General features: G+C 70.7%; 52 protein-coding genes and 1 pseudogene (2 of these 53 running past the window's edge). 24 read left to right on the top strand and 29 right to left on the bottom strand.

Annotated elements, in window-relative coordinates; genetic code table 11:
• The 4 genes from OO69_RS52860 to OO69_RS03070 all read right to left on the bottom strand — a co-directional run.
• On the bottom strand, window positions 1-3453 hold the beginning of the coding sequence (locus tag OO69_RS52860; protein ID WP_051800735.1) for a non-ribosomal peptide synthetase. It extends 11871 nt beyond the left edge of the window; 3453 of the gene's 15324 nt are visible here — the first part of the coding sequence; its start codon is at window positions 3451-3453; its stop codon lies beyond the left edge, outside the window.
• A 219-nt stretch (window positions 3454-3672) separates the two neighbouring features.
• Window positions 3673-5001 carry a sensor histidine kinase gene (locus tag OO69_RS03080; RefSeq protein ID WP_078652268.1) on the bottom strand — a complete coding sequence of 443 codons (1329 nt, stop codon included), beginning with the start codon at window positions 4999-5001 and terminating at the stop codon, window positions 3673-3675.
• A gap of 1 nt (window position 5002) precedes the next feature.
• On the bottom strand, window positions 5003-5656 hold the full coding sequence (locus tag OO69_RS03075) for a response regulator transcription factor (RefSeq protein ID WP_033278727.1): 654 nt from the start codon (window positions 5654-5656) through the stop codon (window positions 5003-5005).
• 133 nt (window positions 5657-5789) lie between these two features.
• Entirely contained in the window at window positions 5790-6443 is a 654-nt protein-coding gene (locus tag OO69_RS03070; protein ID WP_033278726.1) for a response regulator transcription factor, read from the bottom strand.
• A gap of 129 nt (window positions 6444-6572) precedes the next feature.
• Here OO69_RS03070 and OO69_RS03065 point away from each other — a divergent pair, with 129 nt between their 5' ends.
• Both OO69_RS03065 and OO69_RS03060 read left to right on the top strand, forming a co-directional pair.
• Complete coding sequence (locus OO69_RS03065; RefSeq protein ID WP_033278725.1) at window positions 6573-8546, top strand: SMI1/KNR4 family protein; 1974 nt, start codon at window positions 6573-6575, stop codon at window positions 8544-8546.
• A gap of 177 nt (window positions 8547-8723) precedes the next feature.
• Window positions 8724-10055 carry an MFS transporter gene (locus OO69_RS03060; protein ID WP_234444316.1) on the top strand — a complete coding sequence of 444 codons (1332 nt, stop codon included), beginning with the start codon at window positions 8724-8726 and terminating at the stop codon, window positions 10053-10055.
• A 45-nt stretch (window positions 10056-10100) separates the two neighbouring features.
• Here OO69_RS03060 and OO69_RS49900 read toward each other — a convergent pair.
• Window positions 10101-10981, bottom strand: a pseudogene (locus OO69_RS49900) (transposase).
• 27 nt (window positions 10982-11008) lie between these two features.
• Here OO69_RS49900 and OO69_RS03045 point away from each other — a divergent pair.
• Window positions 11009-11557, top strand: a complete 549-nt coding sequence (locus OO69_RS03045; protein WP_234444315.1) for a pentapeptide repeat-containing protein — start codon at window positions 11009-11011, stop codon at window positions 11555-11557.
• Window positions 11558-11597: 40 nt separating this feature from the next.
• On the opposite strand, the gene OO69_RS03040 is transcribed toward OO69_RS03045, so the two are convergent.
• The 8 genes from OO69_RS03040 to OO69_RS03005 form a co-directional block, all read right to left on the bottom strand.
• On the bottom strand, window positions 11598-13121 hold the full coding sequence (locus OO69_RS03040) for an amidase (protein WP_033278724.1): 1524 nt from the start codon (window positions 13119-13121) through the stop codon (window positions 11598-11600).
• 100 nt (window positions 13122-13221) lie between these two features.
• Entirely contained in the window at window positions 13222-14682 is a 1461-nt protein-coding gene (locus OO69_RS03035) for a substrate-binding protein (RefSeq protein ID WP_033278723.1), read from the bottom strand.
• A 12-nt stretch (window positions 14683-14694) separates the two neighbouring features.
• Window positions 14695-15048, bottom strand: a complete 354-nt coding sequence (locus OO69_RS03030; RefSeq protein WP_033278722.1) for an ArsR/SmtB family transcription factor — start codon at window positions 15046-15048, stop codon at window positions 14695-14697.
• A 22-nt stretch (window positions 15049-15070) separates the two neighbouring features.
• Entirely contained in the window at window positions 15071-15877 is an 807-nt protein-coding gene (locus OO69_RS03025; RefSeq protein WP_033278721.1) for a class II glutamine amidotransferase, read from the bottom strand.
• An 83-nt stretch (window positions 15878-15960) separates the two neighbouring features.
• Window positions 15961-16779 carry an amino acid ABC transporter permease gene (locus OO69_RS03020; protein WP_033278720.1) on the bottom strand — a complete coding sequence of 273 codons (819 nt, stop codon included), beginning with the start codon at window positions 16777-16779 and terminating at the stop codon, window positions 15961-15963.
• Window positions 16776-17423, bottom strand: a complete 648-nt coding sequence (locus tag OO69_RS03015) for an amino acid ABC transporter permease (protein ID WP_033278719.1) — start codon at window positions 17421-17423, stop codon at window positions 16776-16778. The genes OO69_RS03020 and OO69_RS03015 overlap by 4 nt, the downstream gene beginning before the upstream one ends.
• A gap of 8 nt (window positions 17424-17431) precedes the next feature.
• Window positions 17432-18388 carry a glutamate ABC transporter substrate-binding protein gene (locus tag OO69_RS03010; RefSeq protein ID WP_033278718.1) on the bottom strand — a complete coding sequence of 319 codons (957 nt, stop codon included), beginning with the start codon at window positions 18386-18388 and terminating at the stop codon, window positions 17432-17434.
• A gap of 184 nt (window positions 18389-18572) precedes the next feature.
• Entirely contained in the window at window positions 18573-19313 is a 741-nt protein-coding gene (locus OO69_RS03005) for an amino acid ABC transporter ATP-binding protein (RefSeq protein ID WP_033278717.1), read from the bottom strand.
• An 82-nt stretch (window positions 19314-19395) separates the two neighbouring features.
• Here OO69_RS03005 and OO69_RS51855 point away from each other — a divergent pair, with 82 nt between their 5' ends.
• Window positions 19396-20415 (top strand): LysR family transcriptional regulator, encoded by a 1020-nt coding sequence (locus tag OO69_RS51855; protein ID WP_051800733.1) that lies wholly within the window; start codon window positions 19396-19398, stop codon window positions 20413-20415.
• Between the two features lie 90 nt (window positions 20416-20505).
• Here the strand turns inward: OO69_RS51855 and OO69_RS02995 are convergent, their stop codons facing one another.
• The gene (locus OO69_RS02995; protein ID WP_033278716.1) at window positions 20506-21543 is read right to left on the bottom strand and encodes a LacI family DNA-binding transcriptional regulator; all 1038 of its coding nucleotides are present in this window, start codon (window positions 21541-21543) and stop codon (window positions 20506-20508) included.
• A 256-nt stretch (window positions 21544-21799) separates the two neighbouring features.
• On the opposite strand from OO69_RS02995, the gene OO69_RS02990 reads away from it, so the two are divergent.
• From OO69_RS02990 to hydA, 9 genes are read left to right on the top strand one after another with little or no spacing between them, the layout of a single operon-like run.
• Entirely contained in the window at window positions 21800-22750 is a 951-nt protein-coding gene (locus tag OO69_RS02990) for a dihydrodipicolinate synthase family protein (RefSeq protein ID WP_033278715.1), read from the top strand.
• A gap of 7 nt (window positions 22751-22757) precedes the next feature.
• Window positions 22758-23633, top strand: coding sequence for an ABC transporter substrate-binding protein (locus OO69_RS02985; protein WP_033278714.1), 876 nt, complete (start codon window positions 22758-22760; stop codon window positions 23631-23633).
• Window positions 23634-23671: 38 nt separating this feature from the next.
• Entirely contained in the window at window positions 23672-24391 is a 720-nt protein-coding gene (locus tag OO69_RS02980) for an amino acid ABC transporter permease (RefSeq protein WP_033278713.1), read from the top strand.
• A complete protein-coding gene (locus OO69_RS02975; RefSeq protein WP_033278712.1) occupies window positions 24388-25143 on the top strand; it encodes an amino acid ABC transporter ATP-binding protein in 756 nt (251 codons plus the stop codon). Before OO69_RS02980 ends, OO69_RS02975 begins: the two co-directional genes overlap by 4 nt.
• 35 nt (window positions 25144-25178) lie before the next feature.
• Window positions 25179-25472: a (2Fe-2S)-binding protein gene (locus tag OO69_RS02970; RefSeq protein ID WP_033278711.1), complete on the top strand. Its 294-nt coding sequence runs from the start codon at window positions 25179-25181 to the stop codon at window positions 25470-25472.
• 4 nt (window positions 25473-25476) lie between these two features.
• On the top strand, window positions 25477-26838 hold the full coding sequence (locus OO69_RS02965) for an FAD-dependent oxidoreductase (protein WP_158713346.1): 1362 nt from the start codon (window positions 25477-25479) through the stop codon (window positions 26836-26838).
• Window positions 26835-27998 (top strand): NAD(P)/FAD-dependent oxidoreductase, encoded by a 1164-nt coding sequence (locus OO69_RS02960; RefSeq protein ID WP_033278710.1) that lies wholly within the window; start codon window positions 26835-26837, stop codon window positions 27996-27998. Before OO69_RS02965 ends, OO69_RS02960 begins: the two co-directional genes overlap by 4 nt.
• A 13-nt stretch (window positions 27999-28011) precedes the next feature.
• Window positions 28012-28392 (top strand): gamma-glutamylcyclotransferase, encoded by a 381-nt coding sequence (locus tag OO69_RS02955; RefSeq protein ID WP_033278709.1) that lies wholly within the window; start codon window positions 28012-28014, stop codon window positions 28390-28392.
• Between the two features lie 31 nt (window positions 28393-28423).
• The gene (gene hydA, locus OO69_RS02950; protein ID WP_063744403.1) at window positions 28424-29845 is read left to right on the top strand and encodes a dihydropyrimidinase; all 1422 of its coding nucleotides are present in this window, start codon (window positions 28424-28426) and stop codon (window positions 29843-29845) included.
• 55 nt (window positions 29846-29900) lie between these two features.
• Here hydA and OO69_RS02945 read toward each other — a convergent pair whose 3' ends face one another.
• From OO69_RS02945 to OO69_RS02915, 7 genes are all read right to left on the bottom strand, one after another.
• Window positions 29901-30197 carry a hypothetical protein gene (locus tag OO69_RS02945; RefSeq protein WP_033278708.1) on the bottom strand — a complete coding sequence of 99 codons (297 nt, stop codon included), beginning with the start codon at window positions 30195-30197 and terminating at the stop codon, window positions 29901-29903.
• A 63-nt stretch (window positions 30198-30260) separates the two neighbouring features.
• Entirely contained in the window at window positions 30261-31736 is a 1476-nt protein-coding gene (locus OO69_RS02940; RefSeq protein ID WP_033278707.1) for a carboxylesterase/lipase family protein, read from the bottom strand.
• Window positions 31733-32635: an MBL fold metallo-hydrolase gene (locus tag OO69_RS02935; protein ID WP_033278706.1), complete on the bottom strand. Its 903-nt coding sequence runs from the start codon at window positions 32633-32635 to the stop codon at window positions 31733-31735. Before OO69_RS02935 ends, OO69_RS02940 begins: the two co-directional genes overlap by 4 nt.
• 23 nt (window positions 32636-32658) lie before the next feature.
• Window positions 32659-33636 (bottom strand): hypothetical protein, encoded by a 978-nt coding sequence (locus tag OO69_RS02930; protein ID WP_033278705.1) that lies wholly within the window; start codon window positions 33634-33636, stop codon window positions 32659-32661.
• 145 nt (window positions 33637-33781) lie between these two features.
• Window positions 33782-34711, bottom strand: a complete 930-nt coding sequence (locus OO69_RS02925) for a helix-turn-helix transcriptional regulator (protein WP_078652266.1) — start codon at window positions 34709-34711, stop codon at window positions 33782-33784.
• Between the two features lie 101 nt (window positions 34712-34812).
• A complete protein-coding gene (locus OO69_RS02920; RefSeq protein ID WP_033278704.1) occupies window positions 34813-35802 on the bottom strand; it encodes an aldo/keto reductase in 990 nt (329 codons plus the stop codon).
• A gap of 55 nt (window positions 35803-35857) precedes the next feature.
• Window positions 35858-37081: a GNAT family N-acetyltransferase gene (locus tag OO69_RS02915; RefSeq protein ID WP_033278703.1), complete on the bottom strand. Its 1224-nt coding sequence runs from the start codon at window positions 37079-37081 to the stop codon at window positions 35858-35860.
• Between the two features lie 67 nt (window positions 37082-37148).
• Between OO69_RS02915 and OO69_RS02910 the strand changes: the two genes are divergently transcribed.
• From OO69_RS02910 to OO69_RS02900, 3 genes are all read left to right on the top strand, one after another.
• A complete protein-coding gene (locus OO69_RS02910) occupies window positions 37149-39896 on the top strand; it encodes a helix-turn-helix transcriptional regulator (protein WP_051800730.1) in 2748 nt (915 codons plus the stop codon).
• A gap of 204 nt (window positions 39897-40100) precedes the next feature.
• A complete protein-coding gene (locus tag OO69_RS02905; protein WP_033278702.1) occupies window positions 40101-40685 on the top strand; it encodes a dihydrofolate reductase family protein in 585 nt (194 codons plus the stop codon).
• Window positions 40682-41095: a VOC family protein gene (locus OO69_RS02900; RefSeq protein WP_033278701.1), complete on the top strand. Its 414-nt coding sequence runs from the start codon at window positions 40682-40684 to the stop codon at window positions 41093-41095. The genes OO69_RS02905 and OO69_RS02900 overlap by 4 nt, the downstream gene beginning before the upstream one ends.
• A gap of 58 nt (window positions 41096-41153) precedes the next feature.
• Here OO69_RS02900 and OO69_RS48740 read toward each other — a convergent pair whose 3' ends face one another.
• Window positions 41154-43118 carry a leucine-rich repeat domain-containing protein gene (locus OO69_RS48740; protein ID WP_063744402.1) on the bottom strand — a complete coding sequence of 655 codons (1965 nt, stop codon included), beginning with the start codon at window positions 43116-43118 and terminating at the stop codon, window positions 41154-41156.
• Between the two features lie 122 nt (window positions 43119-43240).
• On the opposite strand from OO69_RS48740, the gene OO69_RS02890 reads away from it, so the two are divergent.
• Together OO69_RS02890 and OO69_RS02885 are read left to right on the top strand one after the other, a co-directional pair.
• A complete protein-coding gene (locus tag OO69_RS02890) occupies window positions 43241-43840 on the top strand; it encodes a hypothetical protein (protein WP_033278700.1) in 600 nt (199 codons plus the stop codon).
• A gap of 151 nt (window positions 43841-43991) precedes the next feature.
• Window positions 43992-45176, top strand: coding sequence for a serine hydrolase domain-containing protein (locus OO69_RS02885; protein WP_106970950.1), 1185 nt, complete (start codon window positions 43992-43994; stop codon window positions 45174-45176).
• Window positions 45177-45221: 45 nt separating this feature from the next.
• Here the strand turns inward: OO69_RS02885 and OO69_RS49335 are convergent, their stop codons facing one another.
• Window positions 45222-46238, bottom strand: coding sequence for a LysR family transcriptional regulator (locus OO69_RS49335; RefSeq protein ID WP_051800728.1), 1017 nt, complete (start codon window positions 46236-46238; stop codon window positions 45222-45224).
• Window positions 46239-46537: 299 nt separating this feature from the next.
• Here OO69_RS49335 and OO69_RS02875 point away from each other — a divergent pair, with 299 nt between their 5' ends.
• The 4 genes from OO69_RS02875 (at window position 46538) to OO69_RS02860 (ending at window position 50784) form a co-directional block, all read left to right on the top strand.
• Window positions 46538-47218: a hypothetical protein gene (locus tag OO69_RS02875; protein ID WP_033278699.1), complete on the top strand. Its 681-nt coding sequence runs from the start codon at window positions 46538-46540 to the stop codon at window positions 47216-47218.
• A 187-nt stretch (window positions 47219-47405) separates the two neighbouring features.
• On the top strand, window positions 47406-48863 hold the full coding sequence (locus OO69_RS02870) for a CoA transferase (protein WP_051800727.1): 1458 nt from the start codon (window positions 47406-47408) through the stop codon (window positions 48861-48863).
• On the top strand, window positions 48854-49744 hold the full coding sequence (locus tag OO69_RS02865; RefSeq protein WP_033278803.1) for an alpha/beta hydrolase family esterase: 891 nt from the start codon (window positions 48854-48856) through the stop codon (window positions 49742-49744). The genes OO69_RS02870 and OO69_RS02865 overlap by 10 nt, the downstream gene beginning before the upstream one ends.
• A 26-nt stretch (window positions 49745-49770) precedes the next feature.
• A complete protein-coding gene (locus tag OO69_RS02860) occupies window positions 49771-50784 on the top strand; it encodes an Lrp/AsnC family transcriptional regulator (protein WP_033278698.1) in 1014 nt (337 codons plus the stop codon).
• Window positions 50785-50885: 101 nt separating this feature from the next.
• On the opposite strand, the gene OO69_RS02855 is transcribed toward OO69_RS02860, so the two are convergent.
• Window positions 50886-51332, bottom strand: a complete 447-nt coding sequence (locus OO69_RS02855; protein ID WP_033278697.1) for a MarR family winged helix-turn-helix transcriptional regulator — start codon at window positions 51330-51332, stop codon at window positions 50886-50888.
• A 179-nt stretch (window positions 51333-51511) separates the two neighbouring features.
• Between OO69_RS02855 and OO69_RS02850 the strand changes: the two genes are divergently transcribed.
• On the top strand, window positions 51512-52486 hold the full coding sequence (locus tag OO69_RS02850; RefSeq protein ID WP_033278696.1) for an amidohydrolase family protein: 975 nt from the start codon (window positions 51512-51514) through the stop codon (window positions 52484-52486).
• A gap of 69 nt (window positions 52487-52555) precedes the next feature.
• A complete protein-coding gene (locus OO69_RS02845) occupies window positions 52556-53542 on the top strand; it encodes a YihY/virulence factor BrkB family protein (RefSeq protein WP_051800725.1) in 987 nt (328 codons plus the stop codon).
• 105 nt (window positions 53543-53647) lie between these two features.
• Here the strand turns inward: OO69_RS02845 and OO69_RS02840 are convergent, their stop codons facing one another.
• From OO69_RS02840 to OO69_RS02820, 5 genes are all read right to left on the bottom strand, one after another.
• Entirely contained in the window at window positions 53648-54505 is an 858-nt protein-coding gene (locus OO69_RS02840; RefSeq protein ID WP_033278695.1) for an SDR family oxidoreductase, read from the bottom strand.
• A gap of 63 nt (window positions 54506-54568) precedes the next feature.
• On the bottom strand, window positions 54569-55141 hold the full coding sequence (locus tag OO69_RS02835; RefSeq protein WP_033278694.1) for a TetR/AcrR family transcriptional regulator: 573 nt from the start codon (window positions 55139-55141) through the stop codon (window positions 54569-54571).
• A gap of 293 nt (window positions 55142-55434) precedes the next feature.
• On the bottom strand, window positions 55435-56106 hold the full coding sequence (locus tag OO69_RS02830) for an HAD family hydrolase (RefSeq protein WP_033278693.1): 672 nt from the start codon (window positions 56104-56106) through the stop codon (window positions 55435-55437).
• Window positions 56107-56113: 7 nt separating this feature from the next.
• Entirely contained in the window at window positions 56114-57079 is a 966-nt protein-coding gene (locus tag OO69_RS02825) for an LLM class F420-dependent oxidoreductase (RefSeq protein WP_033278692.1), read from the bottom strand.
• 52 nt (window positions 57080-57131) lie between these two features.
• Window positions 57132-57269, bottom strand: partial view of a hypothetical protein gene (locus tag OO69_RS02820; RefSeq protein ID WP_033278691.1) — the 3' end only. The gene runs 207 nt beyond the window's last position; 138 of the gene's 345 nt are visible here — the last part of the coding sequence; its start codon lies beyond the right edge, outside the window; its stop codon occupies window positions 57132-57134.

Genomic DNA, 57269 nt, shown 5'->3' with positions numbered 1-57269 from the left:
CATCACCCCGGCCGCAGGATCCAACCGCCCCACCGCCGCCTCGACTTGCTCCTCCACCACCGCAGCCGGATCAACCCCGACCACATTCACCCGAGCCACCAGCCCGGACACATCCACCGCACCCACCCCGGGCACCACCAACACATCGGACTCGGCCACCAACCGCGCTCGCAACGCATCATGACGATCCATCAGGACCGCCACCGCGTCCCGCAGCGCCACCTCGTCCAGCCCCGCCGGCGCCTCCACCACCATCGACTGCACGACCGCGCGAACGCCCTCGGCACCAACCCGCTCCAGCACCTCACGCATCACCTGCGTCAGCGGCACCTCACCAACAGCGGAGTCCGCCGAGCGCGCGCCGTCCGCCACGCCGTCAACCGGCGTTGCCACCGCGGCCAGTTGCGCCGGTGTCCGCAACTCGTGCACCTGGCGGGCGCCGACGACCAGGCCCTCGCGGCGAGAACGCGACACCAGCAGCATCGCCGTGATCGAGTCGCCGCCCAGCGCGAAGAAGCTGTCCCCGACCCCGACCTCCTCCAGCCCCAACACCTCGGCGAACAGGGCGCAGAACGCCTCCTCGGCGGGCGACGCCGCAGCCCGACCGGCACCGGACGCAGCCTCCGGCACCGGCAGCGCGACCCGATCGACCTTGCCGTTGACGGTGAGCGGGAAGGCATCCAGGACTACGACGGCTGACGGCACCATGTACTCCGGCAGCCGGGTGGCCGCGAACTCCCGTACGTCCTCGCCGTCCGCGTTCCCGACGACGTATCCGACCAGCCGACCGTCCCGGACCACCACCACGGCCCGTCCGACCTGCGGGTGCGCGGCAAGAACAGCCTCGACCTCGCCCAACTCCACCCGGAATCCACGGATCTTCACCTGCGCGTCCGCACGCCCCACGAACTCCAGCTGCCCGTCCGAAGTCCAGCGTGCCAGATCCCCGCTGCGATACATCCGCCCGCCATCACCGAACGGGCACGCCACGAACCGCTCCGCCGTCAGACCCGCACGACCGATATATCCACGAGCCAGACCGTCTCCCGCGATGTACAGCTCCCCCGCCACACCCACCGGAACAGGCCGCAGGAACGCATCCAGCACGTAGGTACGGATGTTGGGCAGCGGGCGGCCGATCGCAGGCGGAGCATCCTCACCCGTGATGCCCTCGTCCAGCAGAACGGCGGTGGTGATGACGGTGGCCTCGGTGGGCCCGTACGTGTTCCACACCCGGGCACCCGCACGCCACCGGGCCGCGAGACCAGCCTCCAGACGCTCCGCCCCAAGCACCCAATTCCCCACCCCGGCAACCGACTTCGGCTCCAAGGCCCCCAGCAACGACGGCACCACACTCGCCGTAACCACACCGGCCGCCTCGACCATCGCGGCGAGAGCAGCCGGGTCCTGCCGCTCCTCGGACGAAGCGATCGCCAACGTGCCCCCAGCGGCCAGCGTCACCGCCACGTCCAGCACCGCCGCATCGAAGCTGAACGACGCGAACTGCAACGCAGTCACACCAGACTTCACGCCGAGAACAGGACCCATCGCCGACGCCAGATTCACCACGGAGGCATGCGCCACCGCCACACCCTTCGGACGACCAGTCGACCCCGACGTATAGATGACGTAGGCCAGTTGGCCACCGACAACCTCCGGCAAGACACCTGAGCCAGTCCCCAACTCGCCCAGCAGAACCGTCTCCACGTCCGCCGACAACCGGTCTACGGTCTCCTCCGCGACCAGCACCAACTCCACACCGCTGTCGGCCACCATGAACCCCAGCCGCTCCGCCGGATACTCCGGATCCAACGGGACGTACGCGCCACCGGCCTTCCACACCGCCAACATGGCCACGACCATCTCGGCCCCACGCGGCAAGCACAGCCCCACCCGCGACTCACGACCCACACCACGGGCAATCAGCCCACGGGCCAACGCATCCGACCGCGCATCCAACTCGCCGTAGGACAAGGCCTGTTGCCGGAACCACAACGCCGCTGCCTCCGGCGTCCGCGCCGCCCACCCACGGAACCGCTCCACCACCGTCGACGCGTCCACACCCCGCGCCGCACCGCCCCACCCACTGATCACCAGGGCACGTTCGTCGTCCCCCATCACTCCGATCCGCCGCAGCGGAGCCGTCGGGTCCTCCACCGCCCGTGCGACGAATCCGACCAGCGACCGCTGGACCGCCCGCACCCATGCCCGGTCGTAGAGCGCCGCGTTCGCCTCGACGGTGATCTCGATCTTCGAGCCCGTCCGGTCGATCAGCACCCCGAAGTCCTCGACCAGTCGGGTCGAAACGTCCCGTGCCACGCCACGGCAGTCGCCGAAAGCCAACTCCCCGGTCCGCGGAAGGATGTTGAGGTACGGCCCGAAGTGCCAGCGGTCGCCCTCCGGCCAGCCGAGTTCCCGGCGCAGCCGTTCGCCGCGGTACCGCTGGTGGCGGAGCAGTTCAGCGACGGCACCGTCGGCGGTCCGGGCGAGGTCGAGGAGGCTCGCGCCGGCCGGGACCGGGAACCGTAGGGGCAGCATGTTCGCCCGGGTGACGCGGGCCCGCAGGTCCGTCTCGCTCACGCGCCCGGTCACGGGCAGGCTGAGGAGCGCCTCGGCCGAGCCGGCCATGCCGCTCACGAAGGCGCCGGTGGCGGCGGCGAGCAGCCGCGACGTGCGCAGGCCGACGCTGTCCGCCGCGGCGCGCAGCGCGTCGGTCGCCGCGGGTGCGAGGCTGCCGGTCTCGCGCAGCACCGCTCCGGCATCGGTGTCCTGGAGAAAGCCGGAGACTCCGGAAAGGCGCGGGACCTCGGCCAATTCCGGCCGGTCCGAGAATCGGTCGTGCAGATACCGTCGGCCGTCGGTGAATTCGGTCGAGTTCCGGTAACTCGCTTCCTCGGCAAGTGCCTTACTCAACGAGACGAATTCGACCTGCGGGTGTGGTCCGCCTCCGACGAGGGCCGAATACACCTCGGCGACCCGGCGAGCCATCAGTGTGCAGGCGTATCCGTCGAGCAGCAGGTGGTTATAGCCCTGGAACCAGCAGTACCGATGGGAATACAGACGGAAGAGCACGAACGAGAAGAGTTGCTCCCCGCGCGGATCTTCGACCCCGGCGAGTTCCTCGCGCATCCGGGTTTCCATCCATGCACGCGGGTCGCCGGCGGCATCCCCGGCCGGCTCCTCGATGCGCAGCGACCATCGCCGGGCGGCGTGCGGCACGGCGCGCTCCCGTGCCCCGCCGTCCGTGTCCTCGGTGAATCGCATGCCCAGGATCTCGGTCTCCTCGGCCGTCCGGCGCAGCGCGGCCTCGAAGGCGGGCACGTCGAGGGCGCCCGTGATCTCGACGGCCTGCCCGACGGTGTAGAGCGCGTGAGGGCCTCCGAGGCGCTGTGCGTGCCAGATTCCCTCCTGGCTGTCGGACAGGGAAAAGCTGCCACCGGTTCGTTCGCTCATATCTAGGACTAACCCCTATCCCTCTCCATGGGCATGCAGCTGCCCAATGCGCCATTTCGCAGGAAACGCAAGGCAAAGAGCTTCCGCTCGGGAAGCTCCTGGGAATCCCCACCCGTGGACCGGAAAGCCCGGTGAAACGTCGTCGAAGCCCGTTCACGACCGGGGCCGGTCAATCAGAACAATACCTATCGGAGGGTGTCGTCCAACCCGCCGTTCTGGTCACTTGGACGCGGTCGCCGCGCGCGGCTGTGACCAACCTTCATATCGCTCCCCGGCCTTGACAAGGAGGGGGAAGGAGACCTCGACGACGAGTCCACCGCCCGGCCTGGCGTGGGCGGTGAGGGTGGCGTCGTGGGCGGCGGCGATGGCGCGGACGATCGACAGGCCGAGGCCGTGGTGGCCGTCGCCGGCGGTGCGGCACATGCGCTGGAAGGGTTCGAAGAGCTGGTCGACCCGGTCCTTGGGGACCTCGGGGCCGGTGTTGGAGACCGTGAGGACGGCACGTCGGTCGTGGCGCCGCACGGTGATGTCCACGGTCCCGTCGGGAACGTTGTAGTAGGCCGCGTTGTGCACGAGGTTGGCGACCAGGCGCTCCAGGAGGGCGGTGTCGCCGGCTACCGGCGCCGGTTCGGTGCGGTCCTCGATCCGTACGCCGTGCCGCAGGGTCTCGGGGAGTTGGGTGAGCAGCACGGACTCGTTGATCTCGGCCAGGTCGACGGGCTCGGTCCGCTCCACGCCCCGTTCGCTGACGGCCAGGGTGAGGAGGGATTCCAGCAGGGCGCCCTGGTGGGTGCTGATCCGCAGCAGGCGCTCGAAGTTCTCGCGGAACGACTCGGCGGTGGCGTCGCGGTCGAGGAGGGACTCCTCCAGGAGGGCGCGTTCCACCGTGAGCGGGGTGCGCAGTTCGTGGGCGGCGTTGGCGACGAAGCGCTTGTGGGACTCCAGGGCGGCCTCGAGCCTGGCGAGGAGTCCGTCGATGCTGTCGGCGAGTTCGCTGATCTCGTCGCGGGGGCCCGCGACGGCGAGGCGCTCGTGCACGTTGCTGGCGGAGATCCGGGCGATACCGGCGTTGAGGGTGCGCATGGGCCGGAGCACCCGCCGGGCCAGGAGCCAGCTGAGCACGATGGAGATCGCGGCCATGATGGCGAGGGCGGTGCCGGACTGCACGAGGAGGTCGTGCATCTGGGCGTCGTGCAGATGCTCGGTCTGCCTGCGCAGTTGGTCGTTGAGCCACACGGTGAGGTCCTGCGGGGACCCGGAGCCCGGGCCGGGCCGGATGACGGTCCCCGGTGACGAACCGCTTCCCGGTACCCCTTCGTCGTGTACGGCGGTGACGACGTTGTGGGTGGGGCGGTTGACGAGCAGATAGGTGATGCCGAGCAGGACCGCGCCGGAGGCGATGAACAGCAGCCCGAAGAGCATGGCGAAGCGGACCCGGACCCGGCGGGGTGTGAGGAGGCGGACCAGGGCCCGTACCCGGGCGGCGCCGGGGCCGCTCAGCCAGGTGTGGGCGCGAACTCGGGCTTGGGACAAGAGGGTTGTCGCCATGTCAGATCCGGTAGCCCTCTCCGGGCACGGTCTGGATCACGGAGCGGTCGACGAGTTTGGTCCGGAGCCGGTTGACCGTGGCCTTGACGGTGGTGGTGCCGGGGTCGGTGACCTCGTCCCACACCTTGGCGAGCAGTTCGTCGGCCGGGACGGTCCGTCCCTCGGCGCCGAGCAGGTAGGCGAGTACGCCGAACTCCTTGGCGGTGAGGGGGAGTTGGGTGCCGGCGTGGCTGGCGGTGCGGCGGGCGGGGTCGAGGAGGAGGGAGCCGCGGGCGAGGACGGGCTCCCGTACGGGGTGGGCGCGGCGGCCGAGGGCGCGGGTGCGGGCGAGGAGTTCGGCCCAGGCGAAGGGCTTGGGGAGGTAGTCGTCGGCGCCGAGGCCGAGGCCTTCGACCCGGTCGGCGATGGAGGCGGAGGCGGTGAGCATGAGCACCTTGGTGCGGACGCTCTCGGCGGTGAGTTCGGCGCACACCTCGTCGCCGTGGACGTCGGGGAGGTCGCGGTCGAGGACGACCACGTCGTAGTCGACGTCGATGGCGAGGTCGAGCGCGGTCCTGCCGTCGTAGGCGGTGTCCACGGCGAGGCCCTCGCGGCGGAACACTCTGGTGATCGAGTCCGCGAGTTCCGTATGGTCCTCAACCACCAGTACCCTCATCGCTCCCCCTACGAGACACAACGCGTCACGGACCCCAGGCTCCCCCGCCCCGGGTCACACCCGGGTTACTCCCCTCACAGGCTGGCGTACCGTCACCCGCCTGGCAACAAGGGCCGACCCGCGGTCGCGCCCATCAGATCCGGTAACCGACGTGCGGGAGCGTCTCGATGACCGCCGGGTCGCCGAGCTTGCGGCGCAGCCGGCTGACGGTGACCTTGACGGTGTTGCTGAACGGGTCGGCGTCCCGGTCCCAGGCCCGTTCCAGCAGTTCCTCGGCGGATACGACGGCACCGCCGGCGGCGAGCAGCACCTCCAGGACGGCCATCTCCTTCGGCGAGAGGTCCAGCTTGCGTCCGCCGCGGAGCGCGGTGCGGCGGGCGGGGTCGAGTTCGATGTCGCCGCGGACGAGGACGGGGGGCACGGCGGGCTGATCGCGTCTGTCCAACGCCTGGACACGGGCGATGAGTTCGGCGAAGGAGAAGGGCTTGGCCAGGTAGTCGTCGGCGCCGAGGTCGAGGCCGTCGACGCGGTCGGCGAGGGTCCCGGCCGCGGTGAGCATCAGCACGCGGGACGGGCTGCCCTGCCGGACGAGCGCACGGCAGATCTCGTCACCGTGCACGAGCGGCAGGTCACGGTCCAGGACGACGACGTCGTAGGCCCCGCTCGACGCCCGGCTCAGCCCCTGCTCGCCGTCGTGCGCGAGCTCGACCTCCATGGCATGCCGACGCAGCCCCCTCGCGACGCTCTCCGCGAGATCCTTGTGGTCCTCCACGATCAGTACGCGCATACCCCAACTGTGGCAGCAGGAAGGTCACTTAGAGGTAACAGGGGTTTCCCGCGGTGACATCGACGCGCCGGCTTCCCCCGTCACGGCGGCAGCGGGGCGTTGTCAGTGGCGGGTGGCAGCATCGGGCGTATGACGGATTCCACGACATTCGACTGGCGGTCCTTCCTGCTCAAGTGGAGCGGGGAGTGGGCGGATTCCCTCCCGGACGGCGAGGCGCGGGGTGAGCTCGACGAGGCCGCGCGACGGGCGCGCTGGCTGGGGTTCCCGGCCGCGTCGGAGGAGCGGATCGCGGCCATGGAGGAGCGCCTCGGCCGGCAAGTGCCCCCGTCGTACCGGGAGTTCCTCAAGGTCAGCGACGGGTGGCGGCACGCGGGCGGATTCGTACGGCTGCTGGCGGGGGCCGAGGACGCGCACTGGCACAACAACGAGTCAGGGCTCGCGGACATCTTCGAGGAGTACCTGGACGAGGACGCGGGACCCGAGGAGCGGCGGGAGGCGGACCTCTGGCGGCGCGGGCTGCAGCTCGACGTCGAGTCCGACATCACGCACGTCCTCCTCGATCCCGAGGACGTGGACGAGCACGGCGAGTGGGCCGTGTACACGTGGTCGAGCTGGCGGGCCGAGGCACCCGCGCGGCACGCCGACTTCACCGCGTTCATGCGGGACATGCACCGCGAGTTCCACAGCCTTCAGGCGCGCCGGAGCGACGGTGGGCCGGTGTTCGCCAACGACACGACGCGAAAGCTGGACGCCCAGGTGGAGGAGGCCCGGCTGGAGGCGCTGCGCGGCGGCTGGGAGGAGGCCGTGAAGGCGCTGGACGAGGCCAAGGGGTACAGCAGGGCGCGGGCCGCCGGGCTGGGGGACCAGACACGCCGACTGCTCGGGCAGACCTACATGGTGTACTACGACGGCCTGGTGACGGACCCTCGGTACGCGCCCGATCTGCTGCCGCCGCTGGTCGCCGAGCACGCGAGGCAGTCGTACCGGGACGACTCCACGCTGATGTTCCATCTGCCGGGCGCCGACGACGACCTGGTGTCACTGGCCTTCGCGACGCTGGATCAGGTGAGGGACGGCACGTACCGGTACACGGCGGCCGGGCCGTACGGCGAAGCGGTCGAGCGGGCGCGGGAGTTGGCGCGGTGGGGAGACACCGACGGGGCATGGCGAACGCTGATGAACGCTCTTCCCCTGTGGCAGCCGCTGGGCCCGGACCATCTGGCGCCGCTGGGGTGGGTGGCCGACCCGTTGCTCGGACCGCTGCTGACCCCGGAGCGGGGCCGCGAGCTGCTGTCGACGCCGAGAGGCGGGCAGCGCGGCGAGGCACCGAGCCCGACGGCCGGTCTCGATCCGGCCGGCCTGGCGTGGCTCGCGGAGCCGTACTGGGGCAAGAACCGCACGTCGTACCGGTTCGTCCTGGTCGAAGATACCGAGCCGAAGGAGTTGCCCGGCCGCCTCACGGACGAGGACGCGGACAAGGACGGCACCGTACTGAACGAACCCATGACCTTCCGGGAGACGCTCCAGAGATCGCGGTACAACCGGAGTGAGTTCTCGTCCTACGACGACAGGGCACTCATGGCGGTCGGCCGGACCGGCACCGGCTGGAGCTTCGCCTTCGACGGCGAGCCCGCCCCGTTCACCCCGCAGCGCTTCGTCTCCCCCGCCGCGACCGCCGGCACGGGCACCCGCGCGGTGGTGGTGTGGAGCGGCTTGAGGGCACCGCACGGGAAGCCGTTCTTCCACCTCTCGGTGGCACGGGACGGTGCCGAGCAGTACGCGTTCACGTACGCGGACGGAGAGATCCGGCGGAGCGGGGACATACCGCGGGCGCTGGACCCGAGCCGGTTCTTCGACGACCTGGAGGACATCGCCCGAGCAGAACGACCGCTGCTGGAGGTGGTGGCCGAGGAGTTCGGTGCGTCCCTGCCGCGTCACGCCATCGTGAACGGGCGGCTGCACACCTTCACTTCCCGCTCCTGGACCCGCCCGCCAAGGCAGGGCGAGACGTACATGACGGTCCGCCTGCAGCCGGCCGCCATGCACCCGGCGGAGGGCGAGCGGACGGGGGGCAACGGGCCGGAAGCAGGTAAGCGGCCCTAGGGGACAATGTGTGGAAGTGCCGGGTGGTCATCCCGGCGAAGTGTTGGAGGCGCTGCTTGTGAACACCGCATCGCGGTGCGCCTCGCCGTGCGCGCCAGACGCTGAACACTTCGCCTCGCCCACCGGCTGACCTGCTTCGTTCGCGGTGGGCGCTTCCCTGTATGGGAGACCACCGCAGTGCCCGAAGATTTCTTGGCGGGTGATCGCCGTCCTCTGACCACGGTCCTTGCCGCCAACCTCCTTTCGATCACCGGGAATTGCCTCACGTACATGGGTGTGCCGTGGTTCGTGCTGCAGAGCACGGGCAGTGCCGCCAAGGCCGGGATCGTCGCGTTCTGCACCCTGCTGCCCGTGGTGCTCGCAGCGCTCGTCGGCGGTCCGGTCATCGACCGGGTCGGGCGACGGCGGGTGAGTGTCGCCTCAGACCTCGCCTGCGGGCTCACGGTCGCGGCGATCCCGCTGCTGCACTTCGCCGGCATCCTGCGGTTCTGGATGCTGTGCGTGCTGATGGCGATGACAGGGCTGTGCCGCACGCCGGGGGAAACCGCCCGCGGCGTGCTGTTGCCCACGCTCGCCGAACGCGCCGGAATGCCGCTGACCAGGGCTGCCGGCTTGTACGACGGCGCGGCCCGCTGCGCGGGGCTGACCGGGTCCGCGCTCGGGGGTGTGCTGATCGCCGTACTCGGTGCCGAGAACGTCCTGTTGGTGGATGCCGCGACCTTCGCCGTGTCCGCGCCGCTGTTCGCGCTCGGGGTCCGCGGCCTGCCCGAGGCACAGGCCCAACGCCGGGCGGAACCAGTGTCGTTGGCTATCTACCGCCATGAACTCGCGGAAGGGTACCGCTTCGTGGCGGCCACGCCGTTGCTGCTGGGCCTGTGCCTGATGACGCTGGTCACCAGGGGCCTCGACCAGGGATGGAGCGCCGTACTCCTCCCTGTGCATGCCCGTGAGGAGCTCGCCGGTTCCATCGATCTCGGCCTGCTGAACGCGACGTTCGGGATCTGCGCACTCACGGGAGCACTGGCCTACGGGGCGGTGGGCAGCCACTTCCGGCGCTGGCCCGTGTTCACGATCGCGTTCCTCGTCGTGGGCCTGCCGCGCTTCGTGGTGGCCGCCTGCACCGACACCTTCGCGCCGCTGGCCGTGACCATGGCGGTCGAGGGTCTCGCCTGCGGGGTGCTCAACCCCATCATGGCCACGGTGATGTACGAGACGGTGCCTGAGGAACTGCGCAGCCGCGTACTGAGTGCGACAACAGCCTCGGTCCAACTGATCACTCCGCTGGGCGGACTCGCTGCGGGCTTCCTCGTGGATTCGGTCGGCCCACCCTCCACGCTGCTGACGGTCGGCGGTGTGTATCTGCTCGCCACGCTGTGCCCGCTGATCTTCCCGGCCTGGAGGCAGATGGACAGTGCCGGTTCTCGCCACGACCGGGCGGAGGGCTTGCTGCCGCAGGGCTCGGGGGCGAAGCGGATGTGGTCACGCCGGCGGCCGTTTCGGCGATGCTGACCACATGACCACTGCGCCTCGTACTCCAGCCGTAGATCGTGATCTTCATGTCTGGGATGCGGCTTGTCGTAGGTAACGGCTGGTCCGTGACCGTGCCTGGTGGCGGCGTCGCCAGTCGGACCAGCCGAGCCGGTGGGCCAGATCGCCCGGCCGGCGGGCATGCTCGTCGGCTCGGACGACGGCGAGGAAGGCGTGGGCGAGCATGGCGAGGGTGCCCCAGCGGCTCCAGGAGGGGTAGCGGCGGACCTGGTGCTCGTCGAGCCCGGCCAGGCCCTTCCCGGTCTGGAAGGTTTCGTCCACTCGCCACCTGGAACCGGCGATCCTTGCCAGGGTGTTCAGCGGCACCAGCTGGGCGGAATGGCAGCCAGGGCATCCGCACGGAACTTGCCTCCTCCGGTGGCCACTTCGGCCGATCAGGCCACGGCGAGCACGTAGCCCATGCCGCGTTCCTCCAGAGCGGACCGCGGTTTCGGGTTGCTGCCATAGACCTCGTCGCCGGTCACCCAGTCGACACGGTGTCCGGCGTCCAGAAACCGCACGATCATCACGCGGGCCAGCTCCGGCTTGGCCGCGAAGTCGGTGGCCTCGCCGAGTCCGGCCGCCCGGCAGCGGTTGAGGCCAGAGATCCAGGAGCGTACTGGCGCTGGACCCCGACAGTGCGGGTGCTTCTTCACATCCCCGGCCTCGTCCACGACCACCACCGCGACCTCGTCGTGCAGATGCTCCACGACGTACTCGCGCACGTCGTCGCGGACGGCATCGGCGTCCCAGGCCGCCCGGCACAGCAGATGCCGCATGCCATGTGGATTCGTATCCCCGGCCCGCCGCCGGGGTTCGACCCAGGCGAACCGGCCCGCGATACGCCCCGTGGCCACCTCGAACGCCTCCCGCCAACGGACGGGATCCATGCTGTGACCTGCGGTCATCGTCTGATCTTCTGTCTTCACACACCGATGATCACCGGTGGCCGATCCCGCACCAGCCCGGACCTGTGCGATCAGCCGGCGGACGGCGAACTGCCGGAAATCCGGGCGACGGCCACCGACCCGGCTGACACGCTGGCGCACATGACCACGCCACTGACCGCGAGACAACGACTCGCCGCGCTCCACAGCTATGCCGCCGTGAACGGTGAGGACTTCACCGGCCAGAGTCTGGCTTCCGCTCGCACGTCGCGGCTGTGGTTCACCCGCTGCTCGTTCATCGGGGTCGATCTACGCCACGCCACCCTGGACGGGTGTTGGTTCAAGTTCTGTGACTTCAGCGAGGCTGATCTGCGCGGGGCTTCACTGCGCGAGGTCAGCCTGGCCGGATGCGATCTACGGGGTGCTGACCTGCGCGACACCGATCTGACCGACGCCAGGTTCGGAAGTGTGATTACGGGCGCGCCCCCGCTCGGGCTGACCGACGTCACCGGTGCCCGGTTCGAGGGAGCGTCCATGCGCAACGTCCAAGCGGAAGGCGTCATCGGGTGGCCATTCGGGCACGGCGGGAACGAGTAGGGCCTGACTGACAGGGAGATCACGATCTACAGCTGGAGTACTAGGGTGCGGGGAACCCACCCACCGCCCGTTCATAGGTGTGCGCGACGCGCAGCACGGTGGTGTCGTCGAAGCGCCTGCCGGTGATCATCAGGCCCGCCGGGAGGCCGTCGACCAGGTCGGTGGGGACGCTGCATGAGGGGTGGCCGGTCGCGTCGAAGGGTGCGGTGTTGCCGACCATCGACAGGGCGAGGTGGAGGTAGTCGGCCAGGGAGACGTCGGCCGGTGGGAGCTCCTTGGCCGTGTAGGGGACCGTGGGCATGACCAGGACGTCGTACCGGTCCAGTGCCGCGTCGTAGGCCGCGCGGACCTGGGGCAGGAGGCGGCGGGCCATGCCGTAGTACTTACCGCCCCCGGCCTCGAAGGTGTAACGGCCGGACAGGCCGACGAGTTTGACGGTCCTGGAGAGGGTGGCGCCGCGGTCGACGCGTCCCTGCGCGTAGTGGGCGATCAGCTCCGGGTCGTAGAAGTCGTCGGCGTTCATGCCGTAGGCGTTGCCGTCGAGCATCTGATACGCGGCGCCCTCGGTCGCGATCACGTTCCACACGTGGAGGGCGTCCAGGTGCCAGGGGATCGACACCTTCTCCACGGTGAGTCCGGCCGAGGCCAGGACGTCGATCGCGGCGTGGACGGCCTCGTCGACGCCGGGATCCGACACCGGCGTGCCGAAGCCCTCCGTGACGACTCCGACGCGCAGGCCAGAGGCGGGTTCGGCGAGGGCGGCCAGGTAGTCCACCGAGGCGATCGCGTCGGGCTGGCGGGGGTCGAAGCCGTCGGGGCCGGCCAGTACGCCGAGCATCGTGGCCGCGTCGGTGACGGTGCGGGTCATCGGGCCCACGTGGTCGAGGGTCCGCTCGATGGGGAAGGCGCCGGTGTAGGGCACCAGGCCGTGGGTGGGTTTGTGCCCGACGATGCCGCAGAACGCGGCCGGCATCCGGATCGAGCCGCCCTGGTCACCGCCGAGGGCGAGGTCGACCTCCCCGGTCGCCACGAGCGCGGCACTGCCGCTGGACGAACCTCCCGTGTTCCGGCTCTCGTCCCACGGGTTGCGCACCGGCGCCGGGTGCGAGGTGAAACTGGCACCGGAGAAACACAGGTCCTCGCACACGGACTTGCCCGCGATCGTCGCGCCCGCGTCGAGCAACCGCCGTACTACGGTGGCGTCTTGGCGCGGGACGAAGCCCTCGACCGTGCGCGAACCGTTCATCATCGGTACGCCCGCGACGGCGATGTTGTCCTTCACCGCGACCGTACGACCGGCCAGTTGGCCCTCGGTGGACTCGGTGACCGAGGTCTTCACGTACCAGGCGCCGAGCGGGTTCTCGTCCGGAGCGGGTGACGTCCAAGCGCGGTCCGGGGCGGTGGGAGCCGTGCGTTCGTAGAGTCGCTCGACCGCGTCCGAGGCGGCGAGGGAGCCTGCCACCGCGGGCGCGAACTCCGCCAACTCCTCGGCGGACAGGCCGAAGTGGAAGTGCTCGGCGATCGCCGCGAGGCGGGTGGCGTCGGGTGCGGGGAGTGATGACAAGGGACGACTCCTTTTCGGCTGGACAGTCATCAACCTAGAACATCGCGCCAATAGGTCAATACTTATTGACGTAACTTCGCGGTTAACCGGTTCGGCGGGGTTACAGCGAGACCGGTCGCAGTCCGGTGGCGGTCGCCTCGGTGACGAAGAGGTCCTGGGTGACCCGGCCACCGTCGTCCAACGTGACGGTTCCGCGCGGGAGTTGGAACCTGCCGGGGCGCATCGCCTCGGCGATCAGGCGTGGTTCGTCCGCGCCGACCCGGCGCGCGGCGGACCACCAGATGTGCGCCGCCTCGAAGACCGACTCGCTCAGGGTCGACAGCGGCGGGGCCCAGCGGCCGTATGCCTCCCGGTAGCGGTGCAGGAGTACGGCGTTGCCGGGCGACGCGAGTTGCTCGACGTAGCCGGAGACGGCGTACAGGCCGGGCGCCGCGGCGGCTCCGACGTGCTCCAGGGTGGATTCGTCCATGGCCGGCGCGAGGGTGAGGCACTGCTCGCGCAGGCCGGCCGCGTGGCACTGCCGCTCGAAGGCCGCGGCGTCCGCGCCCACGAAAGTGGAGAGCACGATGTCCGCGCCCGAAGCCGTCACCGCGTCGATGACCTGGGTGAAGTCGCGGGTGCCCAGGGCGGCGTACCGCTCCCCCACCACCCGTGCGCCCGATCGCGGCAGGATCCGGCGGGCGGCCGCGTGCGTGCTGCGCGGCCAGCAGTAGTCGTTGCCGGCCAGGAACCAGCGCTTTCCGCCGGCCGCCCGCATCAACGGCCGTACCGCCGCCGCCAGTTGGTCCTCGTGGTGCTCGCCGAGCTGGACGCGCAGCGGGCCGGTGCCGCCGCCCTCGTTCATGTGGGGCTGGATCAGGAGCACTTCGGTTCCGGCGAGGGCCCGTGAGACCGCGAAGTAGGTGGCGGAGGTGGTGGCGACCAGGATCGTCCGGCAGCCGGCCCGGACCAGCCGCCACGCCTCGGCGACGCCGACCGCCGGGTCCGAGGCGTCGTCCCCGACCACCAGCTCCACCGGGCGGCCGCGCACCCCGCCCTCCGCGTTGATCTCCTCGACGGCGAGCATGGCCATGTGGTCGCTCGCGGCCCCGAACATGCTCCCCAGGCCCGACTTGCTGTTCAGCAGACCGATCCGCGCGTTCGGATTCGGCGCGGACCCGCGACCGGCCGGCAGGCCGCGGCGGCGCATCAGCCACTCCAAGCCGGCCTCGTCGAGTTCGGCGAACAGCCGGACCCGCGTCCCGCCCCGGTCGGCGTCGAACCGCAGCTTGATGCGGCCCCGCCAGGGCTGATCGTGCACGATCTCGATACGGCCGCCCGGTCCCGCGTGGCCGCGTGTCGGCGACGGGAGCCGTACCTCGGTGATGCGCCCGATGATCTCCACCATGTCGGAGACCGGGCCGCCGAGCGGAGCGCCCATCCGCACCACCGCCCCCGCCGCGACCCGGTCGCACACGGCGTCGAAGACCCAGCCCGCACCCGTGCCCGCGCCGAACAGGCCGAACGTCGCGGCCGGCGATGCGTCGGTCCATTCCTCGGCGGGCAGCAGGAGTGCGGCCATCACGTCACCCCATCAGGCGGACCGGCTGTCCTGGACGTCCGGGTCGGTGGCCGCGGCCTCCGTCGCGGTGGCGGCGCGCCCGGCATCGGCGAGCGCCCCCTGGAACAAGGCCTGCAGCGTCGCGATGACGTCACGCGCGGGCCCGGCCGGATCGATCGAGTAGTGCCGGAACCGGCCCGCCTTCCGCTCGGTCACCAGACCGGCGGCGCGCAGGACACGCAGGTGGCTGGAGACTCCGGTACGGCCGATGCTGGTGATCCGCTCCGCCAGTTCCCCCACGGTGCACTCCTCGCGCTCGGCCAGCACGCCCAGGATCTGGCGGCGTACGGGGTCGGCGAGCGCGTCGAACGCCAGGTCTGCGGGCACCCGGGATCGCCCCCTTCATAGGTCAGCGACGGTTGACATGTGCCAGCGTAGTCGAGGGTTCCGGACCGCCGTGAGGGGCCGCCCGCATGGTCGTGACGCGCAGGCCGGCCCGGCGGATCTCCAGGACCTCGCGGTACGGCAGCACCGTCCAGCGGTCGTCGGGCTGCGGGATCCCGCTGGAGGCTACGACCACCCGGTCCGCGTCGACCCGGTAGCGCAGCCGGAAGAAGTCGGGGCCGCGCCGCCTGCTGACCTCGGACTCCGGGTCCTCGTCGGCGTACGCGTACAGCGCGTCCTCGGTGAGCAGCAGGCAGTTGAGGCTGGCGTAGGCGGCGGCCCGCTCCCGGACGTCCGCCGCGGCCCGGGCGAGCGCGTCGGCGGGACCCGTCTCCCGCAGCAGGGTCAGCACGCGCAGGAAGTACCGCTCGGAGTCGGTGCTCCCGGCCGCCCCGGCCAGCAGTTCCGGCGCGATCAGTCCGTCGAGGGCGTCGTACGGGGTGAAGTACCCGTTGTGCGCGAAGGCCGCGGTGCCGGCCGTGAACGGGTGGGTGTTGCCGGGGACGACCGGCAGCCCCGGGCTCGCCAGCCGCAGGTGCAGCAGCGCGGCGTCGGTGACCGTGCCGGTGAGGGTCCGCCTCCAGGAGTCGGCCGCGGCGGCGGGCTCAATTCCCTTGACGACCTGGAGACTTGACCCGTTCCCCTGCCCCGCGGCGATGCCCCAGCCGTCACGGTGCTCGAGGCTCAGCTCGGTGAACGGCCCGGCCAGGCCGTCCAGGGCGGTGTCGAGCGGCAGGGGGGCGCGGGTGACCACGCCGAGCAGGCGGCACATGCCGGTTCGCTCCTCTCTCGCGTTGCTTACGTCTGGCGTTGCTTACGTCTCGCGTTGCTTACGGTTCTTCTCGTACGCCGGTGTCAGGCGCGCCGCGCTTCCAGCCACGAAGCGGCCCCGGACAGCGCGGAGTTGACGGCGATGAAGCAGGCCGCCGCGACCAGATAGGTGGAGAGCACGGCGTGGTAGTACTCGCCCAACACCTTTGCCTGGTGGAGCAGTTCGAGGTAGCTGACGACATAGCCCAGCGTCGAGTCCTTGAGCAGCCGGACCAACTGGCCGACCAGGGCCGGGCTCACGGCCCGCAGCGCCTGCGGTACGACCACGCACACCATGGCCTGACGGTGTGTCATACCGAGGCTGTACGCGGCCTCCGTCTGTCCGCGCGGCAGGCTCAGCACCCCCGCCCGGAAGATCTCGGCGACGACGGCCGCGTTGCCCAGCACGATGGGGATCACCAGCTGCCAGAACACGGGGAACGTCAGGCCGACTCCGGGCAGCCCGAACAGGAACACGTACAGCAGGAGCAGCAGCGGAACAGACCGGAACAGTTCGACGTACGTCCGGGCGAGCGCGCGTGTCGGCCGGTTGCGGGCCAGCCGGCCGAGCGCCACGAGGCCGCCCAGCGGGAAGGCGAGCGCGGCGGCGACCGCGGTGACCAGCAGGGTCTGGCCCAGCCCGGAGAGCAGGAAACGGATGATGGGCCATTCGCCGAACATCCGCCACTGGTCGGCGTCGAACTGTCCGTGCGCGGCGAACTGCCGTACGGCGAAGGCGAGTAGCGCGGCGAACGCGGTCAGGGAGGCGGCCGTAGCGATCCTGATCCGGCGCCGGGCCCGCGGTCCCGGCGGATCGAAGAGGAGGTGGATGTCGTCGCGGCGCGCTGTCGTGACCGGCTTCATCGGACCACCGCCAGCTTCCGTTCCACGTGCCCGGCGACGAGGCCGGACGTGAGGGTGAGGGCGACGTAGACGACCGTGGTGAGGGCGAAGCTGGTGAGCGGCTGGTCGTAACGGAGTGTCAGGAACTCGGCCTGGCCGGTGAGTTCGGCGACCCCGACCGCCGCCGCCAGTGAGGTGCTCAGGGCGCAGCCGATGAAGATGCTGCCCAGTGGCTGCACCATCGGGCGCACCGCCTGCGGCAGGATCACATGGCGCAGGCACTGCCCGAAGCCGAGTCCGAGCGCCCGGGCGGCCTCGGCCTGGCCGCGCGGTACGGCCCGCACCCCGGAGCGCACGACCTCGCACACGAACGCGGCCCAGTACAGAGCCATCGCCGTGGTCACGGTGGCGAACAGCGGGTACAGCAGCCCGAGATCGGGCAGCCCGAACACGAACAGCACGAGCAGGACGAGGAGCGGGATGTTGCGGAAGACCGTGACATAGCCCGCGCCGAACGCCCGCAGCGGTGCCACCGGGCAGATCCGCAGCACGGCGACCACGAGGCCCACTGCGACAGCGCCCGTGAAGGCGAGCACGGTCATGGCGAGCGTCAGCAATAGCCCTCGCCCCAACTGCCCGGCGATGGCGTCGACATGGGAGAACATGAGGCCGGTCAGCTGCCCTCGACCGAGCCGATCACCGGCGGCTTGGGCGCGGTACCGGTGACGGCGGTGCCCAGGGTCGCCTTCCACAGCTTCGCCCACGCTCCACTGGCCTCGATCTTCTTCAGCCAGGCGTCGACGAACTTCTTCATCTCCGGGTCGGCCTTCGGCGTACCGATGCCGTACGGGTCGGTGGTGAAAGGCTGTCCGACCACCTTGACCGACGGGTCGCGGTACTGCGTGCCGACGAGGATCGCCTGGTCGATCACGTAGGCGTCGGCCCGGCCTTGCTTGACGGCCTGTACGCACTGGCTGTTGCCGTCGAAGAGGATCACCTTCGACTTCGGGGCGAAGTCCTTGATGTCGTTGGCCGCCGTCGAACCGCTCTGCGTGCACACGGTCTTGCCATTGAGGTCGTCGACCGACGTGATGGCGGTGTTGGCCTTCTTGACGAGGATCGCGTCGCCGGAGGAGTAGTACGGCCCGGCGAAGTCGACCTTCTTGGCCCGCTCCGGGGTGATCGAGTACGTGGCGAACACCGTGTCGACGGTTCCGTTCCGGAGCAGTTGCTCACGGGTGGCTACGCTGACCTGGACCAGCTTGGTGCTGGTCTTCCCGGTGATGTACTTCGCGAGCATCGCGGCCAACCCCGCGTCGAATCCGGTGAGTTTGCCGGTCACGGGGTCCTTGAGCGAGAAGAGCGCGGAGGTGTCGGTGCCGCCGACGATCAGCGTCCCGCGCTTCTTGATCTTCGCCATGAGGCTGCCGGCCGGTATCTGATCCGCGGACGCGACCGGGGCGGCAGCGAGGATCTCGTCGTAGGTCTTCGAGGCGTCCGCGGCGGCGGAACCGGACGAACCGGAGGCGGCCGGCAGGGTCGTGGACCCGCCGCAGGCGGTGAGGGTCAGGGCGAGCGCGGCCGTGGCGGAGGCGGCACCGAGGGCACGGCGGGGCCGGGACAGTCTCATCGGGCGGAATCCCTTTCGTCGTTGCGCGAATACGGGGTACGGCGAATACGAGTGCAGCGAATACGGGGTGCGGCGGCTGCCGGTCTCAGTGGCTTCGGCGGCCTCAGTGGCTTGAACTGCTTCTGCTGCCTCCGTGGCTTCTGCTGCCTCCGTGGCCTCTGCTGCTTCCGTGGCTTCAACTGCTTCAGTGGCTGAGGACCTTCGACAGGAATTCACGGGCCCGTTCGGTGCGGGGCGCGTCGAAGAATTCGTCAGGGGTGGCGATCTCGTGGACGCGGCCCTCGTCGAGGAAGACGATCCGGTCGGCGACCCGTCGCGCGAACCCCATCTCGTGAGTGACGACGAGCATGGTCATCCCGTCGGCCGCCAGTGCGGCCATGACGTCGAGCACCTCGCCGACCGTTTCCGGGTCCAGTGCCGAGGTGGGTTCGTCGAAGAGGAGTACCTGCGGATCCATCGCCAACGCCCGTGCGATGGCGACCCGTTGCTGCTGCCCGCCGGACAACTGCGCGGGCCGGGCGTCCGCCTTGTCGGCGAGTCCGACCCGGTCGAGGAGTTGCCGGGCGCGCTCGACGGCCTCCTGACGGGACAGCCCGCGCACGCGGACCGGGGCGAGGGTGATGTTGTCGAGCACGCTGAGATGCCCGAAGAGGTTGAACGACTGGAAGACCATCCCCACCCGGGCCCGCAGCCGCGCGAGTTCGCCTCCCTCGTCGGGCAGGGGAACGCCCGCCAGGCTGATCAGTCCGGAGTCGACGGTCTCCAGCCGGTTGACGCACCGGCACAGCGTCGACTTCCCGGAACCGGACGCGCCGAGCAGGACGACGACCTCGCCGGTGTGGATATCGAGGTCGATGTCGCGCAGCACATGGTTTTCCCCGAAGTGCTTGTTCACTTTTTCGATACGTACGAGAACTTCCGGCACGCGATCAGCATCGTCGGCACCGCTCGCGGGCGTCCAATTCGAATGTCACCCAGAATTCATAAAGGCTCTTTATGCTTGCCCGATGTACGACCCCCGACAGTTGCAGGTCCTGGCCGAGGTCGCCCGCACCGGCACCTACACGGCCGCGGCCGACGCCCTCGGCTACACGCAGCCCGCGATCAGCTATCAGATGCGGATGCTGGAGCGGTCGGTCGGCGCCCCCTTGGTCACCCGTCGCGGGCGGGGCGTTCAACTCACCCCGGAGGGCAGGGCGTTGGCCCGCCACGCGGGCACGGTGCTGGCAGCGCTGCGCACCGCCGAGGACGAACTGGCCGCGCTCACCGCCCCCGAGGCCGGCCGGATCCGCCTGTCCGCGATGCAGAGCAGCTGCGTCAGCCTGGTCCCCCGCGCCCTCGGCACGCTCCGCCGGACGCGTCCGGAACTGGAGGTCACGGTCACTCAGGCCGAGTGCCGCGTCTCGCACGGGCTGTTGCTGGAGGGTGCGGTCGAGCTCGCGGTGATGTGCGACCTGGACTTCAACGACACGGATCCGTCCGGGAGTTCGGGCGGCACACGTGACGGCACCAGCGCACGTGACAGCACCGGCTCACGTGACAGCGCCGGCACCCCCGACAGCACGGGTGACCCGTCCGTCGCCGTGGACCCCCGCCTGCGCCGCGTCCCCCTGCTGACCGACCGCCGCTGCGTCCTGCTCCCGGCCGACCATCCGGCCGCCGCGTCACCCACGGTGTCGTTGGCCGACCTCGCGGGCGAACGCTGGGTGCTGGAGAGCGGCCGTACCCGCTTCCTGGCCGCGTGCCGCGACGCCGGTTTCACACCCAGTATCGCCGCCACCGCCGACGACCAACTGACCCTGCACAGCCTGGTCGCCAACCGCATCGGCCTCGCGGTCATGAACGAACTCGGCGTGACGGCCCACTTCGACCCCCGGGTCGTCGCCCGCCCCCTCACCGACTGGCCGGTCCGCCGCGTCTTCGCCCTGCTCTGGCCGGACACCCTGCGCATCCCCGCGGCCGCCGCCCTCCTCCACGCACTGCGCGACACGGCCCGGCCGCCGGACGACACACCCCTGCCGTCGTGACCGGGAGTCGCCCAACAGCCGTGATGGCAATGGCCGTTGCCGGGCAGTACCGCAGGCGCCGACAGGCCGGCTGACACCAGGAGCCGGCCGTCACTCCGGCCGACGCGGAGCCGTGGTCGACTCGCGGACCACCAGCCGGGAGCCGACGCGGATGAGCCGGCCGACGCCCTCCTCGCCGGGGTCGCCGTTGTCGGGGCGGCTGTCGATGCGCCGCAGCAGTTGCTCCGCCGCGAGTTCGCCGAGGTCGCGGGCTCCGTTGTCGACGACGGTGATCGGCGGGTGCCAGTAGGGAAACCAAGGGGCTTCCTCGTGGCACACGAGCGAGAGCTGCTCCGGCACCCGGACCCCGAGCTGCACCAGGGCTCCGAGCACCCCGAACGTCGCCTCGTGGTTGGCGCTGTACAGCGCGGTGGGCCGGTTGTCCGCGGCCATCAGCCGCATGGCCGCCTCCGCGCCGAACGGCACGGTGAAGGGACCCCGCGCGCACAGGGCGGGATCGGGTTCGAGTCCTGCGGTGGCCAGGGCCGCGGCGAATCCCGCGTACCGGTCACGCCCGGAGTCGACGTGGGGCGGGCCGCCGATGAAGGCGATGTTCCGGTGCCCGAGGTCGAGCAGATGGCGGACGGCCAGTTCGGCGCCGTCCCGGTCGCTGGCCATCACCGAATCGCCGGGGGCGCTGTCGGGGGTGCGCATCAGGTTGACAACGGGGATGCCGGCCGCGCTCACCTCCCGGACCGTCGAGGTGTTGTCACCCGTGCCCACGATGATCAGGCCGTCGACGCGATGGTCCAACAGCATGTCCAGGTAACGGCGTTCGCGCGCCGGGTCCGAGTCGGTGACGCACAGCAGCACTTGGTAGCCGCGTTCGTCCAGCCGTTGCTGGAGCACCTCGGTGATGCGGTGGAACGACGCGTTCACCAGGTTCGTTATCACCAGCCCGACGAGGTTGCTGCGCCGGGTGCGCAGCCCGCTGGCGATCCGGTTGGGGCGGTAACCGAGGCGTTCCGCCGCGGACTGCACCGCGCGCTTCGTCTGCGCGCTGACCCGACTGGAACCGCTGAGCACCCGCGAGGCCGTGCTCTTGGAGACCCCTGCCGCCTCGGCCACCTGGTCCAAGGTGACGGCCACCGGCCCACCCCCGATCATGAAATCGATCCCATACGACTCTTCTCGTGCGCCGAGCCGTGATCGCCATCATGTCAGACGGGGTCGAGTCAGTGGCGTAAACAATGCGTTTCGCCAGCAGTTTCCGGCCAGAACGAGGTTGACCGGCGCCTCTGGCCGGTGTCACGGTGCTGTGCAATCGATCCCACAGAGTGGTCCCACAAGGCGAAGTCCCGACGGGACGTCCTGACGGGACGGACACTCGATCGGAGCACACACGATGAACACTTCCGGCGCCGCTCCCTGGCGCGGCTACTGGCCGGCCGCACCCACCCCCTTCGCCGCCGACGGCTCCCTCGACGAGGACGCCTGGCGCGCACTGCTCGGGCTGTACGCGGAGCACGGCGTGCACGGAGTCCTGGTGAACGGCACGACCGGCGAGTGGTTCTCCCAGACCCCCGAGGAGCGCCGCCGGGTCGCCGAGATCGCGGTCGCCGAACTCTCCGGACAGATACCGGTGGTGATCGGCTGCGGCGCGTACACCGCGGCCGAGTCCGCCCGCTACGGCGAACACGCCCGCTCGATCGGCGCGGACGGCATCCTCACCACCCCGCCGCCGTACGTCCACCCGAGCCAGGACGAGATCCACGCCTTCTACGCCACTCTCGCCGGGGCGGTCGACCTGCCGCTCATGGTCTACAACTGGCCGCGCGGCACCGCCGTCGACATCAGCGTCAACACCCTCGTCAAACTCGCCGAGTTGGACACCGTGGTGGCCGTCAAGGACAGCTCCGGCGACGAGTTGAAGGTCGCCGACACCTGCGCCGCCCTGGCCGGGAAGGTCCAGGTCTTCGGCCGTTTCATCCACCGCCGGGGCATGGCCGTCATGGCCGAGTTCGGCGGCGCCGGGAACATCGACGGCGGCGCCCTCGGCGCCCCCTTCGCCGTCCCCTTCTACGAGGCCTACTGGGCAGGCGACTTGGCCCTCGCCCGGGAATGGTCCGCACGCTACGAACGTCTTGTGAACCTGCTCGTCAACGACGACTACAGCTCACGGTTCGCCTCACCCACCTCGCAGCTCAAAGCCGCCATGCGGCTGCTCGGGCAGCCCGGAGGGCATGTACGCCCCCCGCTGCTCCCCCTGGAGGACCCGTCCGCGCTGCTCGGCCTGTCCGAGGCGCTCGACGAGGCCGGGCTGCACCCCTGTTCCACCAGCACCGGAAAAAGGTGAACCGACCGTGCGCAGACTTCTCATCGCGGCCTCCTCAGCCGCCGCCCTCCTTCTGACCGTGACGGCCTGCGGCAGCGAGGACTCGTCCTCGTCGTCGGCCGCCGCGGCCCCGACCGGCTGCACGCCCAAGGTGGTCAAGGCCGACCTGGTCAAGGCGGGCACGCTGACGATCTCGACCAACGCGACCCTGCCGCCCATGCAGTACCTGGACGCCTCCAACAAGATCGTCGGCATGCGGGTGGACCTCGGCGACGAGATAGCCAAACTCCTGTGTCTCACGCCGAAGTTCGTCAACATCCCCTTCGACGCGCAGATCCCCGGCGTGCAGTCCGGACGCTGGGACATGATCGACACCGGCATGTTCTACACACCGGAGCGCGCCAAGACCGTCAAGCTCGTCCCGTACGAGGTCCAGGGCGTCTCGATCTCCGTCGCCAAGGGCAACCCGAAGAAGATCACCTCCGAGGACGACCTCTCCGGCAAGACCATCGCCGTAGAGGCGCCCGGCTACGAGTTCGACACCCTCACCGCGCTCAACAAGGAACTGAAGGCGGCCGGCAAGAAGCAGGTCACCGTCCGCACCTTCACCACCACCGCCGACGCCTACCAGGCACTGTCCGCGGGCCAGGTCGAGGGCGTGGCCATCGTCGAGGCGGTCACCAGCTACTACCAGAAGGACGGCCGCTTCGAGACTGCGGTCAAGGGCATGAACCCGGCCCCGCTCGCGCTCGGTTTCGGCAAGCAGAAGCCCGCCGACGCGGTCGCTGACGCGCTCAACACCCTTCGCAGCAACGGGTACTTGGCCACCTTGTACAAGAAGTACGGCGTCACGGCCTACACCGGTGACCTCAAGGTGACCACCGGCGCGATCAGCGCCAAGTAACCCGATCAGCGCCACGTAACCAGCGAAGGGCGAGAGCCATGTGGTCCTGGGATGCCTTCTTCGACTTCCTCACCAACCCCCAGCTCATCCAGGGAGCCTGGACGACGATCTGGCTGACCGCGGTCAGCATGGCGCTCGCCCTTCCGCTCGCCGTACTCGTGGCGCTCGGCCGGGCGTCGCGTATCGCACCGGTCCGCGCGGTCACGGGCTTCTACGTGTGGCTGATGCGGGGCACCCCCCTTCTGGTCCAACTGGTCATCATCTACACGGGGTTGCCCCAGCTGGGCCTGCGCCTCGGCGTGATCAGCGCGGCCCTGACCGGCCTGGTCCTCAACGAGGCGGCGTACCTCTCGGAGATCGTCCGCGCCGGGGTGATGTCGGTCCCGCGCGGCCAGTCCGAGGCCGCCCGCGCGCTGGGCATGCCGCCATGGAAGGTGTTCCGGGTGGTGGTCATGCCGCAGGCGCTGCGGGTGATGGTCCCGCCGCTCGGCAACAGCTTCAACGGGCTGCTCAAGACGACCACGCTCGTCTCGGTGATCTCCGTCGAAGAGCTGCTGCGCCGCACGCAGTTCGCCGTCCAGACCAACTTCCGTGTCCTGGAAGGACTTACGGCAGCCGCCCTGTACTACCTGGCGATGACCACCCTGTGGGGACTGGTCCAGCGGTGGCTGGAGATCCGGGTCGGCCGCGGTCACGAAACCAGGCCGAGCAGTAGCCGCCGCATGAAGAGCGCGGTCCTCGAATTGGAGACCCGATGAACACCGAGACGGTCGTCGAAGCGCGCCAAGTACGCAAGTCATACGGCGGAGTTGAAGTCCTCAAAGGCATCGACCTGACCGTCCGGCGAGGCGAAGTCGTCCTCGTCCTGGGCCCTTCGGGCGGCGGCAAGAGCACGTTCCTGCGCACCCTCAACCACCTGGAGACCCCCGACTCGGGCACCGTCACCATCTGCGGCGAACGGATCGGCTACGGCGAGAAGGGCGCCCTGCGGGAGAGTCGCATCGCCGTCCAGCGGCGCCGCACCGGCATGGTGTTCCAGCAGTTCAACCTGTTCCCGAACATGACCGCGCTGGACAACGTGGCGTCCGGTCCGGTGCACGTGAACGGTGTCTCCAAGTCCGAAGCACGCCTCGCGGCGGGCGAGTTGCTGGCCATGGTGGGCCTCGCCGACAAGACCGGCTCCTACCCCGCCCAGCTCTCCGGCGGCCAGCAGCAGCGGGTGGCCATCGCCCGCGCCCTGGCGATGCGCCCGGAGCTGCTGCTCTTCGACGAACCCACCTCCGCGCTCGACCCGGAGATGGTCGGCGAGGTCCTCGACGTCATGGTCCGGCTCCGTGAGGAGGGCATGACCATGATCGTCGTCAGCCATGAGATGGGTTTCGCCCGGGCGGCGGCCGACCGGGTGGCGTTCATCGCCGACGGCCTGGTGGTGGAGGACAAGTCCCCGGACCTCTTCTTCTCCGCGCCGGAACACGAACGCACCCGCCAGTTCCTGGACCGCGTCCTGTGAAGCCCCCACCCCTCTTGACCTCTGTGAGCACAGCCATGAGCACCAACTCCCCACCGAAGACAGTCACCTTGACCATCGACGGCACCCCCGGCCAGGCCTGGGCGGGCCAGTCCGTGACCGCCGCTCTCGTCGCGGCCGGCATCTGGCCACTGCGCCGCAACCCGGTCAACGGCCAGCTGCGCGGCCCCTTCTGCGGAATGGGCGTCTGCCTGGAGTGCGAGGTGACCATCAACGGCCGCCCCGGCACGCGGAGTTGCACCGCGCACGTCACCGACGGCATGGACATCCGCACCCACACCGAGCCCCTGCCGACGGCCGCGCATGGCTGACGTCATGACGGAGTCGGAAGCGGACGTCGCGGTCATCGGGGGCGGACCGGCGGGACTGCACGCGGCGCTGGTCCTGGCCCGCGGCGGCCTGAACGTCGTCCTGCTCGACGAGTCCGACACCCTCGGCGGCCAGTACTACAAGCGCCGGGCCGAGCAACTCACCGCCACCTTCGGCGACTTCCGCCCGCGCGGCACCGAACTGATCGACCAGGTACGGAACTCCGGGGTCGACATCCGCACCGGCACCCTGGTCTGGGGCGCCGAGGACGCGGGCCGCACACTCTTCACCTCCGACGTCCGCACGGGCGCCCTCGGCCGCATCAGCACCCGGGCCACACTCGCCGCCACCGGCGCCTACGAACGCACCCTCCCCTTCCCGGGCTGGACGCTGCCGGGTGTGGTCACCCCCGGGTTCGCCCTGCACCTGGCCACCATGGACCGGGTTCCCGTGGGCCAACGGGTCGTGCTGGCCGGGACTGGCCCGTTCCTGCTGCCGGTCGCGTGCGCGCTGCTGGAGGTGGGCGCCCGGATCGAGGCACTGGTCGAGCTCAACCACCCGTACCGGCCCGGGGTTTCCTCGATCGGCGGGGCGCTGCGACAGCCCGCCCGGCTCGCGGAGGCGGCCCGCTATCTGCTCACCCTGGCCCGGCACGGCGTCCGCGTCGAACAGGGCGCCCGCGTGCTGGCCGCACACGGCGACACTCAGGTCACCGCCGTGGACATCGGCCAAGAGGACGGCAGCGTACGGCAGTTGGAGACCGACGCGCTGTGCGTGGGCTTCGGCTTCCGCCCCAGCACCGAACTACCCCGATTGCTGGGCTGCCTTACGGAGCCGGACCCGACCGGTACGGAACAGCTCCCGGTCGTGGACGCGGACGGCGCGACCTCGGTCGACGGCTTGTATGTAGCCGGGGACTGCGCCGGTATCGCGGGGGTGCACGCGGCGGGCGTGCGAGGGCAGTTGGCCGCCCACGCGATCCTCCGGCGCCTCGCACCCGAACGCGCGCCGGTGCGGGTGGCCGGGCTGCGTCGCCGGGCCCGCGCCCTGGACCGTTTCGCCGAACTGGCCGACCGCCTCTACCCGTTGCCGAACACGGCCGACATCCCCGACGCCACCCAGGTCTGCCGCTGCGAGGGCGTCAGCGCGGGCGAGATACGGCAGGCCGCCGCGACCGGCTGGAACGACCTGCACGGCACCAAGGCCGCCACCCGCGCCGGCATGGGCCCCTGCCAGGGCCGCGAATGCGGCCACATCGTCGCGGCGTTGACCGGACGGAGCGAGGGCGGACCGGAGTGCTTCGCGGCCCGGATGCCGATACGGCCGCTGCCCATGGCCGCGACGGTCGAAGGGCAGGAGGTCCCGTGACCCGGCCCGACGTCATCGTCATCGGCGCGGGCATCCTCGGCGCCAGTGCCGCCTTCCATCTCGCCGAACGCGGTTATCGCGTCGTGGTGTTGGAGCGCGGCGCACCCAACCGCGAGGGCTCCGGCACCACTGCGGGCAACCTCCACATCCAGGCGATCCACACCCGGCGCCCGGGCCAGGAGGTCCCGGTCGACAGCGCCCGTCTGCTGCCCCTGCAGCGCCGGGCGTCGGACCACTGGGCGCAGATCGAGGAACGGCTCGGCGCGGACGTGGAGTTGCGGCGCGGCGGCGGCTTCATGGTCGCCGAAACCGCCGTACAGGAAGAGGAGCTGAGGGAGAAGCACGAGTGGGAGCGGCGGGCGGGCATCCCCACCGAGGTGCTCACCGGTGACGAGGCCCGCAAGGAACTGCCGTTGCTCTCCGACCGGGTACGCGCAGCCAGTTGGTGCCCGCTCGACGGATACGCCAACCCACTCCTGATCACCCCCGCCTATCTGGCGGCGGCCCGCCGCCTCGGCGCCGAACTGCACGCCTTCACCCCGGTGACCGGCATCCAGCGAGTCGGCGACGACTACAAGGTGCTTTCGGGCGACCGGAGTTGGACCGCACCCGTGGTCGTCAACGTGGCCGGGCCGTGGATCACCGGGATCTCCGCACTGGCCGGGGTGGGGATCCGGATGTCCCCGGTCGCGATCCAGATGCATGTGACCGTGCGGGTCCCGCCGGTCATGCACCACCTGGTCCAGCACATCGGCGAGGGCATGTCGGTCAAGCAGGTCAGCGCGGGCAACCTGCTGATCGGCGGCGGCTGGCCTGCGGCGCGGCTCGACATGGAGGGCCGCAGCACCGTCAGCGTGCCCAGCATGGCCGGCAATCTCGCCCAGGCCGGGCGCGTCCTGCCGTTCCTCGGCGACCTGCGGCTGCTGCGCATGTGGGCCGGACCGCTCGCCGCGACCCCGGACGAGATGCCGGTGATCGGCGAAGTCCCGGGCCACCCCGGCTTCTTCGTCGCGGGCGGCACCTACGCCTTCACCCTCGCCCCGGTGTGGGGCGACACGCTGGCCCGCCAGATCGCCGGCGAGCCCCCGGCCGACCCGGTGGACGACCTCGGCCCCGGCCGCCTGTTGCACGACGACGCCACCACTCCCGTATCACCCTGAAAGGCACTCCCCCATGACCCTGAGAATGTTCGTCAACGGCCAGGCCATGTCCGGAGGCACCCTCAACCACGCGCTCAGCGAGGCCCGCCTCCTCGGCCCCGCCCGCACGGCACCCACGTACCAATTCTTCTCCGTGCGCGACGAGTTCCCCGGCCTGCACCCCGTCACCGAGGGCGGCGCCTCGATCAACGGCGAGGTGTACGAGGTCAGTTACGAGGTGCTGCGCGAGCGACTGCTGCCCGAGGAGCCCGAGGAACTCGAACTCGGTGTGATCGCGCTGGCGGACGGCTCGGGTTCCTTCTCGATGCGTATGCGCGCCTCCGCGCTGACGGCCCCCGGAGTCGTCGACATCACCGCCCACGGCGGCTGGCACGCCTACCTCGCCTCTCTCTGACACCTACTCGCTCACTCGCTGGAGGTCTGTTGTGTCCCACCCCTCATCGATCCAACCCGTCGACCTCGTCGTCCGGGGCGGCACCGTGGTCAACGCCGACTGGCAGGGAGCCGCGGACGTCCTGGTGGGCGGCGGCAAGGTGCTCGGGGTGGTGGAGCCGGGCGCTTACCGCGCCCAACAGGCCCCCGGCACCGCCGAGTTGGACGCCACCGGACGCCTCGTGCTGCCCGGCGGCGTGGACCCGCACTGCCATGTCGGCTTCACCTCGGGGGACTTCACCTCCCTCGACGACTACCGTCAGGCCACCACGGCGGCCGTCTTCGGCGGTACGACCACGATCGTGGACTTCGCCATCCCGCGCCCCGGCGAGAACCCGGCCGACGTCGCCGCCGCCCAACGCGCCAAGGCGGCACAGGGGTTGTGCGACAGCGCGCTGCACGGGTGTGTGGTCGAGTGGGACGACACCGTGCCGGAGCAGCTGCGGTCGATGGCCTCCGACGGCATCGTCACGGTGAAGATGTTCACCACCTACCGCGGCGAGACCATGGCCGACGAGAAGACCATCCTCAACGTGATGACCACGCTGCGGGACCTCGGCGGCATGGTGGTCATCCACTGCGAGGCCGACCACATCATCGCCGACACACAGGAGCGCGGAGAGGCGGCCGGGTCGATCAGCGCGTCCCATCACGCAGGTACACGGCCGGAGTTGGCCGAGAACGCGTCGGTCGCCGAGATCCTCGCCATCGCGGAGTCGGTGTCGGCCCCGGTGTACTTCGTCCACCAGTCGACACCTGAGGCGGTCGACCTGGTGGCCCGTGCCCGCGGCCGGGGAGTGAGGGCGTTCACGGAGACGGTCGCCCACCACCTGGTCCTGGACGACACCGCGTACGCGGGCCCGCACCCCGAACGCTTCGTGTGCTGCCCGCCGTTGCGGGACGCCGGTACGGTCGCCGGGCTGCGCTCACGACTCCTCATGGGCCAGGTGGCGACGATCGGCAGCGACCACTGCTGCTACGACACGGCACAGAAGGAGTCGGTGAGCCACGACGTACGGTCAATGCCCAACGGTCTGCCGGGAGTTGAGACGCGCATGCCCGTGATCTTCAGCGAACTGGTGGTCAAGGGCGGTCTGCCGGTGGGCCGGTTCGTCGAGTTGATGTGCGCCAACCCGGCCCGGCTCAACGGCCTCTACCCCCGCAAGGGAGTCATCGCACCCGGCTCGGACGCGGACCTGGCGATCTGGAATCCGACGGCCACCCGCACCGTCCGCAGCACCGGCCTGCACATGGCCACGGACTACACGCCATACGAGGGCATGTCCGTCACCGGCTGGCCGGAGACCGTCATAGTGGGCGGCCGTCCGATCGTCACGGACGGACGGCTGACGGACCCCGAACCCCGGGGCCGCCACCTGCGCTCGGGCCCACTGAGCCGGTCCCTGGTCTGCTGACGCCGCGATCCCGCCGATGCGGCAAGCAACACTTCAGTCGGCGGGGGCGGGAGCCTTACGGGCTGACGGTCTGCCACGCTCGACAGCGGCCGTCCGCGTGCCCGGACGCGTCGTCGGCGTCGTTGTGCCAGTTGCCGGAGGGATCACAGTGCCAGTCGTTGCCGGACGGGTCGCTGGGATCGGTACTGCCGGGGTGGCTGTACCCGTACCACGCGGATCCGGTCGACGCCGAAGGTGCCGGCGGATCCGACGGAGTGAGTACCTGGGCGTCCGCCGCCCCTGCGAGCGAGGCCGTCATCAATGCGCCCATGACCGCCGCGGCCCACCAGCCGCCGATCGTCCTGCTGTTCATCATGGTTCCTTCCGGTCGTCCGAGGTGCAACCCGCAATATACGGACAAAACCGGAGATCCTCCTCACCCCGTCTGTCTCGACATGCTCCACTCTTCGTCGATGACGGCGGTGGCGCGATCCGCGAGGTCGTACCGGGTCCAGCCCGGGTCGCCGTCCCGTATGAAGGCGGTCCAGGCCGCATGCGTGCGGTCCGCCAGGTCGGCCGGTGGGTGGTGGGGGCCGAGCAGGGCGGTCTCGCCGTAGAGAGCGGGCAGGTCGGTGCGGTGGAAGACGAACGGGAGTTCCACGCAGTGGCAGGCGCCGAGGGTGCCGCCGAAGGCGGGTGAGCGCCAGGCGAACTCGTAGGCGAAGGTGGGGGCGCGCCGGTGGCGGGCGTGGGCGTCGGCGAGGAGTCGGCTGCCCTGGGTGAAGGTGTCCGTGATGAGTCGGCTCGCCAACTCGGTGGGCTGGGCGGCCGGTTCACGGGAACGGTACGCGGTGAGCCGTTCCCGGGGGTTGGTCAGGCGCCGTTCGGCGAGGGCGAGGAGCTGGGTGTCCGTCATGGGGGTGCCCGAGGGCACGGTGTAGAGGTTGGCCTCCTCTCGGTTGGTGCCGATGAGCAGGTCCACGTCCGCGCCGTGGCCGTCGTGCACCGCGTCGGCGGGCTGTCTGTCCAGGGTCCGGCCGTCGATGACGCATTTCACCGGGCTCTCGCCGAGTGAGGTGTCGAGTGGACCGTCCGGGATGACGACGACCGGGCCGATCGTGCCGAGTGCCTCCGTCAGCCGCCGGTCGTCAACGGCGCCCAGGTCGGCGGGAGTTGCCCGCACGTTCAGCGCCTCGGCCACCGCCCGGGTGGTCAGGGCGGCCTGTTCCGCGCTGATCGCCGCCGTTCCGCTGCCGCTCTGGCTGATCGCCCGGCTGAAGAGCCGTTCGCGCCGCGCCTGGGGGTTGGCGAGCAGTGCGGCGACGATCATCGCCCCGGCGGACTGCCCCGCGACGGTCACCTTGCCCGGGTCGCCGCCGAAGGCCGCCGCGTTCTCGGCCACCCAGCGGAGCGCGGCGACGACGTCGAGCAGTCCGCGGTTGGCCGGTGCGCCGGGAACGTCGAGCCAACCGGCGATCCCCAGGCGGTAGTTGAGGGTGACGGTGACGATGCCGTCGCGGGCGAAGGACGAACCGTCGTAGAGCGGCGCCTGTCCCGTGCCCGAGATGAGGCCTCCGCCGTGCACGAAGACCAGCACCGGCAGGCCGCCGGAAGAGTCGGCGGGGGTGGTGACCGTCACGGTGAGGTAGCCGGGGTCCGGGATCCAGCCGGGGCCGAGGACCGGGGACAGGTCCAGGCCGCCGAAGCCGGAACGGGCCCGGGCGGGCGCTGTTCCGCCGGGTACGGTCGCGTCCCGTACTCCGTCCCACCGTGCAGCCGGGGCAGGCGCGGCGAACCGGGCGGGACCGGTCACCGGGGCGGCGTAGGGGATCGACGCGAAGGTCCGTACGCCGGAGTGGAGGGTGCCGCGGACCGGTCCGCACGTCGTCCGGACGACCGGCGCGCCGCTCACACGCGTTCCCCGAACGGGGCCCATGACTGGACGGTGTACGACGTGCCGGTCCGCCGCAACCGGGCGCCGGAGCCGCCCCGCAGATGCGCCGGGAAGACCAACGCGCCCTGGTCGGCGGCCCGTTCCAGCATGCGCCGCCGGGTCGCGCGCGCCGCGACCGGGTCCTCGCAGAAGCAGCTGTTGGCGTCCGGCTCGATGAACTGCACCGGGTTGTGCAGCACATCACCGACGAACACGGCCAGTTCGCCACCCGACCGCAGGGTGAGCACCCAGGAGCCCGGGGTGTGTCCCGGCGCGTACTCCAGACGCAGGGCTCCGTCGATGTCGTAGGCGTCCTCCCAGAGCACGGCCTGGCCGGACTCCACGACCGGTGCGACGCTGTCGTCGAAGACGTTCGCGTTGGCCACGGCCGTCCGAGCGACTCGGGTGCTGTCCGGGTGCCAGAAGTCATGGTCGGCGCGCGGGAGCAGGTAGCGGGCGTTGGGGAACGTCGGGACCCAATTCCCTTCCACCAGGCGGGTGTTCCAGCCGACGTGGTCGGCGTGCAGATGGGTGTTCACCACCAGGTCGACGTCCTCCGGCAGGACGTCGGCGGCGGCCAGCCGGGCCAGGAAGTCGGTGCCGCGATGGTCGAACGCCGGTGTGGCCGGGCGGGACTTGTCGTTGCCGACGCCGGTGTCCACGAGGATCGTCGCGCCCCCGCTGCGCAGGACGAACGTCTGCATCCGGGTCATCAGGAGCCCCGCGTCCGGGTCCCAGTGGTCGGGGGCGAGCCAGGAGCGGTTGTCGTCCCACACGTGGGGGCCGATGTTCCCGAACATGGCCGCCGGCGGGCGGGTGGGGGTCTCGAACTCCACCACGCGCGTCACCTCGACGTCACCGAGGCTGAAGGAATCCACACGCTGTCCTTTCCCGGGAGTGTTCAGCGGAGGTCGCGCAGACCGGCGACCAGGACATTGGGGTCCTCGGCCGTGACGTAGGCGGCGTTCAGCACGTAGACGGTGGTGCCGCGTACTTCGATCGCCGTGGGGTTCTGCAGACCGTCCGCCGCGGTCAGGACGGTGGTCCGGTGCCCGTCGGGGCGGATACGGACGACGGTGTTGGTGTGGTTGAGGGCGGCGAGTATCTCGTCCCCGGCGCCGGTGAACGTGAAGTCGTCGACGGTGGTCAAACCGGTTGCCCTGACCTGGAGTTGCCCCGGGCGGCCGCCCGGCAGGAGGGGAACGCGCAGGATGGTGCCGTCGTCCGTGTCGGACACCCACAGAGCGCCGTTGTGGACCTTCACGCCGTTGGCACCCGCGATGGCGGAGTAGGCGAGTTCGGGGGCACTGAGCCAGGCGGTCGGGGTTCCGCCGGTGACGGGGACGGTCCAGATGGTGCCCCGTACGGAGTCGGCGATGTAGAGCCTGCCGGTGCGCCGGTCGAGGGCCATGCCGTTGGGCAGGCCGTCGGCGGGCAGGGCGGCGATGCGTTCCGGGGTCCCGTGCGGCCGCAGCCGCCACACTCCGGTCAGGTCCGAAGTGCCGGTCGCGTAAAGGAAGTAGAGGGTTCCGTCGTCGGCCCGGACGATGCCCATCGTGGGCGCGAAGTGCAGGACGGGCGTGTTGACCCCGCCGTCGGCGGGCAGCGGCATGGTGGCCAGGATGTGCGTCCTGCCGTCGGTACCGACCCGGGCGACCTGCCGGGCCACCGAGAAGGTCACGTCGAGACTGCCATCGGGTTCCAGCACGCCGTTCTCCGGTGTCTGTCCCTTGGCCAGGTCGAAGTGCGCGGCGACATGGGCGACTTGGGCCGCCGCCCCGCCGGATGGGGTCGCTGCGGCCGGTACCGAGGCGAACCCGAAGGTTCCGATCACGACGGCCGTGACCGTCAGGGCTGCTCCTGAAAACTTCTTGCTCATGGGGTTTCTCGTCCGTTCCGGCGCGCGCGGACATGGCGCGGCCTAGGGGTAGGTGCGGTGAGGTCAGCAACGGGGAGATATGCGGCGGGAGTTGGGGCGCCTACCAGAGGCCCGGTCGCCGGTCAGGATGCTCTCGAAGTCGGTTTCAGCGAGGGCTGTTGGTGGCCGTGGGCCCGCGCTCCGCGGTTTCGGTGACTTCGGCGGGGTCGGTGCTCGGCACGGTCGGGGTGTCGAGCCGGGCGAGGAGGGAGAGCGCCGCGGCGGAGGCGGTGTCGGCGCCCGCCGTGGCCACGACGATGCGCTGCCCCTCTTCCTGGGGGACGTTCAGGGACTGCAGGTTGAGTTCCATGCGGCCGACGACCGGGTGGTGCATGCGGTACTCCGCGAGGGCCCACTTCCTCACCCCGTGCTCGGCCCACATCGTGGCGAACTCCGGGCTCTTCATGGTCAGTTCACCGATGAGCGAGGCCAGCCGGGGATCGTCGGGGTGCCTACCGGCGGCGAGCCGGAGCTTGCCGACGACGTTCCTGGCCTTCTTCGGCCAGTCCACGAACAGGTCCCGGGTGTGCGCGTCCAGAAAGACCAGCCGTGCCATGTTCGGGCGCAGATCGGGCTGTTCGGAGATCCGCGGGTCCAAGTGCCCGGCGAACAGGGCGTGTCCGGTGCGGTTCCAGGCCAGTACGTCGCTACGGCGGCCGAGCACGAGCGCGGGCGTGTCGCCGAGCGCGTCGACCAACTGCCGTGTCGCGTCGCCGATCCGCTCCGGCGCGGGCCTGCGCCGGGTGGTCGTACGGCGTGGCGCGCTGGCCAGATCGTGCAGATGGGCGCGCTCCACCTCGTCGAGGCCGAGGGCACGGGCCAGCGCCTCCAGTACCTCGGGGGACGCGTTGAGCGAACTGCCCTGTTCCAGCCGCGTGTAGTAGGAGAGGCCAACCCCGGCGAGCTGGGCCAGTTCGTCGCGGCGCAGACCGGGCACCCGACGGCGCTCCCCGAAATCCGGGAGCCCCACATCCGCCGGCTGCAACTGGGCTCGGCGGGTCCTGAGGAACTCCCCCAACCGCGGCTTCTTGTTCATGCCCCGAGTATCCGGCACCGGGACGCGGGACAGCCTGCCCCTGACAAGGGCAGGCTACGAACGGCGCCGGGACAGATGGGAAAGCGTGCGCCGGGGGCGAGTCACCCTGCCGCAGGCAGCAACGCGCGTTCGTCCAGCAGCCCCTCGCCCCGCAGATCGGTCCAGAGCTCCGGTGGGACGGGTGCGGCGAACGCGGCGATGTCGCGCCGTACCTCCTGCTCGGTGCGCATGCCCACCGCGATGCAGGCGACGGCAGGGTGCAGCAGCGGAAAGGCCATCGCGGCCTGCGGGACCGTCACGCCGTGCGCCTCGCAGACGTCGGCGATCCGGTGGACCCGCGCCAGCAGTTCGGGACCGGCTTCGCCGTAGTCGTACCGCGCCCCCGCGGTCGGCCGATCGGTGGCCAGGAGGCCGGAGTTGAAGACGGAGGCGGCGACCACCGACACCCCGTGCTCGGTGCAGGCCGGCAGCAACTCGTCCAGGGCACTGTGGTCCAGCAGGGTGTGGCGACCCGAGAGCATCACCACGTCGGGGTCGGCCTCCCGTACCAGGCGGGTGAGTTGGCCGGGGTGGTACATGCCCGCGCCGATCGCCCCGACCACGCCCTCGGCGCGGAGTTCGGCTAGCGCGGGGTAGCCGTGCCGCAACGCCTCCTCGAAGTGCCGCTCGGCGTCGTGCAGATAGAGGACGTCGATCCGGTCGAGGCCGAGTCGGACGAGGGAGTCCTCGACGCTGCGCCGGATGCCGTCGCGGGTGAAGTCCCATACCCGGCGGTGGGTGGCCGGGACGGCGAAGGACTCGTCCATCCGCCCCTGCGGGTCCTGCGGTACGAGCAGCCGCCCGACCTTGGTGGACAGGGTGAACTCGGCCCGGGGCTTGCCGCGCAGCAGCTCTCCGATACGGCGTTCGGAGTGGCCGATGCCGTAGTGCGGCGAGGTGTCGTAGTAGCGGATGCCCGACTCCCAGGCGGCGTCGAGGGCCTGGGCGGCGGTGGCGTCGTCCAGTGGTTCGAACAGGCCGCCCAACGGGCCGCCTCCGAAGCCCAGTTGAGTGACCTCGAAGTCGGTGCGGCCGAGCCGGTGGGTGTCCATGTGGTTCTCCTTCGTGTGCGGGCTACGTGGCGTGGTGACCTCGACCGGACAGCGTTCAAAAGGCGGGGAAGGCCCAGCCCGAGGGGTGGAACGGTGCGCGCTCGCCGCGGAAGGCGAGCGAGGCGGCGGTGACCGCGCCCGGCCGCAGTTCCTCGACGCGGCCCGCCGCCGCCAGCGACGACAGGGTGGTGCCGCCCAGGTAGGCCGCGCCCAGTTCGGTGGTGGTCACTCTCAAGTCGGCCCGGGCGCGCGTGAGTTCACAGGTCACGGAGTCGCCGTCGGCCGACAGGCGGTGGCGTCCGGCGTTCCAGGGGCAGAACGTGTCCTGGACCTCCAGGACCAGATCCAGCGGGGTCGCGTACCGGCGTGCTGTCAGCGCCCGGTCGACGTCCACCAGGCGGACCCAGAGGTTGTCGGTCACGGTGGCGCGGGCCGCGCGCGGGTCGGTCAGCAGATGCTTCAGCGGTTCGTCCACGGCACCGTCGTAGACGAGGCCGTCGTGCGCGTCGAGGTCGATGAGGAAGCGCCACAGGGCGGCGTAGGACGGCCGGGTGGTGGCCGCGACCTCAATGACCCGCACCGTCCCCGGCCTGGAGCGGTAGACGGTGTAGCCGGTGGCCGCGCCGCCGGGCTCCAGATGGACGGCGAAGCGCAGTGCCGTGCCTCCGTCGCGTGCGCGTTCGGCGTCGGCGAGCCGGGCCTCCCAGAACTTCTCCGTGCGGTCGACCCATCCGACGGCGGTGCCGCGCACGGATTCGTAGACCTTCTCAAGGAGTGGCCGGGCCTCCTCGCGGCCGAGCAGGCGGATCGTCCCGTCGCCGAGGTCCGTGCCGGGGCGCAGGGCCATGGACCTCTTGTCGCCGCGGATCTCGGCGACGTGGCTGGCGATGCCGTAGCCGAAGCGGCCGTAGATCGTGGCTTCGGCGGCGTTGAGCGCGGCGACCGGTTCGCCGCCCGTGTCGTGCAGGCCGGTGAGCTGCTCGCGCATCATCGCGGTGAGGATGCCGCGCCGGCGGTGGGTGGGCAGGACCGCGACCAGCGTGATGCCGGCGACGGGCGCGGTCCCGCCGGGGACCGTCATGACGCGGCCGTAGATCGACGCCCCACCGACGATCTCGTGGCCGTCGTGGGCGGCGATCGTGCGGTCGGGTTCGAGTGAGGCGGCGGCGTTCCGCAGGCCGCCCTCCTGCCAGTCCTGGCCGTAGGTCGTGGTGACCATGCGGGCCCACGCGTCGAGTTCGTGGGCGGCGATGGTCCGCAACGGGTAGGTCGTCGTCATGCGTCGAGCGTGGCCGGATAAACAGCTGCGGCACATCGAGCGATCTCCCTGTTTATATGCTGGCGGCGTGGTGGCGCAGCGCGTGGTCAGTCCGGTGTTGGTCGGCCGGAGCGAGGAGTTGGCGAGGCTGACTGCGGCTCTGGACACGGCTGTCGAGCAGGGTCCGGCCGTGGCGCTGGTCGCCGGGGAGGCCGGGATCGGAAAGTCACGCCTGCTCGCCGAGTTCACGCGGTCGCTGGACCCGGGGGTGCGGGTGGTCGGGGGCGTCTGCGCGGAACTGGGGCGTGACTCCGTGCCGTACGCGCCGTTCGTGACCGTCCTGCGCTCCCTGATCCGGGTCGAGGGCGTGACGCCCGGCCCCTACCCCCGGCTGGCCCGCTGGTTCCCCGAACTCGGCGCGCCGGGCGACGACTTGGAGGGCGGCAGGCATCGACTGTACGAGGAGGTGCTGACGCTGGTCGAACGGGTGGCCGCCGACCGGCCGCTCGTCGTCTCGGTCGAGGACCTGCATTGGGCGGACACGGCCACCTGCGAACTGCTCGGCTTCCTCGCCAGGAACCTGACCCGGCCCGGGGTACTCCTCGTCATCACCCACCGGCCGCCCGAAGTTGGACCGCTGCTGTCGGAGCTCGCCCGCCGACCGGGCACCACCCGCCTGCGCCTCGGCCACCTCGACGAACGGGACGTGGGCCGCCAGCTGACCGCCATCCTCGGCACCGAACCGGATCCGGCGACCGTGGGCCGCGTCCATCGACGCAGCGACGGCAACCCGCTGTTCGTCGAGGCGCTCGCCCGCGCCGGCGAACGGACCCCGGACGACGTACGCGATCTGCTGCTGGACGGCCCGCGGTCGCTGCGGAGCCCGGCTCGCGAGCTGCTGAGCCTGGCCTCCGTGGCGGGCGGGCGGGTCGGCCACCGCCTGCTGGCCGAGGTGGCGGGGCAGGACGGGGCCGAGCTGGACACCCTCCTGCGTGAACTCGTCGACCGCAGCCTGCTGGTCACGGCAGGCGACGGCTACGCCTTTCGCCACGCCCTGATCCGGGACGCGGTCTACGACGACCTGCTGCCCGGCGAGCGTGCGCGCCTGCACGCTCGCTACGCCGAGGCCCTGCGCGACGGCGACGCCCCGGCGGAGCTGGCCGCGCATGCCCACGCGGCCGGGGATCGTGGCCTGGCGCTGTCAGCCGCCTACCTGGCCGCCGGACAGGCACGCACGTCGTACGCCTACGCCGAACAGGTCCGGCTGCTCGGCATGGTCCTCGACCTGTGGGATCCGGAAGTCCCGCTGGGCGCCGACCGGATCGGCGTGCTGACCGACGCCGCCGAGGCCTGCATGCTCAGCGGCGACTACGCTCGCGGCGTCGAGTACGCCACCGCCGGGCTGGTGGCGGTGGACGAGCGGCGCGAGCCCGAGCGGGCCGCCCTGCTCCTCGAACACCGGGGCAGGCTGCGGCACCGGCTGGACACCAGCGGCAGCTCCGACTGGGAACACGCCCTGGAGCTGCTTCCGCCCGGCAGCGCGCATCGGGGTCGGCTGCTCGGCGTACTGGCGATGGGCGTTCTTCCTGATGTGGACCGGGCCCGTGCGTCGTTCGAGGAGGCGCTCGCGATCGGACGGGCCACCGGCGACGCCATGGTCACCGTCCGCGGGTTGCTGGGCGTCGGATCCATGACCGACGACCTCGGCATGCTCGCCGAGGCCCGCGCGCTCGCCGAACGGCTCGACAGCAACGACCTGTTGATGACCGTGCCCATGTACGAGGCCATGCTCCACACCAGAGCGGGCGACCACCAGCGCACCATCGAGGTCGCCGGTGCGGGGATCCGCCTCGCCCGCCGCTACGGTCTTGCGCGCAGCCGGGGAGCCGAGCTCGCCCGCTACGCGGGAAGCGCCCTGATCCTGGCCGGGCGGTGGGACGAGGCAACCGCCGTACTGGAAGAGAGCCTCCAGGCGGACACACCACCGCAGTCACGGCGGGGCCTGCGCGCCCTGGTCGGCCATCTGTCGCTGCTGCGCGGTGACTTGACGACGGCGGCCGAGGCCGCGGCAGCCATGGAGCACCCCGACGCCGGAAGCCTGTTCTTCCGCCATCAGCTGCTGTGCCTGCTCGCCGTGGCCCAGGGCGACCCGGAACGGGCCGACCTGCTCCTGGACCGGGCACTGACCGACCCCGCGCTCACCCGGATCTACAGCAGCGACGCCCGGCCGGTCCTGGTCGCCGGCGCCCTGGTGCAACGGGCGCGGCTGTCCGCACGCGCCGACACGGAACTACGGCAGCGGGTGGCGGCCCGGCAGGTCCAACTGGCCACGATCGACGCCGAGTTCAGCCTGGACGGGACACTCGACCGAGCCTGGCAGACCATGCTCCGGGCGCTGATCGAGGACGCCGGCTGGGACCAGGCGGTGGCCTCCTGGCGTGAGCTGCGGCAGCCGTACGAACTGGCGCTGTGCCTGTTCCACGCCGCGCGCGCCCTGCTGGCCGCGGGCGACCGCCCCGGCGCGACGGCCCGCCTCAGGGAGGCCGCCCGGCTGGCCGATGACCTGCGCGCCACACCGCTCACCCGCCAGATCAACCAGCTCCTGCGCCCGCGCCCCACCCAGGACGGCCTCACGGAACGCGAGCTCGAGGTGCTCCAGTTGATCACCGAAGGCCTGAGCAACCGGCAGATCGCCGCCCGCCTGCACATCTCGCCGAGTACGGCGGGCGTACACGTCTCCCACATCCTGACGAAGCTGAGCGCGACGACACGCACCGAGGCGGCGACCATCGCCTTCCGCGAAGGGCTGGTCGGGGCCCGGCTGGGTGACAGGTGACGAACGGGCAGGTGTGAGCGATGCGCGGGCGGACGGCACCAAGGGACTGGTCGCGATGGCCAACGGCTACCGCGTGTCCTCGCCGTCGGCGCGTCACACCGATGACTCTGCCGGTTGCCTGAAGTCTTCCTCGTGACATGTGCGCCCCGTCGGTGGATCAGGAGGCGGCGGGTCCGGTGTCATGGAGGAGAGAGGCAGGCCAGGATGATCAATCCGATTCGGCTGTACATGTCGATGTCGCTCGACGGCTTTGTCGCCGGTCCGGACGATCGGCCGGGGCAGGAGCTCGGACGGGACGGCGGACGGCTGTTCAACTGGCTGGACGACCGGAAGAACGACGGTCCCAGCGGCCAGGTCTACCGCGAGGCGCTGGCGACCGGCGCGTTGATCTCCGGCCGGCGGACCTTCGAACTCGCCGGGCGCTGGCAGGGCGACCATCACGACGGTGTGCCGATCCTCGTCCTCACCCACCACGTGGACGACGGGGACGTGCCGCCCGGCCACGCGCGTTTCGTCACGGATGCCGAGGACTGCGCCCGTCAGGCTCGCGCCGCCGCCGGCGACCGGCCGGTCATGGTCCACGGGGCGGGGGCGGCCCAAGCGCTCCTCCGGGCCGGGCAGTTGGACGAGATGGAGATCCACCTGGTGCCGGTCCTCCTCGGGGACGGCCGACGGCTCTTCGAGCACCTGGGCGGCGATCACATCGAACTCGACCTCGTCCGACGGCTCGAGGACCGAGACGTCACGCACCTGCGCTACCAGGTGCGCCGACCCGGGGGTGCCGCGTGAAGACGCTCTTCGTCTCCTACCGCGTCACCGACCTGGACCGCTCGCTCGCCTTCTACACCGCCCTGGGCTACGTCGAGTTGGGCAAGGTCGACATCGGCGACGGGGCTCGCCTCGTGATCCTCAAATTCCCCGGCGAACCGGCGGCCTCGCTCGAACTGGTCCACCGTCCCGCCGACGGACGCGTCGACGTGGGCAGCGGTTTCGACCACCTCGCAATCCAGGTGGACACGCTGACGGACACGGTCAAGACACTGACCGAAGCCGGTCTGGCGCCGGAGCCCCTCCAGTTTCCGGGCGGCCCTGACGGCCCGAAGACCTCATGGCTCACCGACCCGGACGGCTACCGGATCGAGTTGGTGCAGTGGCCGTCCGGGCATCCCGACGGCATCACCGCGGCGGACTTCTCCTGAGGTGGCCGCCGATGAGGGGATCGACGTATCGCGGAGCAGCCGGTCAGCCAGCCGTCGGTCATGCCGCCGGGCAGTGCAAGCGCAGTCCGGAACCGCCTGGGTGCCATCCCGAGCAGGCCGTACACCATGAGACCGACCACTGGGGCGACGGCTGGGTCCTGGGGGCCTCCGGTGCGCCGCTGCGGAGAGGCTGCACCAGCGACAGGTAGCGGGCCGGGTATCCCCCTTGGCAGAGACCGTAGGGCAGCGTGACCTGCCGCAAGGACGGCAGGTCGAGCAGCGGGGCGAGGTCCTTCTCCTTGAGGGAGTCACATCCGCCGATATGAAGGGTGATGAGGTCGGGTACGGCGAGCAGGGCGCCGATGTCCTCCAGCTCCGGCAGATCGAGCCAGAGGTGGCGGAGGTTCTTGTGACCGGCCAGGGGTGAGAGGTCCCGCCAGTCGAGTTCGTCGATGTTGAGCTCGGTGACCGGCCCGGCCGGGATGTTCTCCACGCGCGGGCATCTGATCAGTTCCAGTCGGCGCAGGTCGGGGCAGTTCTCCAGGGCGTGCAGCGATCCCAGGTTCGGCATCCGGGCGAAGACCACGTCCTCCACCGGAGCACCGGCGAGGCCGCCGGGATCCACGAGCAACTCACAGTAGGCGACGTGCAGTTCGCGCAGTGCGGGGACATCGCCGAGGCCGTCGAGACCGGTCAGTGAAGGGCAGTTGTTCAGCCGCACCCTGCGCAGGGCGGGCAAGACACCGAGTTCGCCGGGGCGGCGCACGTTACGGCATTGGTAGACGACCAGGTCGGCCAACTCGTCCTGGTGTTCCAGGCCTTCCAGGGTGACCAGACCGTCGCAGCGGATCACATGCAGGGACGTGAGACCGGGGACAGCGGCGAACGGCGTGAGGTCGGGCAGCTGACCGAGTCCCTCCAGGCCGAGTTCGTCGAGTGCGGACAACTGAGTCAGCGCGGCGAAGTCGTGCAGCGCTGGGCAGCCGGCGAGCCAGAGCGACTTCAGGAAGCCGAGTGTCTCCAGGCCGCGCAGGGAGGTGAGCCGCTCGGCTCCTTCGACGATCAGTCTGGTCAGCCGGGTGAGTGCGAACAGCGCGCTGACGTCGGCCAGTTGGGGACAGCCTTTGATCTCCAGCCGGGTGAGCCGGGAGTGGGAGCCTAGTCCGTGGAGGGTCTGGAGACGGGGGCAGTCCTCCAGGATCAGTTCGGTCAGGCCGGGCAGCGCGTCGATACCGGCCAGGTCGTTCAGGCGGCCGCAGCTGCGCAGGTCCAGGTGGGTCACGGCGGGGACGTCACGCAGGCCGGTCAGGTCACGGATGCCGGTCCAGCCCAGGTCGAGGTGGGTGAGCCGGCTCAGCCCGGACAGCTGCGAGGCGTCCCTGAAGGAACGGCAGCCACGCAGGGTCAGTGTCTCCAGCGCGGGAAAGGCCGTACCGAAACCGTCGGCGGACCGCACCCCGGTCATGCTCAGGTCCAGTTCCCGCAGGTTCCCCAGGGACAGCAGTGGCGCGGTGTTCTCCACGGCCCGGCAGCGGTGCAGGTTGAGCCGGGTCAACCCGACGAGACGGGCGATCGGGGTCAGATCTTCAACGCCCGAGCACCCGTTGAGGTCGAGGTCCGTGAGGCCGGTGAGCGCGCCGACCTCGGTCAGGTCGGTGATCTCCTTGCAGCGCTCGATGTGCAGACCGCGCAGCAGCGTGAGGTGGCGCAGTCCGGTCAGCGACGTCATCCCGCGCAGCCGTATCGAGGTCCGGTTCTCGCGGGCGAGGGCGGGGGCGAGCAGGGCGGCGCAGAAACCGTCCGGGTCGGACGCCTGCGGCCACAGCTTCAGCAGCACCTCGGAGGAGAGCGCGGCGGTGTCCGCGAACCGGGCGGCCACGGCAAGTGCCGTTCCGTCGTCCGGGATCGCGACGAGTTCCCCCATGGCCCGACGCACCTTGACCGGCTTCCCCGTGGCCAGTAACTCGCGCAGTTCGCCCAGCCGGGAGGCACCGGCACCGCTGCCGTCGTTGTTCGCAGTCATGGCTCGGAACTGTAGAGGCCGGGTCTGACAGCCGTACGCGGGTAAGGGTGCGAGCCAAAAACGACCAGCGCTCAAGGGGCGGGACGTGAGAAGGTCCGGTTCGATCTAGGGCAGGGGGAAACATGGGACTGATCTACAGCTACGACATCTACCTGCGCCCTCGGAATGTCGCCAGGGTGTTGACCAATCTGGCCGAGCTGGCACCACCGGCCCGTGCCGTGCCGCCGCTTGAGGTCCTGCTGCCCGGCGGTGAGCGGCTCGTCCTCCCGTTCACGTCCCGTTTCGAGAGCGCGCCGGTCGACTGCTCCACGAGCGGCACGCTCGACCTCGACACGTCCCTCACGTTCGACGCCGATGACGCACTGCGTGAGTACGCGCGGAACAACGGTCCCGATCCCGGGGCGGACGGGCGTGTCCAGATCGGGTACGTCTACGCGACGATCCGGTTCGAGTCCGTCCCGCACCCTGGCTACGCGTCGGTGGAGTGCTGGGCCGCGACGTCGGAGATGAGCCGCTTGTTCGCGCGGTCGGCCAACATCAGGAAGGTGTTCACCGACCTCGCCGCCGACAGCGGAGGAGTGTGCTGCCTGTTCGACACCGGCGACGGCGCCCCCCAGCAAGTGTGCTGGCTCAACGGCGAACCCACCCAGGAGACAGTCCCCGGCCCCCGCTTTCCAGATCAGCGGGCACTCGTGGCGACTTGGCCCGCCTCCGAGGAGTGACCATCGGTGAGTCCATGACCGTATGCGAGCCGTACCGTCCACCCGCCCCCAACTCCCCTGCCGACGACCGGCGCTGAGGGGGCTGTCCCCCGTTCCGATCCTCGGGTACACCGGATCGCGCCTCGTCGGCGGCCGAACCTAGCGTGCAGTCATGATTCCGACCCTACGGAAGCACCTCGCCATGGCCATCGGTGCTGTCACGCTGCTCACCGCCGGGATGACCACCGCCGCCGTCGCTCAGCCCGAAGTCCCGTTCCCCGCCTGGCAGTTGCGCCAGGACACCGAGGCGATCCATGCCCTCGGGGTCAGTGGAGTGCAGGCCCGCGTGATCGCGCCGGACGGTCGGCAGTCGGTGGCCACCAGCGGCACCGCCGACCTGGGCACCGGGCGACCGGTCCGGTCCGACGGGTACTTCCGTATGGCGAGCACGTCCAAGACACTCGTGGCCACCGTGGTACTCCAGTTGGAGGCCGAGGGCAGGCTGTCCCTGGACGACACGGTCGACCACTGGCTGCCGGGAGTGGTGCGGGGCAACGGCAACGACGGCACCCGCGTCACCATCCGCCAACTGCTCCAGCACACCAGCGGAATCCACGACGCCCTCCCCGGATACACCACGCCGGAGGAGTACTACGAGCAGCGCTACGACGTCTACAGCCCCGCGCAGTTGACCGCCCGCGCCATGGCCCACGCGCCGGACTTCCCGCCGGGCGAGGGCTGGAGCTACTCCAACACCGGTTACGTCCTGCTCGGCGGCATCGTCCGGAAGGCCACCGGCCGACCCGCGCACCAGGAGATCGAAGACCGTGTTCTCCGTCCGCTCGGCCTCAACCACACCCTGTGGGGCGGTACTTCGCCCACCCTGCCTCGGCCGCACGCCCAGGCCTACCAGCTCTTCGGCCCCGGTGCCCTGGTGGACGTCACGGACCAGGTACCCGTGGACTACGAGAACCTGTCGTTCGTCACGACGACGCGGGACGAGAACGTCCTGTTCCGCGCGCTGCTCGCGGGCCGGCTGCTCCCAACGCGCCAACTGACCGAGATGAAGCGGACCGTCCCCGTGAGCGCCGAGGTCCAACAGCTGTGGCCCGGCGGCCGATACGGCCTCGGCCTGGCCGAACGCCCGCTCACCTGCGGAGGCACCTACTGGAGCCATGAGGGCGGCGACGGCGGCTACATCACCCTCAACGGCGTCACCGACGACGGCAGTCGAAGCGCCGTGGTCTCCATGTCCGAGGCGCGCGGCGACACCCTGGAACACATCCTCGCCCAGGAGAACGCGGCCAGTTCCTTGATCGACCATGCACTGTGCGCCGGGGGTGGCGGCGCCCGCTGAGCGGGGGCGTCGGCGGGTGCCCCATGGCGCTCACGCGCCGGCCCGTCACGGGTTTCGCGGAGTGCCAGGTGCGCGGCGCGGCGCCGAGGGCGGGGGCGGTTCGGTGGGGTCGTGGAGGGGCCGGACGACGATGTCCCCCTTCGTCCGACCGGTGACCGTCGCCGTCTCGGCGTGGTCACGCGCCGCCTGCTGCAACGCGTCCGCCACCGCCCGCGCGGCCGCTGCCGTGCCGGTGTGGCCGGTGCGGTAGAGGGTCCGGGTGATCTGGCTGCCCGTGATGGGCAGTGCCGTCACGGTCACCTGTTGCAGCTGGGCCGCGAAGAAGGCGGGCAGCACCGCGGCGCCGAGCTGTCCGGCCAGCAGGGTCTGGACGGCGATCATGTGGTCGGCCAGGTGCTCCACCGACGGCACGACCCCGTGGGCGCTCGCGAACCGGGCGAAGGCGCGTCCGCGGGCGGAGTGCGCGGGGGCGCTGATCCACGGGCGGCCGGAGAGGTCGGCAGGGGTCGTCGGCGGCTCCCATCCGGCCGGGACGACCACACGGTAGTCGTCCTCGCTCAGCACCTGCGCCCGCACCGACGGCGGCAGGGGCGCGGCGGTGTCCCGGTCGTCGATGATGACCAGGACGTCCAACTCCCCCAGCCTCAACTGCCGTAGACCATCGGGCAGTCCGGTCTCCACGAACCTCGGCTCGACACGGGGGTACGACAGGGCGAGCAGGCGCAGTGCCCGGACCGCGAGGCGGGCCAGTACCCACGAGGTCGCCCCGATCGCCACCGGCCCCTGGGCGACTTGATGGTTCCCGGAGTCCAACTGCCGTGCCGCAGCGGCGAGTTCCCTGCCGATGCGCTCTCCGGTCGCGGCGAGCAGTCGTCCGGTCGCCGTGAGTTCCAGCCTCGGGCCCGAACGGTCGACCAGCGGCAGGCCCACTTCCCTTTCCAAGCTGGCCAGTTGCTGTGACACCGCCGAACGCGTATGTCCCAACACCCGTGCCGCCGGGGCGAGTCCGCCGCTCTGCGCGATCGCGTTGAGGACCAGGAGGCGTCTGGGGTCGAGGTCCATGCGCGCGGCCTCCCGGGGTCGTAGGACATCGGACATCGTGCACGGGCTGTGCCGACGTACCGCAAGTATCCCTGTCGGGTGGACGCAAGCAGCACTGTACGACGGGGCTACCGGGTGGCCGCGCGGCTGCGAGACTTGGCGGTATCCCGAGGGCTTCGGCCACCACCTGCCTCGGCACAGCCATGCCCGAAGCCCGGTCAACTTCCGTCCCAAGGAGGCCGCACGTGGCCAGTTCCGCACTCCGGCGCGCTCGAGTGTCGTCCCCTCCGGGGCCACGCCGGTCCGTTGTCGCCCTGGCCGTGGCCGGCACGCTGCTGGGGCTGCCGCTGGTGTCGGGCTGCGGTTCGTCCACCGGCACGGCCGACGGCCACGCCTCTCCGGTCGCCGCGCGGAGTGGCGCTACCACCGACGCGGCCGCCACGGGGAGCGCGACCTCCGGCGGCACTTCCAGTGGTACCTCGTGGATGCTGACCGCTCCGCAGGTCGCGGCCGGTTACCGGCAGGGGCAGCCGCCGGCGGACATGGTGCAGCGGTTCGACGCCGACACCAAACAGAATGCCGCGCGTCTGGGTGTGTCCGGCACACATGTGCACGCCTACTACGACGATCCGGCAGACGGTGCGTGGATCTTCTATGTGGGACTCAACGGCAGCGGCTACGACCCCGACCATCTGCACGACATCCTCGACCAGCTCCCGGCCGTCAGCGACGACGGCGCCGGGGACCGGATCACCACCAGCGCCATCGACGCCACACCCGGCCCGCACGGCGGCCGGGCGATCTGCGACACCGTCCTGCTCCGCAACGACCTGATCACCACGGCGGTCACCACCTGCTCCTGGTTCACCCCGACCACCGTCGCCGGCATCACTCTCGTCTCGAAAACCGACGGCACCAGCACCAAGCTCGGCTTCACGGCCACCGATGTCGCCCCGGTCATGCGCGCCATACGCGCCCAGGTCGAGGTACCGGGGCAGTAGCCGCAGGCCTCGACGGGTCACCGTACGCCCAGGGCCTTCGGCCCTCTGTCGGAGGTTTTTCTGCACGAATCGACCGTGAAACGGTACTTCCCGTCGCTCCCGCGCGGCCCTGTGCGTTTTCCGTCGATCCCGTCCGCTTACGAGACCGCTGAAAGAGGGTGGCGGGTGAGCATCGGAGGGAAGCACCATGGCGGATCAGGGTGGCAAGGCGGCTTGTGAGGGGACTTCGGCGTCGGGTGAGTTCGACCCGCTGGTGGCGCTGGAGGAGTTGCTGGCGCCGGCCGGGCTGTCGATCGCCGATACGGGTGGCCGGGTGACGTTCGCCGGTGAGGATCCGATCGTGCCGGACCGGATCCGTCTGGGAGCGGCGGTCGGCATCCCGATGATGGCCAGTGCGGTGGGTGCGGCGGCGTTGCACCGGATCCGGACCGGCGCGGGGCAGGACCTGCACCTGGATCTACGGCAGGCGGTGCACCACATCACCCCGCACGCGTTCTGGCATCCGACCCTGAACGGTGAACTCCCGGAGCACGCCCTGGTCTTGGACAATCCCTTCCTGCTGGACAGTTACCGGACCCGGGACGGCCGTACGGTCATGGCTTCCGGGGTCTATCCGCATCTGGCGGCCAAGTGGTGCCGGTTCCTGGACGTTCCCCCGGACAAGGACAAGGTCGCCGCCGCCTTCGCGCGGTGGGACGCGTTCGAACTGGAGGAAGCGGCCAATGCCGTAGGGCTTCCGCTGTGTGTGGCCCGGACTGCCGAGGAGTGGGCCGCGCACCCCCAGGGTCGTGTGCTGGCCGCGCGGCCGGTGATCGGGCTGGAGCGGATCGGTGCGGCGCCGGTCAGGGAACTCGGGGCCGCCTCACGCCCGTTGGCGGGGGTGAAGGTGTTGTCCTTCACGCATGCGATCGCCGGGCCGACGGTGGGGCGGACGTTGGCCGAGCAGGGTGCGGATGTGCTGTGCGCGACCCGGGTCAACGACTACGAGCACGCGTTCATCTACACCCAGGCCAACATCGGATCGCGCAGCACGCTGCTGGACCTGAACACCGACCGGGGGCAGGGACTGCTGGACGAACTGCTGGCCGATGCCGACGTCGTGGTCAACAACCATCGCGGCGACAAGCTGGAGAAACTGGGGCTGGCCCCGGATCGGCTGGCCGAGCGGTGTCCCGGGCTGGTCCAGGTCTCGGTGACCTGTTACGGGTCGCAGGGCCCGTGGGCCGACCGCGGCGGCTTCGACATGAACGGGTCCGCGGCCAGTGGTCTGATGGCCGCCGTCGGCTCGCCGGCGGAACCGAAACTGCCCGTCACCGGCATGATCAACGACTTCGTCACCGGCTACATGGGTGCCGCCGGCGCGACGGCGGCGCTCGTCAAACGGGCCACGGTCGGCGGCAGTTGGCACGTGACGGTCAACCTGACGCGCAACGCGATGTGGTGCCTCGCGCTGGGTCTGGTCGACCCGGCGCTGGTCGGCACCGACGCACAGCACAGCCTGCGCGAGCCGAAGGCGTTCGACGCCCGGACGCCGCTGGGAGACCTGCGCTTTCCCGCGCCGCAGGTCGAGTTCGGCCGCACCCCGCCCGCGTGGCCGGAGCCCGCGCTGGTCCCGCGCGGGGCGAGCCGCCCCGCATGGCGGTGACGGCCGTGATCGTGCGCGGTGCCCTGGAGGTCGGCGGGCGCACGCGCACCTACGTGCAGGTCGGCGCGGAGCGGCGGGACCGGTCCGGAGACCCGGCCCGGCCTCTGGTGGTCGTCTTCCACGGCACCGGTCAGACGGGCCGGTCCGTGCGCCGGTTCAGCGGCCGCTCGTTCGACACCTTCGCGACCGGTGCCGACGGAGTCGTGGTGTATCCGGACGGCTACCGCAGGGACTGGAACGGCGCCCGCGACATCGACACCCCCGCACGGCGCCGGGGCATCGACGACGTCGGGTTCTTCACCGACCTGGTCGAGGCGATGGCCACCGCACACGGAACCGCGCGGGAGCGTGTGTACGTGATCGGGTTCTCCCTCGGCGGCCAGATGGTGATGCGGCTGCTGCGGGAGGTACCGGGACGGCTGGCAGGCGCGGCAATCATCAGCAGCACCCTGCCCGCCACGTACGGGACCCGGACCCCGCCACCGGCCGACACGGCGGTGCCGGTGCTCCTCTTCCACGGCACCGCCGACCCCCTGGCCCCCTACGGCGGCGGCGTGGTGAGCGTCAGAGGGCTGTTTCCCCGCGGCCGGCACCGCTCGGCCGAGGAGACGGCCGCGTACTACGCGGCCCGCAACGGCATCACCGGCCCGCCGGTCGGCGGACCGCTCCGCCAGGCCGACGGCAGTGCGGTCACCACGGTGACGACCACCACCTACGGCGGTACCGGCCCCGCACCGGTGACCCTGTTCACCGTCCACGGGGGCGGCCATCAGATCCCCAACCCCGCGCACACCCCGATGCCCTGGTTCTGGGGCCGCTCCTGCCCCGACCTGGTCTGCGCCGACCTCATCGGCCGGTACCTGCTGCCCGCGACGAGGTGACGGCCGTCCACCACAATGGGCCCGTGATGGCCGTAGAACGACAGGGCATCGACGAGGACGACGTCGCCCTCATCGACGCCCTGCACGTCAACCCGCGCGCGAGCTTCGAACAACTCGGCGCCACCCTGGACCTCTCCGCGGTCACCGTCGGGCGCCGCTGGCGCAGGCTGACCCGTGACGGAGCCGCCTGGATCTCCTCCGCCCCCGGACCGGCCATGCCGCTCGCCGGTGCCGTGCTCGACGTGATGTGCGCGCCCGGGCAGGTCACCGAAGTGGCCCGGGCCCTGGCGGACAACCCGCGGGTGGCCAGCGTCCATCTGACCTCGGGCACATGGGACCTGTTCGCGCTCGTCGTCGCCCAGGACCTCGCGAACCTGTCCGCGCTTCTGGTCGACGGCCTCGCTCCCACCCCGGGCGTCCACAGCACCCGTGTCCGGCCGATCATGGAGCTGTTCAGCGGCGCCCACTGGCGGCTCGGCGCGATCGGCCTGAGCGCGGCGCACGAACTGTCCGCCGGCCATCCCGAACACCACGACCGGCAGGCCGCACGGGAACCGGACGCCTTCGACAAAGCCCTCTACCAGGCGCTGCAGGTCGACGGCCGGATGAGCCTGCGCGACCTCGCGAAGCGGCTGGGCCGCTCCGAACCCGCGGTCAAGCGCCGGCTCGACCATCTCACCCGCAACGGAACGCTCACCTTCCGCACCGACTTCGTCCGGTTCGCCGGCGGCTGGCACCTGTACGTCTCGCTCTCCCTGCGGGTGCCCGACGAACTGCTCTACGAGACGGGCCGGGACATCGCCCGCTGGCCGGAAACCCGGGTGTGCGCCGCCGTGGCCGGGACGGCGAACCTGTTCGTCACCGCCCAACTGCACGACCTGCGGGCACTGGAGCCACTGCTGCGGCGCATCCGCGCCATGAGCCCCGGCATCGAGATCGACGACCGGCAGATCGTTCTACGAACCGTCAAATCCTGGGGGCGACTCATCGGTCCCGACAGCCACGCCATCGGCGTGGTCCCCGTCGACCCGTGGGCTTAGACCGCGTCCTACGTGGTGCGGCGGACGTTGAGCCGAGCCTGATCGGCGGGTCGCCGAGAGCGACCTCCGGGTCAGCGGCAAGGGCGGTGAGATCGCCGGATTCATCGGACCCCGGGGCGGGTTCGGGCAACGAGCCGGGTCTCGATGGTGCGCAGGGTCGAGATCACGGCGTCGATGTCGTCGGAGTCGGTCACAGCCTCCTCGAGAAGGCCGCTCCAGACCTCACGGAGTCGTCGCAGATTCTCCTGCGCCTTCTCGGTGGGATACAGGCGCACCCGCCGCGCGTCGCGCTCATCGGTGTCGCGCCGCACCAGGCCCGCCTGCTCCAGGCCGCGCACCGCCCGGCTGAAGTTGCTCGAGATCATCTGGGTGGCTTCGGCGGCCTCGCGGGCCGTCGTGCCCGGGTGGCGGTCGATATAGCGCATCACCGCTCCCTGCAACGGAGTTCCCGACTCGACCTCGCCCTCCTTCGACGCCCCGATGTGGCGGCCCACCGCCAGGATCCGGTCGGCGAGTTCGAACAGCCGCGAAGCCTGCTCCTCGTCCATGCGCCAGGACCTCCGTCGTCGCCCCTCGATTGCTGTCAGTTGACAGCTACTTTAGTCCGGGCGTTAGCTTTGCTGTCAAATGACAGGTATCGCTGGAACGAAGCCACCGGCCGTGCCACCCACCTGTCCGTCTGCCCGTCTGCCCGTCTGCCCGTCTGCCCGATCGAAGGACGAAGACCATGACCCTCATCGCCATCGAAGAACACTGGGTGGCCCCGAACCTCACCTCCGCCCTCAAAGCCCTGCCGCGGCCGGACGAGAGCCTCGCCTTCAACGAGATGGGCGACCACCGACACCGCCTGGAGGACCTTGGCGAGGAGCGGATCGCCACGATGGACGCCCAGGGCATCGACATCTCGGTCCTCGCCCTGACCCCGCCCGGAACCCAGCCGCTCGCCCCCGAACAGGCCCGGCACCTGAGCCGCGCCGCGAACGACATGGCCATCGCGGCCGTCGACAAGAACCCGACGCGGCTGCGGGCACTTTCGACGCTGCCCATGTCCTCCCCTGAGCACGTCGTCGAGGAGCTCGTGCGCGCGAAGGGCCTGGGCCACGTCGGCACGATGGTCTACGGCCGCTCCGGCGACCGCTTCCTCGACGACCCGGCCTACGACGAGTTCTTCGCCGCCGCGGCGGAACTCGGCCAGCCGGTCTTCATCCACCCGCAGATCCCCTCGGACGCGGTGCGCGACGCCTCCTACCGGGGTCTCGGCGAGCTGACCGATCTCGGCCTGGCCACCTTCGGATGGGGGTGGCACCTCGACACCGCGACCGCGGCACTCCGGCTCATCCTGCGCGGCACCTTCGACCGCCACCCCGCCCTCCAGGTGGTGCTCGGCCACTGGGGCGAGATGCTGCTGTTCTGGCTCGACCGGGCCGACAGCCTCGCCCGCCTCGCCGGACTGCGACGGCCCGTCTCGGACTACATCCGGACCAACTTCCACATCACCGCCTCCGGCATGCTCAACCCCGCGCTGCTCCACCACGCCCTGTCCGTCACCACCGTCGACCGGCTGATCTTCTCCACCGACTACCCGTTCCAACACCCGACCCGGGACGAGATCAACTCCTTCCTCGGACACTTCAGTTCGGACGAGGACCGGCACAAGTTCTCCTCCGCCAACGCGGCAGCGCTCTTTGGCCTCGAACTCTGATCAGGGAGTGGGAGCGGTTGCCGTACGCCCTCCAGGCATGGTCGGGCCGAGCCGGGTAACCCCACTGGTATGCCACGGACACCGGGACCAGGAGAACAGGTCGAGCGCCGGGCGCCGGACCGGCCCACCAAACTGCCGAAGCGGTCCTGGTGGGCGGTGCTCAAGGGCACCGTCAGGGAGTTCCAGGTCGACGAACTCGCCGACCGGGCCGCGGCGTTGACGTACTACGGAGTGCTGTCGCTGTTTCCGGCCCTGCTGGTCCTGGTCTCGCTGCTCGGCATGGCCGGCAAGTCTGCGACACAGCAGGTCCTGGACAACATCGAGAAACTGGCGCCGAGTTCGACCCGGGACATCATCAGCGACGCGATACGCCAGCTTCAGGCGCCCGGCGGCCTCGGCTCGATCGTCGCCGTGGTCGGCATCGTGGTCGCGGTGTGGTCGGCCTCCGGCTACATCGCGGCGTTCATCCGCAGCGCCAACGTCGTCTACGACATGCCCGAGGGCCGCCCCGTGTGGAAGGTCCTGCCGATCCGCGTCGGCGTCACCGTGGTGCTGCTCGTCCTGACGGTGGTCAGCGCGCTCATCGTGGTGTTCACCGGCGGCCTGGCCCGCGCGGCGGGTTCCGCCCTCGGCATCGGGGACGCGGCGCTGACGGTGTGGTCGGTCGCGAAGTGGCCGGGACTGGTCGTCCTGGTAATGGCGATGATCGCGATCCTGTACTGGGCGGCGCCCAACGTGAAGGGCCGCGGCTTCCGTTGGGTCACTCCGGGCAGCGTGCTGGCCCTGGTGGTCTGGATGGTCGCCTCGGGGGGCTTCGCGTTCTACGTGGCGCACTTCGCGTCGTACAACAAGACGTACGGCACGCTCGCCGGCGTGATCGTCTTCCTGATGTGGCTGTGGATCAGCAACATCGCCGTCCTGCTCGGCCTCGAATTCGACGCGGAACTGGCCCGCCAGCGTGCCGTCGCCGGCGGACTCCCGAAGGATGAGGAGCCATACCTCCCGCCCCGGGACACCCGCGCCTGGAGCAAGAAGGACCAGCGCCGCATGGACTGACCGTGCCGTCCACTGGGCGCCGGTCAGGTCGTGATCATCACCATCAGGAACTGAGCGAACTCCTCAAACAGAAGCCCAGCCCCTTTCCCTTGCCTCGGCGATCCTTCAGCCGGTGCCGCCGTCCTCCAACTGCTCGGCGACGCCGCGGGGTTCGCGGCCGAGCAGACTGGCCAGCAGAGGGTCGACCCCGGCGAAGCGGCCTTCGCGAGCGGCCTGGTATCTGGTGAGCATCCTCCGTGCCATCCCCTCCGGCATGCCATCCGCGACCTTGTCCGCGATCCACTCCTCGTCGTCCAGCACGACCCGCTTGACCTCGCGGCCGCTGATCTCAGAAGCCATCGCCGCGACGTCGGCGAGGGTCACGGCCTGCCGCGCGGTGAGGGTGACCGGCCCGTCGAAACTCCGGTCACCGGCCAGGACGACCGCTGCCGCTTCGGCGGAATCGGCGCGGTCGGTCCAGGAAATCGGGCCATCGGCTGGTGCCGCGATCTCGCCGGTCTGCCGCCAGGGGCTGAGCAGCCACAGCACACTGTGGGCGTAGTAGCCGTTGCGCAGCGAGGTCCAGGCGACACCGGATTCGGCGAGGAGCACCTCGGTCGCGGCGTGATCGCGGGCCGGGGGGAAGGGACTGTCGGCCCCGGCACCCTGATGGCTGGTGTACAGGATGCGCCGGGCTCCCGCCGCGACGGCGGCCTCGATGCCGACGCGGTGCAAGCCGACATGGTCGGCGTGCGGGTCGTTGGAGGACACGAGCAGGACCTGTTCAGCGCCCTCGAAGGAGTGCCGCAGCGCGGCCGGATCCGCGTAAGAGCCCTGACGCACCCGCACCCCGCGGTCGGCAAAGTGCCGCGCCTTGTCGACGTCGCGCACGCTCACGCCGATCCGCTCCGCAGGAACACGCTTGAGAAGGTGCTCAACAGTGGCGCCGTTCAACGCGCCCGTGGCCCCAGTGACAACGATCATGATGAATCCCCTTTTTTTACTTGTCACACCCGCCGCAGTCAGTGCGCACGGAATTGGTATGCCTCAGCAGCCCTCAAGCAGCAACGGCAGAAGAATGTCGTCGACGAGGTGCTCGACAAAGCGCTCATCGCACGGCTCGCCCGCGACGACCACCCGGTGCACGATGACCGCCGGAGCGATCTCGGCGAAGAGCTCGGCGGCCCGGGGCGTCAACCGCTCGCCGTCCCCGATCGCCTTGCGGAACGGCTCATCAGTCATCGCCGCCTCGTCCCGGCGCAGGATTCGACGCATCTCCTCGGCAAGCCGCGGGTCCCCACGCATCCCCGCGAACAGCGCCCCGAGCAGTCCGATCTCCTGCTCAGCGATCTCCCGGGCCAGCCACCCGGCGAGCGCGAGCAGGTTCGCCCGCAGGTCGGCCGCGGCAGGCGCGGGCGGGGTGGCATGCGAGCGATAGTCCACCGCCGCGGCAACCAGGGCGGCCTTGTCCCGATAGCGACGGTAGATCGTCGTCTTGGCGACCCCCGACCGCCCCGCGACCGCCTCGATCGACAACTGCTCGTACCCGAGCTCCGTCAGCAGCGACAAGGTCGCCTCCAAGATCGCCACATCCCGACGGGCATCCCGCGGCCGACCCATGCCGACCGCCGCGTCCGCCCCGCCGTTACGCGACCCACTCGATGCCTCGGTCAAGAGTGACCGCCCCACTTTCGATACGCTACCGTTGCGTATCGAAAGTATCCCCTGATCGCCCCCGAGCTCAACCCGAACGGCGGGCGGTCAGCGCTTTCCGGCCACGGGGGCGGCGCCCCACTTCGGAGTCGGCAGAATGACGATCGGGAACCCGATGGGGGCGTTGAAGGTCAAGACCGCCCGCCCCAGGACGGCGCCGTACTCACCTCCGGCTCTCCCCGCGCCCCTTCGGCCTCTGGTCACTCCATGTCGGCGAAAACGCTGGAGTCCAGGTGTCCGAGGAGGTCCGCGGTATCCCGGTACACGGCGCGGGCGCCGGCCGCCTCCAGATCCCTGCGCGGAATCCCGCCGGACAGCACCGCCACCGGGACCGCTCCGTCCCGTACGGCGGCCTTCATGTCCCAGACGGCGTCGCCGACGAACACGGCTCGCTCGCTCGGAACACCCGCGAGTTTCCTGGCTTGTTGGACGGGATCGGGGGCGGGTTTGCCGTCGGCGACGTCGTCCGCGCTCGCCGCCCCGAGGATGACGTCGTCCGCGTCGATCGCGCGGCGCAGCGCGGCCAGTTCCGCGCCGCTCGCCGAGGTCGCGAGGACGATCGTCCAGCCCCGCCCGGCCAGTGCGCGCAGCAGGTCGCCCGCCGCGTCCAGCACCGGGAGCCGCTCGAAGTACGTGGCGTAGAGGGCGTGATGGGCCGCGACGAACCGCTCGTCGGCCTCACGGTCGCGGTCCTTGCCGAGCAGATGCTCGATCAGGTCGTCGCCGCCGAGGCCCACGGCCCGGTGGATCTCCCGCATGGGGACGCGCCGGCCGCCCTGCCTGAACGCCTCCCACCAGGTGACGACGTGGAGGTGGTTGGTGTCGACGAGGGTTCCGTCGACGTCGAAGATCGCGGCGCGTTTCGTGGTCATCACAGGCTCACAGTTCGCGGAGGGCGGGCAGCAGCTTCTGTTCGGCCCATTCCAGGTACGGCTCCTGGTGCCCGCCGCCGATCTGGACGAGCGCGACCTCGGTGAACCCCGCGTCCGCATAAGGCCGTACGGCCTCGACGACCGCCTGCACGTCGTCGCCGCAGGGAATCGACTCGGCCACATCCTCCGGGCGTACGAACTGGGTGGCGCCCTCGAAGGCGGCGGGGCCGGGGAGTTCGGAGTTGACCGGCCAGCCGCCGGCGAACCAGCGGAACTGGTCGTGGGCGCGGGCGATCGCCGCGTCGCGGTCGGTGTCGTAGCAGATGGGCAGCTGGCCGACCTTGGGCTTGCCCGCGCCGCCGTAACCGTCGAACGCGGAGGTCAACTCCGGCCTGGGTTCAGTGGCGATGAGCAAGTCGGCGAGTCGGCCCGCGAGTTCGCAGGAGCTGTCGCCTGAGACGGCGACACCGATCGGTAGCGGCGTCTCGGGCAGATCCCACAACTTGGCGTTCTCCACGTCGAAGTGCGCACCGTGGTGGTTGACGTTCTCGCCCGCGAGGAGTGCGCGGATGATCTCCACGGCCTCCTCCAGCCTCGCGAGCCGGACATGTGCGGCGGGCCAACCGCCGCCCACCACATGCTCGTTGAGGTTCTCCCCGGAGCCGAGACCGAGGCGGAACCGCCCCTCGGACAGGAGGTGGAGCGTGGCGGCCTTCTGGGCGACGACCGCCGGGTGGTAGCGGGTCGTCGGGCACGTCACGTACGTCATCAGGGGAATGCGTTCGGTGGCCTGCGCGGCGGCACCGAGCACGCTCCACGCGTAGGAGGCGTGGCCCTGGGACTCCAGCCAGGGGAAGTAGTGGTCGGACGTGACGGAGAAGTCGAAACCGGCGCGCTCGGCGCCGACCACATGGCCCACCAGCTCCCGTGGACCGGCCTGCTCGGTCATCATCGTGTACCCGATCTTCACCATGGCGCGCATCTCCTCGTGGGTCGGACTCTCGCAGGGACGGTTTCCCGTCCCGTCAGCACTTCGTCGTGAGCCGCAGACCGACCTCCTTCTCCCGGCCTCCTGACGCCGCGCCCCAGTGGTCCACGGCGAACGCCGTGCTCAGAGCCTCGAACAGCTGGTCCACGGCGGCGTAGGCGCCCTGGAGCGTGGC

It is taken from the genome of Streptomyces sp. NRRL F-525, assembly GCF_000716605.1.
In the GTDB taxonomy this organism is placed as follows: domain Bacteria; phylum Actinomycetota; class Actinomycetes; order Streptomycetales; family Streptomycetaceae; genus Streptomyces.
The sequence above is the reverse complement of the archived record's forward strand: the minus strand, read 5'-3'. Positions and strand labels throughout refer to the sequence as shown.

Excerpts from the sequence above, each read along its gene's own strand:
- OO69_RS03080 (WP_078652268.1), bottom strand. The coding sequence starts at position 5,001 with ATGGCGACAACCCTCTTGTCCCAAGCCCGAGTTCGCGCCCACACCTGG.
- OO69_RS03075 (WP_033278727.1), bottom strand. The coding sequence starts at position 5,656 with ATGAGGGTACTGGTGGTTGAGGACCATACGGAACTCGCGGACTCGATC.
- OO69_RS03070 (WP_033278726.1), bottom strand. The coding sequence starts at position 6,443 with ATGCGCGTACTGATCGTGGAGGACCACAAGGATCTCGCGGAGAGCGTC.
- OO69_RS03065 (WP_033278725.1), top strand. The coding sequence starts at position 6,573 with ATGACGGATTCCACGACATTCGACTGGCGGTCCTTCCTGCTCAAGTGG.
- OO69_RS03045 (WP_234444315.1), top strand. The coding sequence starts at position 11,009 with ATGATCACCGGTGGCCGATCCCGCACCAGCCCGGACCTGTGCGATCAG.
- OO69_RS03035 (WP_033278723.1), bottom strand. The coding sequence starts at position 14,682 with ATGGCCGCACTCCTGCTGCCCGCCGAGGAATGGACCGACGCATCGCCG.
- OO69_RS03025 (WP_033278721.1), bottom strand. The coding sequence starts at position 15,877 with ATGTGCCGCCTGCTCGGCGTGGTCACCCGCGCCCCCCTGCCGCTCGAC.
- OO69_RS03020 (WP_033278720.1), bottom strand. The coding sequence starts at position 16,779 with ATGAAGCCGGTCACGACAGCGCGCCGCGACGACATCCACCTCCTCTTC.
- OO69_RS03015 (WP_033278719.1), bottom strand. The coding sequence starts at position 17,423 with ATGTTCTCCCATGTCGACGCCATCGCCGGGCAGTTGGGGCGAGGGCTA.
- OO69_RS03010 (WP_033278718.1), bottom strand. The coding sequence starts at position 18,388 with ATGAGACTGTCCCGGCCCCGCCGTGCCCTCGGTGCCGCCTCCGCCACG.
- OO69_RS51855 (WP_051800733.1), top strand. The coding sequence starts at position 19,396 with ATGTACGACCCCCGACAGTTGCAGGTCCTGGCCGAGGTCGCCCGCACC.
- OO69_RS02990 (WP_033278715.1), top strand. The coding sequence starts at position 21,800 with ATGAACACTTCCGGCGCCGCTCCCTGGCGCGGCTACTGGCCGGCCGCA.
- OO69_RS02980 (WP_033278713.1), top strand. The coding sequence starts at position 23,672 with ATGTGGTCCTGGGATGCCTTCTTCGACTTCCTCACCAACCCCCAGCTC.
- OO69_RS02975 (WP_033278712.1), top strand. The coding sequence starts at position 24,388 with ATGAACACCGAGACGGTCGTCGAAGCGCGCCAAGTACGCAAGTCATAC.
- OO69_RS02970 (WP_033278711.1), top strand. The coding sequence starts at position 25,179 with ATGAGCACCAACTCCCCACCGAAGACAGTCACCTTGACCATCGACGGC.
- OO69_RS02965 (WP_158713346.1), top strand. The coding sequence starts at position 25,477 with ATGACGGAGTCGGAAGCGGACGTCGCGGTCATCGGGGGCGGACCGGCG.
- OO69_RS02955 (WP_033278709.1), top strand. The coding sequence starts at position 28,012 with ATGACCCTGAGAATGTTCGTCAACGGCCAGGCCATGTCCGGAGGCACC.
- OO69_RS02945 (WP_033278708.1), bottom strand. The coding sequence starts at position 30,197 with ATGAACAGCAGGACGATCGGCGGCTGGTGGGCCGCGGCGGTCATGGGC.
- OO69_RS02930 (WP_033278705.1), bottom strand. The coding sequence starts at position 33,636 with ATGAGCAAGAAGTTTTCAGGAGCAGCCCTGACGGTCACGGCCGTCGTG.
- OO69_RS02925 (WP_078652266.1), bottom strand. The coding sequence starts at position 34,711 with ATGAACAAGAAGCCGCGGTTGGGGGAGTTCCTCAGGACCCGCCGAGCC.
- OO69_RS02920 (WP_033278704.1), bottom strand. The coding sequence starts at position 35,802 with ATGGACACCCACCGGCTCGGCCGCACCGACTTCGAGGTCACTCAACTG.
- OO69_RS02915 (WP_033278703.1), bottom strand. The coding sequence starts at position 37,081 with ATGACGACGACCTACCCGTTGCGGACCATCGCCGCCCACGAACTCGAC.
- OO69_RS02905 (WP_033278702.1), top strand. The coding sequence starts at position 40,101 with ATGATCAATCCGATTCGGCTGTACATGTCGATGTCGCTCGACGGCTTT.
- OO69_RS48740 (WP_063744402.1), bottom strand. The coding sequence starts at position 43,118 with ATGACTGCGAACAACGACGGCAGCGGTGCCGGTGCCTCCCGGCTGGGC.
- OO69_RS02890 (WP_033278700.1), top strand. The coding sequence starts at position 43,241 with ATGGGACTGATCTACAGCTACGACATCTACCTGCGCCCTCGGAATGTC.
- OO69_RS02885 (WP_106970950.1), top strand. The coding sequence starts at position 43,992 with ATGATTCCGACCCTACGGAAGCACCTCGCCATGGCCATCGGTGCTGTC.
- OO69_RS49335 (WP_051800728.1), bottom strand. The coding sequence starts at position 46,238 with ATGGACCTCGACCCCAGACGCCTCCTGGTCCTCAACGCGATCGCGCAG.
- OO69_RS02870 (WP_051800727.1), top strand. The coding sequence starts at position 47,406 with ATGGCGGATCAGGGTGGCAAGGCGGCTTGTGAGGGGACTTCGGCGTCG.
- OO69_RS02865 (WP_033278803.1), top strand. The coding sequence starts at position 48,854 with ATGGCGGTGACGGCCGTGATCGTGCGCGGTGCCCTGGAGGTCGGCGGG.
- OO69_RS02860 (WP_033278698.1), top strand. The coding sequence starts at position 49,771 with ATGGCCGTAGAACGACAGGGCATCGACGAGGACGACGTCGCCCTCATC.
- OO69_RS02855 (WP_033278697.1), bottom strand. The coding sequence starts at position 51,332 with ATGGACGAGGAGCAGGCTTCGCGGCTGTTCGAACTCGCCGACCGGATC.
- OO69_RS02850 (WP_033278696.1), top strand. The coding sequence starts at position 51,512 with ATGACCCTCATCGCCATCGAAGAACACTGGGTGGCCCCGAACCTCACC.
- OO69_RS02845 (WP_051800725.1), top strand. The coding sequence starts at position 52,556 with ATGCCACGGACACCGGGACCAGGAGAACAGGTCGAGCGCCGGGCGCCG.
- OO69_RS02840 (WP_033278695.1), bottom strand. The coding sequence starts at position 54,505 with ATGATCGTTGTCACTGGGGCCACGGGCGCGTTGAACGGCGCCACTGTT.
- OO69_RS02835 (WP_033278694.1), bottom strand. The coding sequence starts at position 55,141 with ATGGGTCGGCCGCGGGATGCCCGTCGGGATGTGGCGATCTTGGAGGCG.
- OO69_RS02830 (WP_033278693.1), bottom strand. The coding sequence starts at position 56,106 with ATGACCACGAAACGCGCCGCGATCTTCGACGTCGACGGAACCCTCGTC.
- OO69_RS02825 (WP_033278692.1), bottom strand. The coding sequence starts at position 57,079 with ATGGTGAAGATCGGGTACACGATGATGACCGAGCAGGCCGGTCCACGG.